34 protein-coding genes are annotated in these 43,993 nt (G+C 72.3%); 14 read left to right on the top strand and 20 right to left on the bottom strand.

Translation table 11 applies throughout. The features are described 5' to 3' along the window. Together NBZ83_RS06495 and NBZ83_RS06490 are read left to right on the top strand one after the other, a co-directional pair. Positions 1-1,298 (top strand): sensor histidine kinase (locus NBZ83_RS06495; protein ID WP_261574534.1); only part of this gene is annotated, 1,298 nt, incomplete at its 5' end. 140 nt (positions 1,299-1,438) lie between these two features. Next, positions 1,439-2,536 carry an ABC transporter permease gene (locus NBZ83_RS06490; protein ID WP_261564621.1) on the top strand — a complete coding sequence of 366 codons (1,098 nt, stop codon included), beginning with the start codon at positions 1,439-1,441 and terminating at the stop codon, positions 2,534-2,536. Positions 2,537-2,610: 74 nt separating this feature from the next. Here the strand turns inward: NBZ83_RS06490 and NBZ83_RS06485 are convergent, their stop codons facing one another. From NBZ83_RS06485 to NBZ83_RS06475, 3 genes are all read right to left on the bottom strand, one after another. Continuing rightward, on the bottom strand, positions 2,611-3,165 hold the full coding sequence (locus NBZ83_RS06485; RefSeq protein ID WP_261564622.1) for a flavoprotein: 555 nt from the start codon (positions 3,163-3,165) through the stop codon (positions 2,611-2,613). A 155-nt stretch (positions 3,166-3,320) separates the two neighbouring features. Continuing rightward, positions 3,321-4,664 (bottom strand): ATP-binding protein, encoded by a 1,344-nt coding sequence (locus NBZ83_RS06480; protein WP_261564623.1) that lies wholly within the window; start codon positions 4,662-4,664, stop codon positions 3,321-3,323. 455 nt (positions 4,665-5,119) lie between these two features. Next, positions 5,120-5,692, bottom strand: coding sequence for a hypothetical protein (locus NBZ83_RS06475; protein ID WP_261564625.1), 573 nt, complete (start codon positions 5,690-5,692; stop codon positions 5,120-5,122). Positions 5,693-5,830: 138 nt separating this feature from the next. On the opposite strand from NBZ83_RS06475, the gene NBZ83_RS06470 reads away from it, so the two are divergent. Together NBZ83_RS06470 and NBZ83_RS06465 are read left to right on the top strand one after the other, a co-directional pair. Continuing rightward, entirely contained in the window at positions 5,831-7,939 is a 2,109-nt protein-coding gene (locus NBZ83_RS06470; protein WP_261574533.1) for a sensor histidine kinase, read from the top strand. Beyond that, complete coding sequence (locus NBZ83_RS06465) at positions 7,936-8,589, top strand: response regulator (RefSeq protein ID WP_261564627.1); 654 nt, start codon at positions 7,936-7,938, stop codon at positions 8,587-8,589. The genes NBZ83_RS06470 and NBZ83_RS06465 overlap by 4 nt, the downstream gene beginning before the upstream one ends. A 19-nt stretch (positions 8,590-8,608) precedes the next feature. Here the strand turns inward: NBZ83_RS06465 and NBZ83_RS06460 are convergent, their stop codons facing one another. The 6 genes from NBZ83_RS06460 to NBZ83_RS06435 all read right to left on the bottom strand — a co-directional run bounded on the left by NBZ83_RS06460 (position 8,609) and on the right by NBZ83_RS06435 (position 18,032). Further along, on the bottom strand, positions 8,609-9,754 hold the full coding sequence (locus NBZ83_RS06460) for an esterase-like activity of phytase family protein (RefSeq protein WP_261574532.1): 1,146 nt from the start codon (positions 9,752-9,754) through the stop codon (positions 8,609-8,611). Positions 9,755-9,854: 100 nt separating this feature from the next. Beyond that, the gene (locus NBZ83_RS06455; protein WP_261564630.1) at positions 9,855-10,286 is read right to left on the bottom strand and encodes an NUDIX hydrolase; all 432 of its coding nucleotides are present in this window, start codon (positions 10,284-10,286) and stop codon (positions 9,855-9,857) included. A gap of 22 nt (positions 10,287-10,308) precedes the next feature. Continuing rightward, positions 10,309-11,595 (bottom strand): PIN-like domain-containing protein, encoded by a 1,287-nt coding sequence (locus NBZ83_RS06450; protein WP_261564631.1) that lies wholly within the window; start codon positions 11,593-11,595, stop codon positions 10,309-10,311. A gap of 347 nt (positions 11,596-11,942) precedes the next feature. Further along, positions 11,943-15,278, bottom strand: coding sequence for a helicase HerA domain-containing protein (locus NBZ83_RS06445; RefSeq protein ID WP_261574531.1), 3,336 nt, complete (start codon positions 15,276-15,278; stop codon positions 11,943-11,945). Beyond that, positions 15,275-16,189 carry a hypothetical protein gene (locus NBZ83_RS06440; protein ID WP_261574530.1) on the bottom strand — a complete coding sequence of 305 codons (915 nt, stop codon included), beginning with the start codon at positions 16,187-16,189 and terminating at the stop codon, positions 15,275-15,277. Before NBZ83_RS06440 ends, NBZ83_RS06445 begins: the two co-directional genes overlap by 4 nt. A 4-nt stretch (positions 16,190-16,193) precedes the next feature. After that, positions 16,194-18,032: a TIR domain-containing protein gene (locus tag NBZ83_RS06435; RefSeq protein ID WP_261574529.1), complete on the bottom strand. Its 1,839-nt coding sequence runs from the start codon at positions 18,030-18,032 to the stop codon at positions 16,194-16,196. Between the two features lie 479 nt (positions 18,033-18,511). Here NBZ83_RS06435 and NBZ83_RS06430 point away from each other — a divergent pair, with 479 nt between their 5' ends. From NBZ83_RS06430 to NBZ83_RS06405, 6 genes are all read left to right on the top strand, one after another. Continuing rightward, the gene (locus tag NBZ83_RS06430) at positions 18,512-20,956 is read left to right on the top strand and encodes a serine/threonine-protein kinase (RefSeq protein WP_261574528.1); all 2,445 of its coding nucleotides are present in this window, start codon (positions 18,512-18,514) and stop codon (positions 20,954-20,956) included. An 18-nt stretch (positions 20,957-20,974) separates the two neighbouring features. Then, entirely contained in the window at positions 20,975-21,538 is a 564-nt protein-coding gene (locus NBZ83_RS06425; RefSeq protein WP_261564638.1) for a flavoprotein, read from the top strand. 217 nt (positions 21,539-21,755) lie between these two features. Beyond that, a complete protein-coding gene (locus NBZ83_RS06420; protein WP_261564639.1) occupies positions 21,756-21,998 on the top strand; it encodes an acyl carrier protein in 243 nt (80 codons plus the stop codon). Between the two features lie 176 nt (positions 21,999-22,174). Further along, complete coding sequence (locus NBZ83_RS06415) at positions 22,175-23,743, top strand: N,N-dimethylformamidase beta subunit family domain-containing protein (protein ID WP_261564640.1); 1,569 nt, start codon at positions 22,175-22,177, stop codon at positions 23,741-23,743. A 34-nt stretch (positions 23,744-23,777) separates the two neighbouring features. Beyond that, the gene (locus tag NBZ83_RS06410) at positions 23,778-26,270 is read left to right on the top strand and encodes an MFS transporter (protein ID WP_261574527.1); all 2,493 of its coding nucleotides are present in this window, start codon (positions 23,778-23,780) and stop codon (positions 26,268-26,270) included. A gap of 31 nt (positions 26,271-26,301) precedes the next feature. After that, entirely contained in the window at positions 26,302-26,523 is a 222-nt protein-coding gene (locus NBZ83_RS06405; RefSeq protein WP_261564642.1) for a hypothetical protein, read from the top strand. Here NBZ83_RS06405 and NBZ83_RS06400 read toward each other — a convergent pair. The 5 genes from NBZ83_RS06400 to NBZ83_RS06380 all read right to left on the bottom strand — a co-directional run bounded on the left by NBZ83_RS06400 (position 26,502) and on the right by NBZ83_RS06380 (position 31,952). Further along, positions 26,502-27,641: a ResA-like WAxxUGC motif-containing protein gene (locus NBZ83_RS06400; RefSeq protein ID WP_261564644.1), complete on the bottom strand. Its 1,140-nt coding sequence runs from the start codon at positions 27,639-27,641 to the stop codon at positions 26,502-26,504. The two genes, NBZ83_RS06405 and NBZ83_RS06400, sit on opposite strands and share 22 nt — an antisense overlap. A gap of 41 nt (positions 27,642-27,682) precedes the next feature. Continuing rightward, a complete protein-coding gene (locus NBZ83_RS06395) occupies positions 27,683-29,044 on the bottom strand; it encodes a phosphotransferase family protein (RefSeq protein ID WP_261574526.1) in 1,362 nt (453 codons plus the stop codon). Beyond that, on the bottom strand, positions 29,041-30,114 hold the full coding sequence (locus tag NBZ83_RS06390; protein WP_261574525.1) for a ResA-like WAxxUGC motif-containing protein: 1,074 nt from the start codon (positions 30,112-30,114) through the stop codon (positions 29,041-29,043). The genes NBZ83_RS06395 and NBZ83_RS06390 overlap by 4 nt, the downstream gene beginning before the upstream one ends. Continuing rightward, positions 30,111-30,554, bottom strand: coding sequence for a nuclear transport factor 2 family protein (locus tag NBZ83_RS06385; protein ID WP_261564648.1), 444 nt, complete (start codon positions 30,552-30,554; stop codon positions 30,111-30,113). The genes NBZ83_RS06390 and NBZ83_RS06385 overlap by 4 nt, the downstream gene beginning before the upstream one ends. A 171-nt stretch (positions 30,555-30,725) precedes the next feature. Then, on the bottom strand, positions 30,726-31,952 hold the full coding sequence (locus NBZ83_RS06380; protein ID WP_261564649.1) for a cytochrome P450: 1,227 nt from the start codon (positions 31,950-31,952) through the stop codon (positions 30,726-30,728). Positions 31,953-32,071: 119 nt separating this feature from the next. Between NBZ83_RS06380 and NBZ83_RS06375 the strand changes: the two genes are divergently transcribed. Continuing rightward, positions 32,072-32,641 carry a TetR/AcrR family transcriptional regulator gene (locus NBZ83_RS06375; protein ID WP_261564651.1) on the top strand — a complete coding sequence of 190 codons (570 nt, stop codon included), beginning with the start codon at positions 32,072-32,074 and terminating at the stop codon, positions 32,639-32,641. Between the two features lie 62 nt (positions 32,642-32,703). On the opposite strand, the gene NBZ83_RS06370 is transcribed toward NBZ83_RS06375, so the two are convergent. Next, positions 32,704-33,801 carry a hypothetical protein gene (locus NBZ83_RS06370; RefSeq protein WP_261564652.1) on the bottom strand — a complete coding sequence of 366 codons (1,098 nt, stop codon included), beginning with the start codon at positions 33,799-33,801 and terminating at the stop codon, positions 32,704-32,706. A 1,056-nt stretch (positions 33,802-34,857) separates the two neighbouring features. On the opposite strand from NBZ83_RS06370, the gene NBZ83_RS06365 reads away from it, so the two are divergent. Beyond that, on the top strand, positions 34,858-35,166 hold the full coding sequence (locus NBZ83_RS06365; protein ID WP_261574524.1) for a hypothetical protein: 309 nt from the start codon (positions 34,858-34,860) through the stop codon (positions 35,164-35,166). Positions 35,167-35,266: 100 nt separating this feature from the next. Here the strand turns inward: NBZ83_RS06365 and NBZ83_RS06360 are convergent, their stop codons facing one another. The 4 genes from NBZ83_RS06360 to NBZ83_RS06345 form a co-directional block, all read right to left on the bottom strand. Continuing rightward, on the bottom strand, positions 35,267-36,052 hold the full coding sequence (locus NBZ83_RS06360; RefSeq protein ID WP_261564654.1) for an enoyl-CoA hydratase/isomerase family protein: 786 nt from the start codon (positions 36,050-36,052) through the stop codon (positions 35,267-35,269). A gap of 64 nt (positions 36,053-36,116) precedes the next feature. Continuing rightward, positions 36,117-37,265: a thiolase family protein gene (locus NBZ83_RS06355; protein WP_261564656.1), complete on the bottom strand. Its 1,149-nt coding sequence runs from the start codon at positions 37,263-37,265 to the stop codon at positions 36,117-36,119. Between the two features lie 76 nt (positions 37,266-37,341). Beyond that, a complete protein-coding gene (locus tag NBZ83_RS06350; protein ID WP_261564657.1) occupies positions 37,342-39,519 on the bottom strand; it encodes a malate synthase G in 2,178 nt (725 codons plus the stop codon). Between the two features lie 94 nt (positions 39,520-39,613). After that, on the bottom strand, positions 39,614-40,990 hold the full coding sequence (locus NBZ83_RS06345) for an FAD-binding oxidoreductase (protein ID WP_261564658.1): 1,377 nt from the start codon (positions 40,988-40,990) through the stop codon (positions 39,614-39,616). A 248-nt stretch (positions 40,991-41,238) separates the two neighbouring features. Between NBZ83_RS06345 and NBZ83_RS06340 the strand changes: the two genes are divergently transcribed. Continuing rightward, entirely contained in the window at positions 41,239-41,994 is a 756-nt protein-coding gene (locus NBZ83_RS06340) for an IclR family transcriptional regulator (RefSeq protein WP_261564659.1), read from the top strand. Here the strand turns inward: NBZ83_RS06340 and NBZ83_RS06335 are convergent. Then, positions 41,899-42,972, bottom strand: coding sequence for an LLM class flavin-dependent oxidoreductase (locus tag NBZ83_RS06335; RefSeq protein WP_261564661.1), 1,074 nt, complete (start codon positions 42,970-42,972; stop codon positions 41,899-41,901). The two genes, NBZ83_RS06340 and NBZ83_RS06335, sit on opposite strands and share 96 nt — an antisense overlap. Before the next feature lie 88 nt (positions 42,973-43,060). On the opposite strand from NBZ83_RS06335, the gene NBZ83_RS06330 reads away from it, so the two are divergent. Next, positions 43,061-43,828 carry an MmyB family transcriptional regulator gene (locus NBZ83_RS06330; RefSeq protein WP_261564662.1) on the top strand — a complete coding sequence of 256 codons (768 nt, stop codon included), beginning with the start codon at positions 43,061-43,063 and terminating at the stop codon, positions 43,826-43,828. Positions 43,829-43,993: the final 165 nt, after the last annotated feature.

Raw genomic sequence — 43,993 nt, 5'->3', positions numbered from 1 at the left:
AGCCTGGACCGCCGCGCCGGCGGGCACACCGGGAGTTCGCCTACGTTCTGCTCGGGCTGCCGCTGGGCATCCTCGGCTTCGCCTACGCGGTCGTCGCGATCTCCGTCGGCGCCAGCCTCGCCGCGACCGTCATCGGCCTGCCGCTGCTGGCGGCCCTGATCGTCGGCGCCCGCCGGCTCGGCGAGGTGAACCGGCGGCTGGCTGCCAGGCTGCTCGACGCGGGCGTTCCCGCGCCCCGCCCGTTCCGGCCCCGCCGCCCGGGCGCGTCCGGCTGGATCCGAGCGGGGCTGGGCGACACGGTCGGCTGGCGGGCCCTTTCCTACCTGCTGCTGAAGTACCCGCTCGCGGTGGCCGGCGGGGTCGTCTCGATCACGCTGTGGTCCTACGCGCTGGGCGGGGCCACCTACGTGGTGTGGCGGCCGTTCCTGCCGATGCAGCGCGACAGCGACGGGCACGGGCACCGCGGTGCCTCGTTCGGCACCGACTTCTTCCTCGACACCGCCCCCCTCATCGCCGCGGTGACCGTGACCGGGCTGCTCCTGCTGCCCGTCGCCCGCTGGACGGTGCGCGGGCTGGCGCACCTGGACGTGCTGCTGATCCGCGGCCTGCTCGGCCCGACCCGACGATCCCTCACCACGCAGCGGGTGCGCGACCTGGAACGCACCCGCGCCACCGCCGTGGACGACTCGGCCGCGGCGCTGCGCCGCATCGAACGCGACCTGCACGACGGGGCGCAGGCCCGGCTGGTGGCGATGGCGATGAACCTCGGCATCGCCCGCGAGCACCTCGCCGCCGACGGGGACGCCGTCGATCTGAACACCACCCGCACGCTCGTCGACGCGGCCCACCGCGACGTCAAGGAGGCCCTCGTCGAACTGCGGAACCTGGCTCGCGGGATCCACCCGCCGATCCTCGACCGGGGCCTCGACGCCGCGCTCGCGAGCCTCACCGCCGGCCTGACGGAGAGCAGCGCACTGCCGGTGCGGGTGAGCGTCGACCTGCCGGACCGCCCGTCGGCGGCGATCGAGACGATCGCCTACTTCTGCGTCGCCGAGCTGCTGGCCAACGCCGCCAAGCACAGCCACGCCGGCGAGGCGCACGTCAGCATCATCGGGCGGGCCAGGCGGGTGCGCGTCGTCGTCGGCGACGACGGTACCGGCGGGGCGCGCCTCGACCCCGGCGGCGGGGGGCTCGCGGGCCTGGCGGAGCGGGTCCACACCGTGGACGGCTGGCTCGCCGTCACCAGCCCACCCGGCGGCCCGACCGCCGTGACCGTGGACCTGCCGCTACACGCCTGACCGGCCGCGCTGTGCGATGGGACGGATCGCTCTGGTGCTGGGCGCCGCGCCCGACGCGGGCGGCGGAATAGGGTCGTGACTGTTCCGCACCTATGGCCACACTGATTGTGATTTTCAACAAATGGATGGGATGGGATTGCATGGTTGACGGACAGCGCGAGGGCCTCGAAGGGATGTCGGCGTCGGCGTCGGCGCAGCCTCACGTCGCCGCCGAGACCATTGCCGGCGGCCCGTTGCAGGAGGAGGGCCCGGGTTCTCTCGAGCCGCTGCGTAACGGCCTCATCGCCTCCGTCGCCCTGATCGCCGTCGTCATGGCTCTGATGTGCAGCTACGCGAGTGCCTTCGGGAAGGTCTCCCCGCACGACATCAGCTTTGCGGTGGCGGCGCCGCGGGCGGTCGCCGATCAGCTCGATGCGTCGCCCGCACTGGGCGTACGTCAGGTCGACGACCTGGCCGCGGCGCGGCGAGCGGTCGAGCACCGCACCGTGTACGGAGCGTTGGCCTTCACCGGAGCGGGCTCGGCCACCTTGCTGGTCGCCAGCGGGGCTTCGCGCTCCGTCCAGGCGGCACTGGTCCAGGTGGGCGAGCGGTTCGCCGCCGCGAGCGGGACAAAGCTGACCGTCACGGACCTGGCCCCGACCGCGTCGAGTAATCCCAGCGGAACGATCGAGTTCTATGCCATCGTCTTCCTGGCGATCGGGAGCGCGCTTGGTGCCACGGTGCTGGGGCGGGTCCTGGGCACCGTTCGTAATCTCCGGCACATGGGGATGCGGGTCGGATTCCTGACGTTCTTCACCGGCCTGCTCAGCCTGGTGGCCACGGTGTTCGTGGACGGGGTGTACGGCGCGCTGGCCGGCCATCCCGTGCTGCTGTTCGCCGTGCTCTGGGGTTACACGACGGCGATCTGCCTGGCCTGCACGGGCGTCGCGGCGCGGTTCGGAACGCTGGCCTCCATCGTGCTCACGTTGACGCTGACGATTCTCGGCAACCCCAGCGCGGGCGGGCCGGTGGGCCGGCCGTTGCTCAACGACTTCTACGCCGCGCTGACCCCGTACTTCCCCCATGGCGGCGGCCTGTCGGTGCTGCGCGGTGTCCAGTACTTCGACGGGCGCGGCATCGCCTCCGGCGTCGTCTGCCTCGCCGTCTGGGCGGGCGTCGGACTGCTGTTCCTGGCCGGAGCGGCCTTCCGCACCGGGTTGCGGACGCGGGCGGGCCAACCTGCGCCCGCCACCGCTTAGCCGACAGCCGGGTGACCGTGCGGTGGATCTCTCGCACGGTCACCCGGATCAGGTTGATGGCCGCCGAACGTGCGTCAGGGGGTCTTCGCGGCCTCGAGCGCGTCGAGGAGCTTCTGCCAGGGGAACAGGGCCTTCCACGCCTCTATGTCTGGAATGTCCTCCAGCACGACGTCCTCGTATTCGAAGATCACCTGCACGCCCCAGGACCGCAGGGTCGCGATGTTCGCGAGGAACGCGGGATGCTTCGCGTGGGTCGGGTTCGGCGGCAGCCCGATGATGATGGGGATCCCCGAGCAGATGGTCTCGTTGAGCAGGCTCAGCGCGAGGGTGTCCGAGATTCCGCCCGCGAACTTGTTCACCGTGTTGAAGGTGGCCGGCGCCACCACGATGGCGTCGGGTACCGGGCGCTCCTCGTTGTCGTCCTCGACCAGCGCGTACTCGCTGCGCACCCCGTGGCCGGTGAGGCTGGCGAGCAGCCCGGTGTCGATGAACTTCAGCGACGACGGAGTGGCGACGACCCGGATGTCCCAGCCGGTGGCCTGCGCCTGCTTGACGAAGACGGGGAGGTCGTCGGCGGGGTATCCGCCGCCGCAGACGACGATGTAGAGCGCGCGATTTCCGACAGTCATGGCGAAGAAACCCATCTCGAGGCCGCGGAGAAACCGGAAGCATTCGTTCCAGCCATCATTCTCCTGCCAGTTCGGCCGCTTTTTGGCGTAGCCGCCGAACGTCGGGTGCGGATGGTCCGAAGGTCCCGCCGCACCCGGCCGTGGGCAGGCGGGGGTCAGATGCGGGTGAAGGCCTCCGCGTCCCGGCGGAAGCGGTCGAGCTCGGTCAGGCTGATCGTCGGGCGGGCCTGCCGGGCGGCGTCGAGCAGGTCCGCGGTGCCCAGCGGCGTGGTGGCGGGATTCTCGCCGCCTTCCGGGCCCGCCGCGTCGGAGCCGGGCTTGCCGTGCAGCCAGGTACTGTCGGCGGCCCGGTGGAAGGCCGCCGCCGCCGAGCGCTGCACGACCGCGGAGAGGTCCGCAGGGGTGAACAGGTCGGTTGCGGCCACCACCGCGTCCAGGTCGATCTCCGCCTTGTTGGCGACCCGCTCCAGCAGGCCTGCCAGCAGCACGCGACGCCCGCTGGCGTCCGGCGGTCCGACCGGGAGCACCAGGTCGAACCGGCCGGGCCGGACGAACGCCGGGTCCAGCGCCGACACCGCGTTCGTCGCGCAGATCAGCAGTCGGCCCTGCACCCCGCGGAACAGCGGGATCGCCTTGAGCAGCTCGTTGACGACCGACTGGTTCTCCGGCCGGGTCTCGCGGGACTGGGCGATCTCGTCGACCTCGTCGATGAACACGACGACCCGCTCGACGCCCATCAGGTCGTCGATCGCCGAACGCAGCTCGGCGGCGAGCCCGGCCGCCCCCGACGCCAGCCGCGACGGCAGCAGCTCCACGAACGGCCACTCCAGCCGGGCGGCGATCGCGCGGGCGAACGACGTCTTGCCGGTTCCCGGCGGCCCGAACAGCAACATCGCCGTGGGGATGACCACGCCGTACGCCTCGGCCAGCTCCCGCTCCCGCACCGGCAGCAGCAGCCGCTGCTCGATGAGCTTGCGCTCCTCCTCCATGCCCGCGAGGTTCGACCACTCGGACGTGCTCAGCAGCGCCCCACCCCAGCGCTCGACGGTCGACACGTCCGCCGGACGCAGCGGGATCTGCTTGTCGTAGAGCTCCTGCCCGGTGGCGCTGAAGCCGCGGTTGAGGAACGCCTCCTCCCCGGACTGGCCGGGAGTGATCAGCGTGGTGATCCGTCGGCAGCCGGCGTGCAGGAGCAGGTTCTCCACGCTCTGCAACAGGCCGGACCCGATGCCGTGGTGGCGCCAGGCCGGTGCGAGGGCGACCGTGAGGACCCGACCCGCGCCACCTTCCTTGCGCCCGATCGCGGCCCCCACGATGTGCTCGCCGGCGACGGCGACCACTACCGGGGACTCGGTGTCGGGCGGCTCGTGCCGCAGCGCCAGCACGGTGTCGGTCAGGTTGATGGGCGGCCCGCCCGGCGTGCTGCGTACCTCTTCGAGCAGCCGCACGGTGGCCGCGTAGTCGACGGTCTCGTAGGGACGGATGTGCCAGATGGGCACGCTGGCTCCTTCAGGTCGGTCACCGACGGATCGTCGAGACGACTCTGCCTTGGTAGCTGCGGCGAACCCACCGGGACTGATGGAACTTTGTAGGGGGACCTAGGGACCGGCACCGGTTGACGAAGGCAGTCCGTGTGCCCGGGTGTGCTCCCCCGGACAGGGTCGCCGGCTCGTCGCTCGACAGCCCGCGACGCCGCCCGGCCGGCTGCATGGACGCTGGTGGGCGCACGGCGCCGGGTCGTGGTGACGCTGCTCGCCAGGCACCTTCGACGGGCGGGCCGGCAACGCTCCTTCGGGCGCCCGCATCGTGGACCCCGCCACGCCCATCCGGGGGAGACCATTCCTTCTCGGCACCCCCGAACGGGTGAATCGGGCGCCTCTCAACGGATGTCCGGCGGGGGGCCGGCGCGGCAACGGCGTCGGCGTGGGCGTGGGGTGACCCGGCTGTCCGTCGACTACCCGAGGTTGATGGTGATGTCGGCGTCGTTGGTGTCGCCGAGGGTGTGGACGTGGATGCTGCCGGTCGCGCCCGCGAATCGGCCGGTGCCCCCGGTGATCGCCGAGTCGAAGTCGCTTTCGCTGCCCGTGCTCGACGATGTGAGCGTCGAGTCACCGAAGATCGCCCTCGAGGTGCAATGCGTGTTCAGGTCGGCTCCGAACTCGCAGGTGGTGTGGTTGGTGCCGGCGAGCTGCCCGGAGTGGGTGGCGTGGTCGCCGGGGTAGAGGTTCTCGACGAGTTCCATGCGGCCCCCGGGCGCCGGCGGCCCGGTCATGGTGTGGGTGGGCGATCCACCTGGCGGCGTGTAGATGAGGTCGACCTGGTCGTCGAAGTAGCGGGTCGGGAAGGGCGTGGTCGCCGCGGCGGCTGTCACCGCGGACGCCGCCGGGGTCGTCGCCGGGGTCGCCGCCGCCGGTGTGTCGGTGGAGCCTGAGCAGGCGGCGAACAGGGCCATCGCCCCGACCGCCGTCACGGTCGCCACCGCTGCTCGCCAGCGTGGCGCCGGGCTGGGGTACGCACGTTCCCGCATGGGGAACCTCCTTGTTGTGTCGATCTCCGGCACCCGCCGGCGTGTCGGCACATCGTGGGGTTGGGCGTGTCCCGCCCACACGGGCGCGGATTCCCGGGTCGATCGGGAGAAGTTCCCGGGTCGGCGGGATAAGCGGACATGCACACTGAGCGAGTGTTTCCCCGCCGCGGCTGCGTTCGGCTGTCCAGCCGAACCGTCCGCCGACTCCTCGCGCACCTTCTGGCGCTGGCCGTCGTCGTGCTGACAGTGGCCGGGGTGGCGCTGACCATCGCCAACCGGCACGCGGCCGTCACGACCACCGGGCAGCGGCCGGACAGTCCGTGGACCCAGATCATTCCGGCCGTCGGCTTCACCATCGCCGGCTGGTTGCTGGCCACCCGACGTCCGGAGGTCGTTTTCGGCTGGCTGGCGCTGGCCGCCGGTCTCGGCCACGGGCTCGCGGCCGCCGGCATCGAGTGGGCACTGTTCTCGCACGATGGGCGGCAGCTGCCCGGGGCGGGGCTGGCGCTGTTCGCCGCGGGCGTCGGGGAACCGGTGGAACCGGTGGTGATGGCGACGACGTGGGCGGCGTTTCCGACCGGACGTTTCCCGCCGGGTCGGATCGGTCGGGCGGCCGTCGTCAGCGTGGCCCTGTGCGCGGCCGGTTGGACGACCGGTCCGCTCGGGCGGCACACGATCCCCCATCCGACGCCCCAGTTCGCCGGGCTGCGCAACCCGCTGGGGATCGACGCGTACCCCGACTGGGTCGCAGTGGCGCTGTTTCCCGCGGGACTGCTGCTGGGCTCGATCGTGATGGTCCTGCGCTGGCGGCGTGCGCGGGGACGAGAGCGTCAGGTGCTGCGCTGGCTCGGCGTGGTCAACATCGGCGGAATCGTGCTCACCCCGGTCATCGTCGCGCTGCCGGCCGGCGAGGTGCTTGCCTCGATCGGGACGATGCTGCTTCTGATCGTCGTCGTCGCGGTCGTGCTGGCGAACCAGGTCTACGGGGTCGACGTCGTCCTCAACCGCGCCCTCGTCTACACCCTGCTCGCCGCGTTCGTGGCCGGGGTCTACGCGGCCGGGGTGGGGCTGCTCGCGCTGCTCGGAGACCGTGCCGGCGGGCCGTGGACGGTGGTGGTCTCACTCGGCGCCGCCTTCAGCCTTGCCCCGGCCCGGTCCCGGATCCAGCGGTCGATCAACCGTTTCCTCTACGGCCATCGCGACGAGCCGTACACGGTGATCAGTCAGGTGGCGTCCCGCCTCGAGGCCGCCGGCAGCATCGAGCAACTGCTGCCAGGCCTGCTCGAGGCCGTCATCGAGGCGCTGCGACTGCCGTGGGTGGCCGTCGAGATGCGGGGGGACGGCGCAGTCACCCGCCGTATCACCCACGGTGATGACACCGGGCGCGCTGACACGATCCGATTCCCGCTCGTCCACCAGGGTCGCGACATCGGATCGCTCGTGGTCGCGCGGCGCGTGGGGGAAGCTGCGCTGGGCTCCCGGGAGTCCCGACTCATGGAGCACATCGCCGGCCAACTCGCGGCTGCCGCGAGCAACGTCATGCTCACCGAGGACCTGATCCGCTCGCGGGAACGGATTGTCAGCGCGACCGAGGAGGAACGCCGCCGGCTGCGCCGCGACCTCCACGACGGTCTCGGTCCCGTGCTCACCGCGGCCGCGACCAAGGTCGACGCCGCCCGCAATCTCGCCGGCCGCGACCTCCCGCGAGCCGACGATCTCCTCGGCGGGGTCCGGCGTGACCTGACCACCGCGCTCGACGACCTGCGCCGCCTCGTCTACGCGCTGCGTCCCCCCGCCCTCGACGAACTCGGGCTGCTGGGCGCGTTGCGCGAGCAGCTGCGGCACTCCGGCGTCCCGGTGACGCTCTCGGCGCCCGACACGATGCCTGAGCTGCCGGCCGCGGTGGAGATCGCCGGATACCGGATCATCACCGAAGCCGTCACCAATGTCACCCGGCACGCCCACGCGTCGCACTGCGTCGTGTCGATCGAATGGGGGGAACGCATGACGGTGGAAATCCGCGACGACGGCACGGCCCGGACCGCTTGGGCGGCCGGCGTCGGCCTGACGTCCATGCGCGAACGGGTAACCGCGCTGGGCGGCAGCTGGACCGCCGGGCCCACGCCCGACGGCGGCCGGGTGCGCGTTGAACTCCCGCTCTCCCTCGCCGGCAGCGCCGTGCCCGAGCAACCCCCCGTCCCCGCGCGGATCGCCACGACCACCACCCTCGTCGGCGCCGCCGGATGAACGACACCGGCCCCGTGCGGGTCCTGATCGTCGACGACCATCGCATCGTGCTCGAAGGCCTGGCCGCTCTGCTCGACTCGGTGGACGGCATCGAGGTCGTCGGCGAAGCCACCTCTGGCGAGCAGGCCGTCGCACTGGCCGGCCCGGCCAGCCCGGATGTCGTCCTGATGGACGTGGACATGCCCGGCATCGGCGGCGTCGAAGCCACCCGCCGGATCCGCGCCGCGCATCCCGGCGTCGCGATCCTCATGCTGACGATGTACGGCGAGGACGAATTCGTGTTCGCCGCTCTGCGCGCCGGCGCCCGCGGCTACCTGCTCAAAGGCGCCCAGCAGGACGACGTGATCCGCACCATCGGCGCCGTCGCCCACGGCGATGCGGTGTTCGGATCCGACATCGCCGAACGCATCCTGCGTGCATTCTCCGACCCGGCACCGACGGCTGCCCCGTTTCCCGAACTCACCGACCGAGAACGGGACGTGCTGGGTCTCGTGGCCAACGGCTGGCCCAACAGCCGTATCGGCCGCGCCCTCGGACTCACACCCAAGACCGTCGCCAACCACGTCTCCAACATCCTCGCCAAGCTCAACGCACCCGACCGTGCCGCCGCGATCCTCCGAGCCCGCCGTGCCGGTCTCGGAGAACCCTGACCGTCGGCGCGGGCGGTCGTCAGGGCAGCGGCGCGGCGAGGGTGAGCAGCCGGGTGATCTGAGTGGCAGCGAGGTTGTCGTCGCTGATGAGGGTGAGCGTCGCCGGTCCGCGGCCGACCGGCGCCGCGGCGACGGCGAGGCCCTCGTAGTTGTCGAGCAGCGGGTTGAGCTGCGGTTCCCGGCTGGGCGCGCCGAGGGTCGGGCAGCGGACGAGGTCCGCGACCGGCCGCTTGGCCACGATGTCGGCGGCCGGCGCGGTGGCGAGGTCGGCGATGCCACCGACGTCCGGGGCCCGGTCGGCGCTGGTAACGGCGTAGAGGGTCGCGGTGTTGCCGACGTTCGGCGTGAACGAGGCCTCCAGTACGACCAGCCGCCCGTCGCCGTAGGCCGTCGCCTCGGCGATCCGGTTGCCCGGGTCGACCTGATAGCCGATCTGGCGGGTCAGCCGGAACCCGCCGGGCGCGCCGGAGTCGGCGGCGTAGACGAGAATCCGGCGGAATGGCGCCTGCCCGCCTCCGGTCTGCCCGCCTCCGGTCTGCCCGCCTCCGGCCTGGGCGTCCCCGGCGAGCGCGCCCTCCATCGTGGCGTAGACGAACCGCCCCGACGGCGAGACCGACAGGCCCTCCAGGGTGGCGTTCGCCGTCGCCTCGCCGGCGGGCGCGACCGCGAACCGCGCCGGCACCGGGAGCTCCCCGGCCTGCCGGCCGTCCCGCCCGAACACCCGCACCGACGGCTCCGTCTCCGAGCTGACCAGGAACCGCCCGTCCGGCAGGACGGCGACGCCCTCGCCGTCGAAGCTCGACGCGTCGTACGGCGTGCCGTCCGGGCGGCGCAGGGTCAGCGTGCCCGTCGGCGTGGGGTGGCGCGGGTCGCGGAAGAAGAACAGCCGCGCCGGCTCCGTCCCGCTGTGATCCTGGACCGCGACGTACCCGCCGCTGCGCCGATCCGCGGCGAGCCCCGACAGCCCCCCGACCGCCACGCCGTCGATCGACGCCTTGTCCAACGCGTCGCTGAACCCGACCGCGACCGCGGTGGGCGGGCAGGCCCTGCCCCGCGGCCCGCCCGGCGCCATGGCGGCAGTTGAAGCGGCTGCGGCCGTGGCGGCGGAACACGCGAGTGCCGCTGCCGCGGCGGCCGCCAGGACGATGCGACGGATCGGCGTCATATAGTCACCATTCCCGGCTGGGGGCGACCGGCGGAAGACCCGTGAGGTGAACGGCGCCCGAACAGCCGCGGTCCCTTCTTGCCCGTTGGGCGGCTACTCGTCACCAGCCTTCCGCGGCGAAGTTCTCGCCGCGTCGGAACAGCTCGATGCCGGTACGGGACGTTCCGTAGGTCCGCTCGGGGATCGCGCCGAGGGGGAACCAGGCGATCCCGGCGCACTTGTCCGGCTCGGCGTTGACCGGCTCGCCCGTCCAGCTCGCGGGCCGGAAGACCAGGCCGAGGCGCGCGCTGCCGCGGTCGTTGCGGGAGTGGATCGTGGCGGTGAGGGAGAGCCTGGACCGATCGAGGACGAGACCGGTCTCCTCGCGGGCCTCGCGCACGAGCGCGCTGGCGGCGTCCTCGTTCTGTTCGAGTTTTCCGCTGGGCAGGTTCCACCAGCCGTCGGCGAATCCGGTTCCCGCGCGCAGGGCAAGCAGCACCTGGTCGTCGCGGATCAGAAGCAGCAACACATCTACGGGACTCGTGTAGGTCATCGGATCTCCGTGGCCGGCGGATTCAGTTCTCGTCGACCGCGGGGTCGGCGGGGGAGCCGAGCAGGGCGGTGACGGAGGCGGGGATCTGGAAACCGATGGCCTGGCCGGACTGGTCGTCGTAGACGGCGTCCAGAAGCGGCTCGGCGTCGAGCGGGATGCGCCCGCGGCCCTGGAAGTAGGCGACGATGCGGCGCACGGGACGGGTGAAACCGCGCAGGCTGCGGTCCGCCCCGTAGCCGGCGATCCGGTACACCTCGTCGCGGCTGATGAAACCGTCCGACGCGGCGGCCCGCTCGATCGCCCGCGCCTGCACCGCCGCCTCCTCGCGCAGCCGGCCGAGGACCGCGTCGATCGCCCCCGCGGTCCAGCCGGGCTCCTGCTCCTCAGGCTCGTCGTCCGGATCGTCCCGATCGTCCCGCTCTTGCTGGAGTTGTTGGACGCGCCCGACGTCGGCCAGGGCGGCGGCGGGAACCTCGACGCTGAGCACCTCCCCGGCCAGCCTCAGCAGCTCGTCCGGCCGGACCATGAACAGCGCGCACTCGGCGGTGTCGAGTAGCTCCCGGACGAGCTCGGGCCGCGGGCCGATGGGGAGTCCCTGCTCGAGGCGCCACCAGTCCTCCTTGACGTCTCCGGTGACGAAGAGGACGGGGCAGCGCCGGGCCTTGGCTTCCACCTGGATCTGCTTCCACAGCACGTAGTCGCCGGCGGGAGCGGTGCCCTTCTTCGTGCCGTCCTTGTAGCCAGGCGGTATCCGCTGCTCGACCCGGCGCAGTCCCTCCTGGAGCACCTCCTGATGCTCGGCGGGTGACAGCTCGGGGCCGACCCGCCCCGTAAGGATGGTCGCCAGTCGCTTCACGACCGGGTCGAGATTGGAATCGGTGGAATACCGCGCCATTCCGCGGTCATGGGCGGCGGCGATCTGCTCCGACACGTGGTCGAATCCGGCCGTGAGCGCCTTGCGCAGGTCGGCTGCCTCCACGGAGTCGAGGGACAGTCGATTGGCCCAGGTACGGATCACCTGATCGGCCTGGCCGCGCAGCTTTTCCAGGTCGTTTCGGGTCGCCGTCGTTCCCCGCGGATCGCGCAGCACATTGTTACGCTGGGTCCAGAACTCCGCGATGACCTGATGCGGTGCCCAGACCCGTTCCCCGAGCCCGGTGAGCACGTCCAGCAGGTTGTCGCGCGCGTCCGGGTGATAGCGGTACAGGTTGAGCAGGACGTTGGTGTCCGGCACGACCATGCCGGCGGTCAGTACTCGCCGGTAGTCCTCGACCGACGGCGTGCGGTATGCCTCGAACCCGTCGAACAACCCACGTCTCTGCGGCGCACTCGGTGCCGAGCCTCTCGAAGCTGTGATCGATTCCCCCATACCGAAATTCTAGAATATTGCTAGGAAGACAATGGTGGGGAGTCTCCCTGCATGGCCCGGTCGCTCAGCCTGGCACCCACGGTCGCGTCGATTATCCTGCGAATGAGACGCTCCCGGTTCTCCTTGGCCAGATGCGGGATGCGCAGAGAAGCAGAGCATCGGCCAGGGATGTCAGCCGGGCCGCGGTGCCGAGCGCTAATCGGCGGGGCAGGCTGCAACCGCCGTTCGGGGAATTCGGGATATCGGCGTCGACGAGTGCCCGTTTGGCCCTTATCCGACCGTTTTGATCAGTCGAGTTTGGCGCGGGCGATGACCTCCTCGTCGGTCAGGGGGGAGGCGGGGTGGTGGCTCAGGCACAGCGGGGTGCGGATCTTCTCGAAGGGCAGCGCCTCGCTGGTGGCGTAGAACTCGCCGACGCCGAGGCGGCCGATGTCCACGGCGTCGCCGCCGCTGGCGCGTGCCATCAGCCGGGCCGCGTCGATCTGGGTCGGGCTGTTGAGCCGGCCGAACAGCTGCGTGGTGGCGTTCCCGGGGATGCCGTTGTGCAGGTTCTTCGGCGCCTGGGTCGCGAAGACCAGCCCGAGACCGTACTTACGGGCCTGGGCGGCGAGCGCCAGCGTGCTGGCGGTGCAGGCGGTGGTCGGCCCGGACGGGGCGAACGTCTGCGCCTCGTCCATGACGAACAGCCCGCCGAGGGGACGCTCGCCCGCGGGGTTGCGTTTCACCCAGGCGAACAGGGCGAGCTGGAGCTGGTTGACGAAACTCTGCCGCTGCTCGTCCTGGGGCAGCCCGATCAGGCTGATCACCGAGACGCGGGCGCGGCGTCCCGGCGCCGGGCGCAGCAGCGCCCCCGGGTCGACCGGCGCGCCCTGACCGCCGAACAGCGGGTCGTTCACCATCGCCGCGCGCAGCGTCTGCGCCAGGCCCGTCGCGAGCTTGTCGGCCGGGTCGAGGTCGGTGACCCCGTCGGGCAGGTCCGCGAGCAGCTCGACGAACGCGGTCAGCCCCGACCGGTTACCGCGAGCGAAGTAGCGCAGCGCGGCGGTCAGGATCGCCCGGCCGATGCTCGCCCGGGGCGTCGCGCCGGTCACGCCCGCGCGCGCCGCGAGGGTGGCCACGGCCGCGTCGACCGCCGCGGCGAACTCGTCCGGGTCGTCGCGCAGGCCGGCGAAGTCGGGCAGCGGCTGGAAGCTCACCGGCCGGCCGCCGTCGCGCCGCGGCGTCCAGATCACCACGTCGGTGCCGGCGAGGTAGTCGTCGGCGAGGCTCTTGTCCTCGTCCCGCCACCCGGACGGCGGGCTCGGCCACGCCTCACCCAGCCGGGCCAGGTCATTGTTCGGGTCGAGCACGATCGAGGACACGCCACGCAGCGCCGCCTCCTCGACCAGCCGCCGGATCAGCACGGTCTTACCCGAACCGGATCCGGCGAAGATCGCCACGTGCCGGCGCAGAATGGCCAGGTTGAGCCGGGCCGGCTGCGCCGACGCCAGCGACGTGCCGAGAACGAAGGCGGACGACGCGCCCAGCCCGTTCGTCCCGCCACGCCCGCCGTCCGCATCGGTTTCGTCGGCGGTTTCGTCGACGGGGTCCTCGACGGTCGGGACGAGGATGACAGCGGACCGATCAGGGGTCGCCGACGCCGACGCAGACGCCGGATCCTGGCCGGTCGTACCCGCCCAGTGGTCCGTCGGAGTCGCGGCGGGGGCCGCCCGGGTCGCGGGGTCGCCGTGCGGCCCGGTGGCGGCGTCCTCGAGGGCCGTGCGCAGCAGGGACGTAGCGCTGGCGGGGCGCCGTACGGTCAGCCATTCGCGCAGGTGGGGATGCTGGCGTTCGAACAGTGCCCGCAGCGCCGCGAAGGTGGCCAGGTCGTCGCGTTCGAGAGGGTGCAGGACGCCGCCGGCGGCGGTGAACGCGGCGAGCGCCTCCTGGGTTTTCGCCCCGTGGCCCCAGTCGGTGCTGCGCAGCAGGAACAGCCGCCGTCGCCGGTTGCCGCCGGCGATCCCGGCCATCACGCAGGCGCTGGTGATGCGGGGCAGGATCGCGCGGCCGTGGCCGTTGGTGATCGCCCGGAACGACCACTGTGCCTGCTCGCCGGTCTCGGCGTTGAGGGTGTGGGACAGCCGGGCGTGCAGCGGTGGCCGGATGCTCCGGCTCGGTTCGAGACTGAAGCCGCGGCTCGCCCCGCCGTTCTCGGTGATCCAGGCGGTGAGCCCTGCGTTCAGCAAGGCCGGCATCAGGATGTCCTCGTTGGCCGGCGTCACGCTCGGCACGGTCGCCAACAGCTCGGCGAACAGTGCGTCAAGCTCCGCCAGGAACGGCCCGGCCACCTGCGGCGTCACCACGTCTGGGGCAGGATCGGTCGAGCTCTCGTCCGGCTCCGGTGCCAAGCCGGCCCGTTCCTCGCTCGGCGTGAGACCGGCCGGTCGGGCGGCGGCGGCGGAGGCGGCGGCGGAGGGCTCTGCGGCGAAGTCGTCCAGCTCGCGGACGACCCCGGCGGACAGGCAGGTCTCCAGGTGCCGGTCGATGCGTTGCAGCAGCTCACGCGGGGTGTACTGCGGGGCGCGGTCGAACGCCGCGCGGGTCACGGGCCACGTCGGGTACGGCGGCGTGAAGCCGATCCGGTCGAAGTCCTCCCGGAACCGCCGCTCGATGATCCGGACGGTGATCGCCGGATCCTCCAGCCGGTTCAGCGGCATGATCTCGTGAAACCGGTCGCGGACGGACGTCACCGCGTTCTCCCGGAACAGGATCCAGCTCGCCGGCAGGCAGGCCAGCAGGCACAGCGTCCGCTCGGTCCGCTCGTGCAGCATGAGCAGCCCGTCGGCGAGCACGTTGAACGCCACCGACCCGCCGCGCCGCCCATCCGGATCGTCGTCGCGGACCGCCGCCTCGGCCACGACCGTGTCGACCTGGTCGACCGCGATCACGCTCGGTCCGGTCAGGGCCAGCAGCCGGGACAGCTCGTGCACGATGTCGGCCGGGCGGCGCGTGCCAGGCCTGATGCCACGGCGGGCCCGCTCGCCGGGCTCCTGCTCGTCCATCGAACGCAGGTAGGTCTCGCCGATGGTCTGCTCGTCGTAGTCCTCGGAGTTGTACAGCGCCAAGGCCCGCAAGGTGTGCTGGCATTCCCGCGCCAGCGCCCGGTCGTGGTCGCCCAGCGCGACGATGAGGTCCTTCAGATGTCCCGGTTCCAACGCCGTCTCACCCACGACGGAGGCGGTGAGGCCCGCGGGCAGACCCAGCAGCTCGCACAGCGACCGCAGGAACCGCTGCAGCTGGCTCTCCCCATCGACCGGCCGGAAAAGGTCCGTCAGCATCGACCCGACGACGCTGTCGTGGAACGCGTTGCTGCTGACGTGCCCGACCAGGAAGAAGTACCCGCCGAGGTCCTGGACCTGCTGGCGAACCCAGCCGAGCAGGTGCGTCTTGCCCGTGCCGGCATGGCCCTGCACGACCACGCCGAGCGGCTTGCGCGTGTCGGCCTCCATCAGGGCGGCGAGGATCCGCCGCCGCGGCCCCGTGTGCAGGCCGTCGACGTGGACGGGGGAAGTGCCCCAGACGTCCTCCAACGCGTGCACCCAGTCGAGCCTGATCGCGGCCAGGGCGTCCAGTTCAGTGATCACGCCGGTCCGATCAGCAGCAGGTGGTTGTCGTGCTCGCCGATGCGGACCGCCGCCGCACGGTCCGCGGCGCTCAGCGACTTCTGGTCCTCGTCCGGCACGACCCGCACATCCGGCTGACGCGCCATCCGTCGCAGCGTCACGTCGACCTGCGCCTTCGCCGCCTCACCGAGAAGTGGGCGGACCTTCGCCAGCCGCACCCAGTCGTAGGGTCCGGCGGCGAGGCTGGCATACGCGGCCCGGATGGCCGCCTCGACGTCTCCGTCGCCGTCCCCGCCGGCGTCCTCGCGGTCGACCGCGCCGTTGTCCGCTTGAGCCTTCTCCGTGGCTGTCGTGGCTGTCCCGGTCGTCGCCGTCGATGGGGCCGTCGTGGTGCCCGCGGCGGGCGCCGTCGTCGTGGCGGCCGCCGCCGGGTCCGCGCAGGCCGCGGTCGGCGGGAGATCGGCCGCGTCCTCGGACGGACCGGCGCGGAACAGCTCCCCGATGGCGATCCGCTCCCGTTCGAGGAACCGGTGCAGGCCCTCGGCGACGGCGAAGAAGACGCCGGCGGGCAGAGTGCCCGTCTCGACGGGACGCGGCGCCAGCTCCTGGCGGCCCCGTGCCCAACCGGCGTCGGTGACCTGGTGGAACAGGAAGTTGCCGTGGCCGGGCATCTTCGAGCTCTCGACGAGGCGGAGCTCGTTGAGTCGGCGGCGCTCGGCGCCGACCAGGGTGAACCGGAACCGTTCGCGCAGCTCCTCGTTGGAGATCGGCCGGTCCTGGGCGAGCAGGGCCAGCAGGATCGCCGCCTCCCGGGCGGTCAGGGTCGAACGGTCGTGGCCCGCCGAGCCTCGGCGGCTCGCCGGGCTGTCGTGAGCCGCTGGGCTGCGATGGGTCGCCGGGCTGCGATGGGTCGCCGGGCTGTCGGGGGTCAAGGTCCTATGCCTCTTTCGGAATCTTCCGTCGCGTCTCGACGCATCGTTCGATCTGGCTCGTGACGGCGTCCACGTCGTCGAGCACCTGGTCGTTGGTGAACCGCAGGACCGTGAAGCCCTCGAGGACGAGTTCGGCGTCGCGGCGGCGGTCAGATGCGTAGTGCGCCACCCCGCGGTGCTCCGGGCCGTCCACCTCGATGACCACGCGCTCGGCCGGCCACATGAGGTCGAGGCAGTGCAGCCCGGTCAGCGGGCCCGAGCGGTAGGGCTGGTTCCACGCCCGGCCGTGCGCCCAGGCACGGGCGCGCAGCGCCCCTTCGAGCCGCTTCTCCGCCCGGCTCGCCGGATGCGGCCTGCCCACGACTCCGGGCAGCGCCACCCGGTCCAGGTAGGCGTCGCCGCCCGCCGGCGCCGGGACGCCCGTTGCCGCAGGCGTGGCCGGGATGCTCGTCGCCGCCTGCGCCGCGTCGGGGTGCCTGCTTGCGGGGCAGGGCAGGGTCCTGATCCGGTCGGCGGCCGGGCCGTCGGGGAGCCCGGTCAGCCACACCCCGACGTGGCCGGTGTACGCGAACCAGGCGAGCGTGTCGTGCACGGTGCGCTGGTCGCGGGAGTGCGCGGCGGGGACCGCCGCATTGACGAGCAACGCCAGTCGGTCGCGGCCGAACCCGGCGGCGATGACCCGCGCGACGCCCGCGGCCCGCACCTCGGGGGTGAACGGCCGCATGCCCGTCGGCGTCGCGCGCAGCGCCCGCTCGGCCAGGTCCGCCAGGTAGGGACCGAAGACCTCGATCGTGGCGGCGGCTCGACCCGCGAGGGCCCGGACCGCGGCGACGCCAGCCCCACCCGCAGACTCGATCACCTCGGCGCCGGGCAGCCAATCGGGGAACAGCGTCACCGCGACCGACTCCAGATCGGCGAGCAGCGCGAGCTGGCAGGCTGCGAGCGACGGACGCACGGCCGGGCGGTAGCCGATGACGGCGGGGGCGTCGGCGGGCAACGGATCCAACGCGGCCCGCACCGCCGGTTCGACCGTCCTTGCCAGCCGGATCAGCCGGTCCGTGGGCAGCGCCGCCCAGGATCCGCCCGGCCCGTGCGGCGCCGGGCCGGTGGAGGCCGGCGGAGACTCATGCCCACCGGTCGCGGGACGGGCTGCCAGCATCGTCGCAAGCCGCAGCTGCGCCGCACCGGCCGCACCGGCCGCACCCACCGCACAGGCCGACGAGAGTGGCGCTGGTCGGCGGGGGCCGTCCGCTCGATGTACTTTTCCCGACCGTCGCGCGGTCGTCGCCGCGCTGGTTGCCGCGGCGGCCGGCCGGTCATCCGTTCTGGCCGGCGCCGGTGCTCGTTCGGTCGGTCGGAAGGCGGGGAAGGCGGGTTCGGTCTGCCGGGTGCTCGCCGGTGCGGGGAAAGCCGGTTCGACGGTGGGTTTGGCGCGTCCGTCGATCGCCTGCCGGACGAGGGTGATCAGTGTGGCGCGGGCGGCATCGACGGGCTGATCGAACAGGTCGATGGGGGTGAGCTGCTTGAGCAGGCCGGGCAGCTCGCAGTCCTCGACGCGGACGGGTAGCAGCCGGCGGCCGGCCCCGGACGGGTCGGCGGCGAACGCCGCCTGCCACTCCGGGGTGTCGTCGAGAGACCGCAGATATGCCGAGGACAGCACGACGATTGTGCGTTCCGCGCCGACGACGCCCTGCTGGATATGCAGGCTCCAGTTCGATCCAGGCACGAAGTCCCAGGCCCGGATGAGCACCCGGTAATGCGCGGACTCGAGCTGCCAGGCGAGCCACTCGGCCCACTGACGATCTTCGGCCGCATACGAAAGGAAGAAGTTCCATCGTCCCATGGCCGACACGCCGTCCTCACCCCCGTTTCGGACTCGGCGCCGATTGTGCCACCCGCCCGCGGGGCGCTCGGCGGCCGGTGGTGCCAGCGGCCGGAGGCTCGGTACAACACACCCGTCGCGGGACGTCGAACAGCCCTCCCGTACGCGGATACTTTTCCCGTGGCCCTGCCGAGCGGTGTTTCCCTAAACCGCGCGGAGCCTCTTTGGGGGAAGCCCACGTCTTTGCTTGGGAGAACAACCGCGGGAGCCGCCCTGCATTGCACGGCTGCTCAACCCGGGCCCCCGCGGCGGCGCTGAGGATCGCGCGGATGAGGCACGGTTCTCGCTGACTGGGTGCGGGATGGCGCGATGGGGCGATGGCGTCCGTCGGCTCGACGGCGGATCGGCCGGAGGCGCTCGGTTATAGTCGGCTCACGGATGATCCCGGCCTGGTGGCGGGCCTGGGGCGGCGGGGGAACGCGGCGGACGCGGAGTAGCGCGTGATCGTGCAGGGGCACGTCCAGGCGGTGCTGCCGGACTACGAGATCGGGGCCGAGCTCGGCCGTGGCGGGTTCGGCCGCGTGTTCGCCGCCCGGCATCGCCGTCTCGACCGGGACGTGGCGGTCAAGGTGCTCGCGGTGCCCGCGCCGGAGCTGCCCGCCGACGGCGTCGACGCCGAGGCGCGGATCGTCGCGAGCCTCGACCATCCGCACATCGTCCGGGTCTTCGACTACGTGCGCGACGCGGACATGGCGCTCATCGTCATGGAGCTGCTACCCGGCGGCACGCTGGCGCACCGCGCGCAGACGGGGATGGTGCCGCCGGCCGCCTGCGCCACCGTCGCGGCGGTCGCCGTCGCCCTCGACCGGGTGCACCGCGAGGGCCTGCTGCACCGCGACATCAAGCCGTCGAACATCCTGTTCGCCGCGGACGGGGCACCCAAGCTGACCGACTTCGGCATCGCGCGGCTGTTGGAGGCGACGGGCACCGCCACGCCGACGAGCGTGGTCGGTTCGACCCCATACCTGGCGCCCGAGCAGTTCGACCTCGCCGCCCCCGGCGTGGCCGCCGACGTCTACGGCCTCGGCGCGGTGCTGTACGAACTGCTGGCGGGTTCACCTCCGTTCGGGACCGATCCGCGACCGCACGTCATGGCCGAACGGCACCGCCGTGCCGTGCCCCTCCCACTGCCGCGGATCCCCGCCGAGCTGGCGGCCGTCACCCTGCGGGCGCTGGCGAAGGATCCGGCCGACCGCCAGCCGAGCGCGCTCGCCTTCGCCGCGGACCTGATCGCCGCCGCCAGGCAGGCCTTCGGACCGACCTGGCTGGCGGGCACCGGCATCAGCTTCCGCGGCGAGCAGGACCTGCGTCGTCGCGCCCACGCAGCGCTGCCGCCGACGCGGCGTTACCGGCCGGCCGACGCGCGCGTCCCGATCCCTGGCAGGCAGACCAGCCAGACCGGGCAGATCAGCCAGCCCAGTCAGACCGGCCAGGCCGGGCAGAGCGGGCAGAGCGGACAGACCGGCGTGGGGCCGGACCGCAATGGGGCGGCCGGCGGTGACGCGTCCGGGTCGCGGTACGCCGAGGTGCTGCGGTCGCTGCGGGAACGAGCTGGGTCCGCGTGGGACCGGGTCGGGGCGCTCGGCTGGCCCGCGACGGCCCTGACCGCGGTCGTCCTCGCCGTCGCCGTGCTGCTCGCCACGGGGGTTCTGCGGGTCGGGCCGGCGGGGACGGCCGGTCCCGCCGCGGCACCGGCCCGCCCGAGTGCCCAGCCGGCCTACCCGGTGAGCGCGCCGCTGCCGCTGCGCGGCCTGGTCAGCCTGGCGGCGGACGGCAGCGGCGGCATCCTGCTCGCCGACTCCAGCCAGCACGCGCTGACGATGTTCGCGCGGGGGACGGCCAGCACCGTCGTCGGGCGGGCCACCGCCGACCGCAGCGGCCAGCCGGGAGCGGCCCGGGACGAAGCCGCCGCGGTCGCCGCGCTGCGCCGCCCGGCCGGCATCGCCGCCGGTGACGGGTCCGTCTTCGTCGCCGACGAGTGGAACTGCGTCGTCCGCCGGGTCTACCGGCCGGCGGGGCAGCCGTGGCGGGTCGAGACCGTGGCGGGGCGGCCGTCGACGGAGGAGGTGGACCGGGTGCTGGCGGGGGCGGCCGACCGCGGCAGGTCGGTGGCGCCGGCGACGATCTGCCCGGCGGGCGGCGCGGCGGGGCCGAAGAACGTCGGCGCGCAGATCGGCACGCCGACGAGCGTCGCGGTGAGCCCGAGCGGGGTCCTGTACTTCACCACCGGCTACGCCGGCCAGGTGTGGAAGATCGATCCCGCCGCCGGATCGGGTGACTACCGCACGACCGCGGCTCAGCTCGTCGCCGGCAACGGCGCCGCCACCGCGCGCGGTCACCGGGCGGCCCGCGAACGCCGGTACGACGACGGCACCGACCGGGCGAGCGAGGTCCCGTTGGACAACGCCTACAGCGTCGCGGTCGACGCCGCCGGCCGGGTGTTCGTCCTGTCCTACGCCGACGGGCACGCCCGCATCCATGTCGTCGAGAACGGCCGGATCAGGACCGTCGTCGACCGCGGCCTCGACGACGCCGACATCACCAGCCTCACGCCGGCCCCGGGCGGCGGGGGAGTGCTGTTCACCGACGCCCGGCACGGGACGGTCTGGCAGGTGGAGGACCGGCCGGGTGGCACCGCCACCGCCACTGCCGTCCCCGGCACCGCCACCGCCGTCCCCGGCACCGCCGCCGCCACCGCCACCGTCCGGCCCGTCCTGCGGCAGGCGTGCGTCGGCGACACCGAGCGGCTGTTCGGCGTTCTCGCCGACCCCGGCGGCGACCTGTACTACACCTGCAACGACGCCACCCAGGCGTCGCTCTACCGGATGTCCGCGCGAGCGCTGGCCGCCGGCGGATCCGGTCCGGGCCAGCGCATCCTGTACTGATCGCGAGAGGGTGGTTCTTTGACAGCCGACGGTCGGGTGCTCTACCTCGTCGCGTGTGGTGGGTATCCCGCGGCCGAGCTGCCGGCGTTCGTCGAGCACGCCCGGTCCGCCGGGTGGGACGTGTGCGTGATCGCCACTCCGGCGGCGATGGCGTTTCTCGACGCCGGGCGGCTCGCCGAGCTCACCGGCCATCCGGTCCGCTCCGCGTACAAGCGGCCGGGGGAGCCCGACGTGCTGCCGCCGGCCGACGCCTTCGTCGTCGCCCCGGCGACGTTCAACACCGTCAACAAGATCGTCGCGGGCATCTCGGACACCCTGGCGCTGGGCCTGCTCAACGAGGCTCTCGGCGCGGGTCTGCCGATCATCGTCGCGCCGCATCCGAACAGCGCCCTGGCCGGCCACCCCGCCTACGCCGCGAGCGTCGAGGCGCTGCGTTCCTGGGGCGTGCACCTCGTGTTCGGCCGGCCCGGCGACCCGCGCGGCGGCGCCGACCAGCCCGGCCGGGAGAACACCGCCTTTCCCTGGGACGACCTGCGCGCCGCGCTCGCCGCCCTTCCGTCGGCTCGTGGCGGTGCGGGCTAGCCACCCGCCCCGAGTCCCGGGCTCAGCTCAGGCTTCACGTTCCGACGAGGGTGCGGTTCCGCGCAACCGCGCCACGTGCCTGCGCCGCCGGGTTTGCCGTGGTGGGTCCAGGCTGGCCAGAGCGATGGCGGCGGCGCGGGATGTTTGGCGGCGAGCCGTCGCGGAACGCCGTGGTTGTCCGAGCGACCTCCCGGAACTGCGAGAAGGAGCCATTCTCATGGCGACTGGTGAGACCGGGTTCAGCGACATCGTCCAAGACCTGATCACGGTGCAGTACCACGCGCTGAAGGCCGGGCACAACTACGACCAGTTCATCCGCGACGCGGAGAACGCCGACGAGGGGGAGATCGCCGAGTTCTTCCGCACCGTGATGAAGGAGGACGCCGACCGCGCGAGGGCCTGCCACCGGTACCTCGCCCACCTCTCCGGCACCCCGGCCGCGGGTTCCGCCGTGACCTGATCGGCCCGATTCGGTCAGGCCCGATCCGGTCAGGCCCGATCCGATCTGGTCTGGCCTGGTCCGATCCGCTCGGGTCGGGTCCGGGTGGGGTCAGGCCCGCCCGCCGTTCTCGGTCGATCCGGTCGAATTCGGCGACCCCGGGAGGCCGGGCGTGGCGGGTACTGCGACGATGAGCCGTGCGTCGGCGCCGACTCATCCGCTTTGTGGCCTATGTCTGTGTGCTCGGATGCGGGTTCGCCCTCGTGGGATGCGTCGGTGGCACACCCCCGCCGCGCCGGCCCGAGGCGGCCCGCGTCCCGACGACCGGCCCCGGCGGCGGCCCGTCCGGGGGCTTCGACGTGCGGGCCGAGAACGCCCGTCCGGGAGCCGAGTGCGGGCTGAGCCAGCTCGGCCCGCAGAGCGCGGTGGAGGGCTGGCTCGACCATGCCAGCATCGCCGCCGGCACGCCGGTCCGGCTGTTCGCGTCGACCACGGCCCCCACGCTGACGGTCTCGGCCTTTCGCACCGGGTGGTACGGCGGACGGACCTGCCGCCTAATGACGACGGTCGGGCCGTTTCCCGGCCGTCGTCAGGCCGGCCAGGCGCACAGCCCCGCCACCAACACGATCTCCGCGGCGTCCTGGGCGCCCACCGCCACCTTCGCCACCGGGTCCTGGCCGCCCGGCGACTACCTGTTCCGGTTGGACGCCTCCGACGGCAACCACCGGTACGTGCCGCTGACCGTCCGGGGGCCGTCCGCCGCGGGCCGGGTGGTGATCCTCAACGCGGTGACCACCTGGCAGGCCTACAACGCCTGGGGCGGCTACAGCCTCTACCACGGTCCGCGCGGTTTCGCGGATCGGGCCCGGGTCGTCTCGTTCGACCGGCCCTACGACTACGGTGACGGCGCGGCGGACTTCACCGGCAACGAGGAGCCCCTCGTGGCCCTCGCCGAGCGTCTCGGCCTGCCGGTCTCCTACGCCACCGACCTCGACCTGCACGCCGATCCGCACCTGCTCGACGGCGCCCGCGCGGTGATCTCGCTGGGCCACGACGAGTACTACTCCCCGGCGATGCGCACCACCCTGACCGCCGCCCGCGACCGCGGCACGAACCTCGCGTTCCTCGGCGCGAACGCCGTGTACCGGCGAATCCGCCTCGACCCGTCGCCGCTGGGACCCGACCGGCTGGAGACCGCCTACAAGGTGGCGCAGGAGGATCCCCTCTACGGCCGCGACGACGCGCACATCACCGCCAACTGGCCCTCCCCGCCGAACGCGAGCCCGGAAAGTTCGCTGACCGGCGGGATGTACCAGTGCAACCCGGTCCACGGCGACATGATCGTCGCCCGCCCGCAGTCATGGCTGCTCGAGGGCACCGGGCTCGCCGCGGGCGCCCGCCTGCCCGGCCTGATCGGTTCCGAGTACGACCGGGTCGATCTCGCCTACCCCACCCCGCGGCCGATCGAGGTGATCGCCCACTCGCCGATCACCTGCCGCGGCGTCCATGACTTCTCCGACGTCAGCTACTACACGACGCCGTCCGGGGCGGGCGTGTTCGACAGTGGGACCAGCGCCTGGGTCTGTCCGCTGGCCGACGTCTGCGGGCCCGGCACCGGCGGCCCGGCCATTCAGCGGGCGATCACCCAGATCACCACGAACCTGCTGACCGCCTTCGCCGCGGGTCCCGCCGGGCTGCGCCATCGGGCCGTCGACGCCGTCCCGGCCGAGGACCACGGCGGCACCGCGCCGGGAGAGAAGAACTGACCGGCCGGGCTCGGGCGCGGTAGCGGGGCCGGCCGTGTACCTGGCGGGGCGAGCCCCGCTGCCCGAGTCCGCACGCGGCCGCAAGGGCGGCGTCGACGCGGGGGCCGCGGCGCCCGCCGTGTCTTCCAACGTCCTGTTCCTCGGTTTGACGAGCCTGGTCACCGACCTGTCCGCCGAGATGGTGGCGTCGGTGCTGCCCCTGTACCTGACGGTGCGCCTGGGATTCAGCGTGCTGCAGTTCGGCGCCGCCGACGGGCTGCTGCAGGTCGTCGCCGCGGTCGCCGCGCTGTCCGGGGCGCTGCTCGCCGACCGGTGGCGGCGCTACCGCGAGGCCGCCGGCGCCGGGTACGCGCTGTCGGCGGCGTCCCGGCTGGGCCTGCTCGGGGCGCACGGCTGGCTGCCCGTGCTGGCCTGGCTCGGCGCCGACCGGCTCGGCAAGGGCATCCGGACCGGTCCCCGGGACGCACTCCTCTCGCTGTCCGCGCCCCCCGGGCGGCTCACCGAGGCGTTCGGGTTGCACCGGGCGTTTGACACCGGCGGTGCGCTGCTCGGGCCCCTGCTGGCCGTGGCCCTGCTCGGCGTCGCACCCGGTTCCTACTCGACGGTGTTCACCGCGGCGTTCCTCATCGCCGTCGTCGGCCTCGCGGTCCTGGCCCTGTTCGTGGAGAACCGCCGGCCCACGGACGCCGCGCCGATGGGGCCGGCGGGGGAGTCGGCCGGCGAGGGGCCCCGCCGGCTGTGGACTCCCCTCGGCGAACTGTGGGCGAACCGCGCGCTGCGCCGACTGCTCGCGGCGGCGGCCCTGCTGAGCCTGCCCGCGGTGAGCGACTCGCTGCTGTTCCTGGCGCTGCGCCACCAGGCCGGCGTGGACAGCCGGCTCTTCCCCTCCCTGTTCGTCGCGGAGTCGCTGGTCTACCTGCTGTTCGCGGTGCCGATGGGCCGGCTGGCCGACCGCGTCGGCGCCGGGCGGGTGCTGCTCGGCGGCCAGGTGGCGCTCGGCTGCTGCTTCGCCGTCCTGCTCGCCCCGGCCCCGCACGGGTGGAGCGTGCTCGCCCTGCCCGTGCTGTTGGGGCTCTACTTCGCCGCCTCGGACGGCGTGATCGCCGCCTTGACCAGTCAGACCGTGCCCGCGTCGGCGCGCACGACGGGGCTCGCCCTCGTCGGTGTCGTGCTGGCTGCCGGGCGGGGGACCGCGACGCTCGGTTTCGGCGCGGTCTGGACCCGGGCCGGGCCGGGCGCCGCCCTCGCCGACGCGCTCGTGCTGACGCTGGTGAGCGGGACGTTCGCGGCGGTGCTGCTGCGGTCGTCCCGACGTCCCGCGCCCGCGATTGCCGCGTCCGGCGTTTCCGCGCCAGAGGTCTCCACGGCCGAGGTCTCCACGGCAGAGGTCGCCGCGGCCGCCAGGGGAACGCGCAGTCGTGGCCGCGGTCTCGGGCGGGGACTGCGATGGCCGTCGGGTCCGCGGGTGGGGGCGTTCGCCGTGGTCGTCGCGGTGTGCCTGACCGGTGTGGTGGCGGTGAGTGTGCGGGACGGACGGCGTGAGGCGGCCGCCGTCCGGGCGTCGACCGCACGCCGCACCGAGCCGGCGGCGTCGCCGGGCGCCGCCCGTTCCGTGCCGATGACCGCGTCACTGCCGGCGTTGCTGGCCCGCCCGCACCTGCTGGTGCTCGACGCGGCCGAAGGCGCGGGCTTCGGCCGGGTCGAGGCCGTCGACGTGCGTGATCCGGCCGGGCCACGTGCGCCGACGTCCCTGACCTGCGACCGGGTGGATCAACAGGCCGGGCGCGGCATCTGCCTGCGCGACGACCGGGCGTCCGCCCGCGCGGGGGTCGCGGTGTTCGACGACCGGCTGCGCGTGCTGTTCCGGCTGCCGATCGCGGGGCTGGCCAGCCGGACGCGGGTGGCGCCGGACGGGCGGATCGGCGCGGTGACCACCTTCGTCGCCGGCGACGCCTACAACATCGACACCTTCTCGACCCGGACGCTGCTCATCGACCTCACCGCCGGCCGGATCGTCGCCGACCTGGAGGACTTCGCCATGTCGCGGGCCGGGCGGCGGATGCACGCCATCGACGAGAACCTCTGGGGCGTCACCTTCGCGGCGGATTCCGACACCTTCTACGCCACCCTGCACACCGGCGACCACTACTACCTCATCCGCGGGCACGTGCGCGACCGGCGGGCGGAGATCCTGCGGGACGGGGTCGAGTGCCCGTCGCTGTCCCCGGCCGGCGACCGCATCGCCTACAAGTCGCGGCGCAGCCACGGCTTCGCCCCCGCCACCTGGCGCCTGCACGTCCTCGACCTCGCCACCGGCGCGGACCGTCCCCTCGCCGAGACCCGCAACGTGGACGACCAGGCCGCCTGGACCGACAACGACCACGTCAGCTATGCCGTGGCGAACACCGGTCCCGGCAGGCCCCTCGCCGACACCTGGACGGTCCCGGCCGACGGCACCGGCCGCCCACGGCTGCTCGTGCCGTCCGCCCAGTCCGTGGTCACCGTCGCCCCGCCCGCTTCGGGCTGACGCGGACCGTCCGTCATGGAACGATTGCGGGATGAAACAGCCATGGTGGCGATTCGCACTGTTTCTCGTACTCGCCGGTTCCGCGCCGTTCGTGACGGGAATCGTCGGTGGCTGGGTGGGTGACTGGCTCGACTCCGGCACCGACGGTTACGCAGCCGGCGGATTCATGGTCGGCGTCGTCTACGCCAAGGTGGCCTACCGCATCTATGCACCCCGCCCCTTCGGGGTCGGTCAGGGCAGCAGCCTCGGGTAGTAGTTTTCCGGGCCGACGGCGCGTAGATCGTGTTCCATCGAGCTGTCGTAGCGGTCCGGCTGGCCGTCGGGGCCGTACTCGAAGCGCCAGGCCTGGCGCTTGTAGGTCCAGTTCAGCGGCTGCAGCTCGTGCGCCCGCCGCCAGTGCGCCACGGCGGCGGGGTGGTCGCCGGCGCGTTCGAGGTGCTGGCCGAGCTCGAAGTGGGCGGCGGCCGTCGCGACGTCGGGCGGGCGGGGGGCGGAGCGTGCGACGACCTCGGCCGGCGCCAGGACATACTCGCTGCCCGCGCCCTTGTCCGCCCAGTCGAGCAGCATCCGCAGATACAGCTCCGGTTCGGCGTGGTCGGCGATGACCCGGGTCATCTCGACCAGGGAGACGGTCGAGTCGGACAGCCCGTCGTCGCTGCGCAGCACCTCGCGCATCCGGTCGAGGGTGCCGGCGCTCGCGGTGGCCTCGCGTGCCAGGTCGGCCTTGCGTAACTCGTCGAAGATGACGACCCGGCCGGGGAAGGCCGGCTCGGCCGGGCGCACGATCATCCCCGCCTCGTCGATCCACACCCCGCTCGGCACGTTGACGACGCCGAACAGCCGGCCGAGGCTGTGCTCGGCGTCGATCGCCGCCGGGTGCCGCGGCGCCGCCCGCTCCACGAACTGCCGCCCGGCCTCGGGGCCCGCGACGTCCATCGCCACCGTGACGATCTCCAGGTTGTTCCCGCGCAGCCGCTCCCGCAGCTCGGCCCACAGCGGCAGGTCGTGGGCGCAGCCGCACCAGGATGCCCAGGCGACGAGCAGCACCTTCGTCCCGCGCAGCCGCGAGAGCTGGAACGTCTCGCCGTTGAACGTCGGCAGCGTCAGCTCCGGCGCCTCGGCGGTGGACAGCATCCGCCCGGTGACGGCGGCCTCGGGGCCCACCGCCGTCAGCCCGTGCTCCGCGTCGACGACGAGCGGCATCCCGAGCCGGCCGGCGACCACCTCGACGACGATGTCGCCGGCGGCGTCCCGGGCCTCGGCCGGCAGCGGTACGCAGTGTTCGCCCTTGCAGGCGCCCTGCGGCTTGATCGACCAGCCGGTTCCCGCGGCGAAGACCGCCGGGTCCACGGTGTCCGTGCTCACGAGCATGCGTTGCTCCTCGGATCAGCGTTGGCGTGGGTGTGCTCGCCTCAGAGGACGACCTTCGGCAGCGCGTACTGCTCGAGCCGCTGCCGCATCGGGACGGCCTCGGCGACCCGCGCCTCGGTCTGGGCGGCGAAGTACTCCAGCAGGGCGACGTCGTGCTCGGGACCGGCGGCCAGCACGAACCGTTCCAGCTCGGCGTCGGCGGCGGCCTGGTCGGTGGGGCGGTGGCCGAGCAGGACGGCGGCCCGGTCGAGGTCGCGCTCGACGTTCGCCGCCCCCACGGCGACCATCGCGGCCGCCCACTGGGCCAGGGCGAGCGCCGCGCTCTGGTTGGCCTCGTCGACCGGTGTCGCCGGCACCATCCGCCGCACGGTGCCCGCGAGCACCGTGGTGACGCGGGCGGGATAGCCCGTCGGGAGGGTCACCGGCGGCGCGGGCTCGATCTTGATGCCCTCGACCTCGGCGATCGCCCACAGCATCGCCCGGCGCACCATCAGATCCCAGGTCAGGTACTCGGCCTGCTGATCGGCGGGGCGCAGCTCGGTCAGCGGCCCGCTGAGCGCCATCACCGCGGTGAGCATGTACGTGGCCGTGTAGAACGACAGCGCCGAGGGGTCGACGGTCGTGCCGGCCACCCGCTGGTAGTGGCGGATCATGTGCTCGATGTCGGCGCCGAGCGGCTCGGTGCCGGCCCGGGTGCGCAGCCCGGCCAGATCGGACAGCGGGTCGCCGACGTGCGAGGCCTCGAAGTCGTAGACGCAGGTGATCCGGCCGTCGACGAACAGGAACTGGCCGGTGTCGCCGTGGATGAACCGGGCCCGGTTGCCGGCGGTGGGCAGCCGGCGCCGCGCCCAGCGCAGCGCCCACTCGACGAGCGGTTCGGGAGCCTTCTTCGTCCGCCGGTACAGCCGCTCGTTGGCGTCGACGAACGCGAGCTGCGCCCCCGCGGGTGTGGTCGGCACCTCGATGCCGGCGGCGGCGAACTCGGCCACGTCGATGCCGTGCATCCGGGCGAGGATCTCCATGTACTGCTCGGCGATGCCGCGGCGTTCGTCGTCGTCCGCCGCCTCGGCGACGTCGCGGGTCCCGGGCACCCGGTCCATGATGATGCCGATCGGATCGCTGCTCATGCCGTGGACGTGGGGGACCGGGACGCCGTTGCGTTCCAGGATCCGCAGGATCGCGGCCTCGCGGTCCAGTCCCGGGTAGGGCTCGGCGTCGATCTGCTTGTCCCCGCGGACGTAGAGCGGGATCCGGGTTCCGTCCCGGTCGACGGTGAGGTACCAGGCCTTGCGCCAGCGCGGCTGGCGCTCGATCGCGGTGACCCGGCCCCCGATCAGCTCCTCGACCCGGGCGACGAGGCGGTCCTCCTCCGCGGTGCGGGCGGCTGCCTCCCCCCCGGTCACGGCTGGATCGCGGGGTAGTAGTTCTCGGCGCCGAGGGCCCGGACGTCGTCGAGCCAGCCGGTGCCGTACGCGTCGATCGTGCGCACCGATTCGGGGTCGGCGAGGTTCCAGGCCTGGCGCTTGTACGTCCAGTTGTCGGGTTGCAGGCGGTGCGCCTCGCGCCAGTGGGCGACGGCGGCGGTGTGGTCGCCGGCGCGGTGGACGTACTCGCCGAGTTCGAAGCGGGCGGCGGCCCGACTGACGGCGCCGTCGCGCGGGCTGGCGCGTTCGAGCACCTCGTGCGGTTCGAGGGCGTACCGGCTGGCGCGGCCGTTCGCGACCCAGTCCCGGATCATCGCCGGGTACACCGCCGGGTCGATGGTCATCTTCCCGATCTCGGCGCGGACGTCGCGGTGGTCGGCGGGCAGCTCGTCGAGCGACTGCGCGGCGGTCTCGGAGCTGGCGTGCGGGTCCTCGATCCACGCCGGTTCCGCCGGGCGGACGAGGACGCCGTCCTCGTCGATCCACAGCCCGTTCGGCACGTTGACGACGCCGAACTTCGCTCCCAGCTCGTGCCGGGCGTCGATGAGCGCGGGATGGTTCGGCCCGGCCTTCTCGATCCAGGGCCAGGCGGCGTCCGGCCCGCCGGTGTCCAGCGCGACCGTGACGACCTCCAGGCCCAGTGGGTGCAGCTGTTCGCGCAGCGCGCTCCACAGCCGCAGGTCCTCCCGGCAGCCGCACCAGGAGGCCCAGGCGACGAGCACGACCTTCTGCCCGCGCAGGCTGTCCAGCCGGAACAACGTCCCGTCGAGGCGGGGCAGTTCGAGTGGCGGCGCCTGCGCGGTGGTCAGCGCCCGGCCGGTGACCGCGGACTCCGGGCCCAGCGCCCACACGCCGTGCGCCTCGTCGCCGACCAGGCCCATGCCGAGGCGTTCGGCGAGCCCGGTGACATCGAGCCGGCCGTCGGGGCGGCGCACGGAATCCGGTAAGGGCACGCACACGTCGCCCTTGCAGGCGCCCTGCGCCTTGATGGCCCAGCCGGTGCCGGTCTGGAAGCCGGCGGGGTCCACGGTGAGATCGTCGAGGATCACGCCGTCTCCAGACCCATCAGGCCCAGCATGGTCCCCGGGTCGACGCCCATCCGGTGCGACAGCGACAGGGCGTCCCAGTACTCGCGCCACGCGACGATGCGGCCGTCGTCGTTGACCTCGAAGATGGCGAGCAGCGGGTTCGACACCCGCGTCCCGTCGTGCAGCATCGTCACATGGTCGATCCGTTCGGTGACGACGTGCCGGTCGTCGCTGACCACGGTGAGGATCTCGCAGACGCAGTCGGAGTAGTCGCCGGCCTGCCGGGCGAGCTCGGTGGCGATGAGCTCCCGGCCGCGCAGCGCCTCCCGGCCGGGCACGCTCATCTGGTACGTCGCGTCCTCGGTGAACTGGGCCAGTAACCGGTCCATGTTGCCGACGAAGTCGCCTTCGTCGAACAGGCGCAGAAGTTCGCGGACGGGTGCTTCCTGCCGTGTGCCCATGGCGGGGAGCCCTCCTCAGGGTCGGGTCGGCCCGCTGGGTCGGTTCCTGCAGGGCCTCACGCCAGGTGTCCGGGGGCAGCGGGATCCTCCGGGCAGGCCCGCGCGAAACCATAACCACGACCCCCGACAGGCCGCAAGGAACAGGTTGATAAATGAACTCAACTGCCTATCTCATGACGCCTGTTCCCCCGACTCGGCCGACGCCGCCGACAGGGGGAAGACCAGCGGCAGGGCGTCCAACCCGAGCGTGCCGCGCGGCCACTTCACCTGCGGCGACGCACCAGGGGCGAGGTCGTAGTCGGGGATCAGCCGGTGCCACTCCTCGAACACCAGTCGCATCTCCAACCGCGCCAGGTGCGAGCCCAGGCAGCGGTGCACCCCGGCGCCGAAGCTCAGATGCGGGTTGTCGCCGCGGTGGAAGTTCACCGTGTAGGGGTCGGGGTGGCGCAGCTCGTCCCGGTTGGCGGCGGCGAGGTTGGTGGTGACCCGGGTGTCCGCGGGCAGCGTCCGCCCGTCCAGCACGGTCTCTTCGGTGGTCACCCGCGGCACGAACGGCGCCGGCGGGTCGAGACGCAGGAGCTCCTCGATCGCGGCCGGGATGAGTGTGGGATCGTCGACGATCTCGCGGCGCCGGTCCGGGTTGCGGATCAGCCGGTCCATGCCGAACCCGAGCGCGTCGACCACGGTGTCCAGACCCGCCAGGACGAACAGGAAGCACAGGCCGATGGCCTCCTCGTCCGTGAGGGCCTCGTCGCCCTCCAGGCAGAGAAGCTGGCTCAGGACGTCGTCGCCCGCGACCCCGCGGCGCGCCGGGACCAGGTCGGCCAGGTAGCTGAACAGCCCCAGCGCCGTGGCCATGGCGGCCTCGGTCGTGGCCTCGTCCAGGGCGGTGTTGCCGGAGGGGTCGCTGAGCCCGAGGATGGCGTCCTTCCATTCGATGAACTGGTCGCGCATCTCCAGCGGCAACCCGAACAGGGTGAGGAACACCTGGACCGGGAAGATTCCCGCCACCTCGGCGACGTATTCGCAGGACCCGCGTTGTACCAACGGCTCGATGATCTCGATGATCTGCCGGCGTAGCTCATCCTCCAACGGTCGGATGGCCCGCGGGCTGAAGAACGGCTGGAGAATGCGCCGGTAACGGGTCTGGTCGGGCGGGTCGAACGCGATGGGCACGAGCGGCAGCGGGCTGCCGAGGACGTCGAACGCCTTCTTCGACGAGAAGACCGAGGGCTGCCGTAACACGGTCTCGACGGTCTCGACATCGGTTGCCGCGACGCCGCCGTCGAGTTGCACCGTGCGGCCGTACTCGCGCATCTGGCGCCAGGCCGCGTCCCGATCCCGTGCGATCGGAAGATCGTGGATCGTGAGTTTCCCGCCGCTTTGCTCGTCGGTCATCGCCGTCTCCTCGACTCGTCCACCGGCGCGCCGTGTGACCCACGACTCATGCCGGGCATGTGAGGCAGAGTGCCTCATAACTCTTTTGTGAGTCAAGGTGTCTCATAGAATTTCGACTCGTGGAGACGACGGCCGAGGACGCCCGGATCGCCCGCACCCGCGCCGCGGTGCGCGAGGCCGTGCGGTCGCTGTTCGAGGAGGAGGGCCCCGCGGCGCTGACGCACCAGCGCGTGGCGCAGCGGGCCGAGGTGGGCCGGGCAACGATCTACCGGCACTGGCCGCGCCCGGTCGATTTGATCACCGAGGCACTGATGATCACCGAGCAGCCGCTGCTGCGCGCCGGCGAGGGACCCCTGCGGGAGTGGCTCAGCCGCGAGCTGATCCGGTCCGCGGTCGATCTCGCGCAGCCGGTCGCGCGGCAGTTCCTCACCACCGTCATCGCCACCGCCGACCAGAACCCGGCCGTGGCCGACCTCCGGGACGATCTCCTGCGGCGCATCTCGTCGCTGCTACGCGGCGCGATCGACCGGGCGGTCGCCGCCGGCGAGACGGTGGCGGAGCGCAACAACGACGAACTGCTCGCCCAGATCCTCGGCCCACTGATCTTCCGGGTGACAATGCAACGCGCACCCGTCGACCGCGCCTTCGCCGACCGCATCGTCGACGCCGCCCTCGGCCCCCCGTCCTAGGGTGCGGATCTCTGGAATGTGTCTGCGACTACCTCATTGTGCAGCGCGACGCCCGGGTATCTTTAGGTCGGTGTGCTCGCCTCGGGGTTCGCGCGGAGCTTGATGGGTAGATCGAAATAGTTTCCTTCTGTTGATACCTGGGGGTAGAGGGAATATCCCGACTCTCCCACTGCAATCAGCGCGGCCACACCTGCTCCCGCCAGTGCCAGGACGCGCGCAGTCAGGCTCTCCACCTCCAGCTCGAGGGCTGATGCGGCCGCGCTGGCCGCCGCGGCCAGCGCGGCGACGCCCAACTTCCCCTGCCGGATCGCCGCCGAGCCGTAGGTGACGGTCATTCTTTGTGCGGTGGACGCCCGGCATCTCGATCGAATGGCTCCTGCATAAGCGTCGAGCGCCGAACGCAGGTGATCCTCGTCGTTCTGGCCAGGACTGCTCTGCCACTCGCTCAGCGCCGCGTCGCAGTCCAGGTAGACGTCTGACCGAACCGCCAATAATTCGGTGGGATCTAGTGTCATCGGTGCGTCCGGAGAGGGCATGTTGACAGCATGTTCAAAAGTCGGCCATTGATGACCTCGGGCGGGTTCCAGCGGTTCGGCTCCCGGCGCTCCGAGAACCAGTTGTGCCCAGGTGTCGAACTCTGGGAAGTTTATATCATTCTGATGTTCGCTGGCGAGATTGTAAAGATAGCAGTCATTCATCAGTCTACACACCCCGTGGAGCGCCTCCAGCTTGGCACCAGAATAGCCGGACTGTGCGGCCGCCAGGAAGATTTCCCGGATATCGTGCAGGGGCCCGGCCAGGCCGAGGGAGCGCCCGATGGCGCTCATGAAGGCGCCGCGTCGAAGGCCACCGGGGCTGGATCGGACTGCCTCCTCGAAAGCGTCGTGTCGCCATGGCCGCGCTTCCTGCCAGACCGTCTGTAACCGGGCTTGGTCGGGGTCGTCCAGGTTGAGGGTGGACAGCGGTAGATCGTCCGGCTCCAGAATGCTTGCAAGCCGCTCTTCATAGCTTTGGGCGAGCAGTCGGCTGGTCGGCCAGGTCGTGTAGCGGAAACCTCCGCTACCGGCAGCCTGATCAAATCGTCGAGCCGCCCGCCGGTTCACCTCGTGCGGCATCAGCCCGAGGATACCCTGGTTCTCTACGGTGGTGAGGGCCGCCACGAACGACGAAGTTCCGGGGGTCCTGAAAGACAGTATTGTCAGGCCGGCCTGCAGGCCAGCCTCAAACAAAGATCTGCCGCGGAGAAGAGGACGCTGTTCTGCACCAAGTCCTAGCCGGCCTGCATCATCCGGACACCAGGCGGTGAGCAGACGCGCTGGACAGCGTCTCTGGTCGCACACGCCCAGCCGTGGGCAACTCCATGCGCCGGACCTCCTGTACACCCAGCCGCGAGACAAGCCCGCGCGTGTTGCATGGTACCGGCTAGTGATCGACAGTACCCGGGTATCGGGCAGCGGAGGCGGCAAGGTTGGCGGAGTTCGATGTGATAACTTGCGCCGTTCACCTGGACCCACGCGGTATCGGCACTCACCGTGAGGCCAGCGGTGCTGGCAGAACTCGGGTAGACGGCGTCGATGGAGTGCGCGGGCGCATCGCGGGCTAGGTTCGCCTCCGGCCGAGAAGCCCCGTAACTCGCCGTCCCCAGCCCCAGCCCAGGCGATCATGGTGTTCCGCGGAACACGCGCCGGGTGTCTGGATTCCGGCGCGGGCCTTGTCTCGGCTGTTGCGAGCGGGGTGGGTGCGTGGGAGAGCGGCTTCCTGTCTCTTCCACAGGGTTCGGTGTCCGATTTATCCCTGTGAAAGAGACAGGGAGTGCCGTTCCCAGGAAGACCGCGTCGGCGTCTCGCTGGCGTCCTAGGGGCACGCGCGCCACAGTCCGCCACCGCGACGGCTTGACACGATCATGGTGTTCCGCGGAACCGGGCCACGCGTGCGGGCGGATCCCCGGCCCGCGTCGAGCCCCCCAGCCCCAATACCTGGATCAAGGAGCTCACACGAACCGCCCTGATCACAACCTCGTACGCGCCCTGGCGAAAAGGCCCGGACCGGGAATGTGGCCGCCGCGCTGAGAACCCGGCCGAAATGCTGCCACTACGGGTCCGGGCCCACGGCCCGATTCTCGATTCCTCCGTGGCCGGCCGTCACGTGGTCTTGACGGCGATGATCCGGGTAGAGATTCCCCATTCGAGTCCGTGGACGTGATGGGAGGATCGATGGTGGACACCGGCCTGGGACGGTGGGCGAAGCGGCAGCTCGACCCGCGCAACGGCTACGACGCTCGGGGCCTGATGGCTCTGATCGCCCTGCCGATCGTCATCGCCGGGGCCCTGATCGGTCTCATCTTCGGCAGCGCCGACGCCGGGCTGGCCGTCGCCGGAATTCTCTGGGCCGGCGGCATGCTGGTGTGGGCTTTCGTGATGCTCGGCTTCTACTTCCGGAAGCTGGCGTCGAGGGAGGGACGCGCCGAGCTGCGCGCCGAGCGGGAACGCCGCCGCGACCCGTCCCTGCACTGGATGGATCGCTGAGGCGATCCCGCCGCACGGCGATCCCGCCGCACCCGGACGGACGGGTTCCCGCGCTGGCCGCAGCCGTCTACGCGAACCCGCCCGCCGGGATTCGGCTGGATCAGCCCTTGCTGCTGGAGCGGGCCGCGAAGGCGCGGGCCCGCTCGGCGACCTCGGGCGAGGAGAAGGATTCACTCTCGGTCGACAGGGCGTAGGGCAGCACCTTCAGGGCGGCGTGCTGCAGGTGCAGGTTGAGGGAGCGCTTGGTCTCCTGCAGCGCCTGGGCCGGCTGCCCGGCCAGCTTCTCCGCCAGGGCCATCGCCTCGTCGAGCAGCTTCTCGTGCGCCACGACCCGGTTGGCCAGGCCCAGCTCGACGGCGGTGGCGGCCGGGATCCGCTCGCCGGTGAACAGGTACTCCTTGGCCTTGAGCAGGCTCATCATGAACGGCCAGGTCACCACGCCGCCGTCGCCGGCGACGAGCCCGACGTTGACGTGGGTGTCGGCCAGGTAGGCCTTCTCCGACATCAGCACGATGTCGCAGGAGACCGCGATGCTGCAGCCGAGGCCGACCGCCGGACCGTTCACCGCGGCGATCACCGGCACGTGGCAGCCGAGGATGTGATCGACGAGCAGCCGGGCGGTGCGCATGTTGGACCGGCGGTGGTCGAGGTCCTCGACGCAGGCCAGGAAGCCCGGGATGTCGCCGCCGGCGGAGAAGGCGCGCCCGGCGCCGGTGAGCACGACGGCGCGGACCTCGCGGTCACGCATGACCTTCACCCACACGTCGGTGAGTGCCTCGTGCAGCGCGTCGGTCATCGGGTTGAGCTTGTCGGGGTCGTTCAGCGTGATGACCCGGATCGGGCCGACCGACTCGTAGCGCAGCAGGTCGTGGGCGTCGTCTACCACTGAGAAGGTTCCACTTCGTGAGGATGGGAAGGGACGAGCCGGGCTGGTCGCGGCACCCGCGGAGTCAGAGCAGCTCCAGGATGGTGGCGTTGGCCTGACCGCCGCCCTCGCACATGGTCTGCAGGCCGTACCGGATGCCGTTGTCCTGCATGTGGTGGACGAGCGTGGTCATGATCCGCGCGCCCGAGCCGCCGAGGGGGTGGCCGAGCGCGATCGCGCCGCCGTTGGGGTTGACCGTCGCGGGGTCGGCGCCGAACTCGGCCAGCCACGCCAGGGGCACCGGCGCGAACGCCTCGTTGATCTCGAACGCGCCGATGTCGCCGAGGGACAGGCCGCTGCGCGCCAGCGCCTTGTGGGTGGCCGGGATGGGACCGGTGAGCATCATGACGGGGTCGGAGCCGACGACGACCGCGGTGTGCACGCGGGCGATCGGGGCGAGGCCGAGCTCGGCCGCCCGCTCGCTCGTCGTCAGGAGCAGGGCGGCGGAACCGTCGGAGATCTGCGAGGCGTTGCCGGCGGTGACGACGCCGCCGTCCGGGCGGAACACGGTCTTCAGCTTGCCGAGGGACTCGAGGGTGCCGCCGCGGCGGATGCCTTCGTCGGCGCCGAACACGCCGCCGCCCGGCAGGTCGATCGGGGCGATCTGCGCCTCGAACCGGCCGGCGTCCTGGGCCGCCGCCGCCCGCTCATGGCTGGCGAGGGAGAACTCGTCGCAGTGGGTCCGCGAGAAGCCCCACTTCTCGGCGATCATCTCGGCGCCGACCCCCTGGTTGGGGCGCACCCCGCCGCAGTACTCGATGAACCTGGCCGGATGCGGCTTGGCGTCGCCGACCGCGGAACCCATCGGCACCCGGGTCATCGACTCGACGCCGCCCGCCACGACCAGGTCGTACTGCCCGGCGATGACCCCGGCGGCGGCGAAGTGGACCGCCTGCTGCGACGAGCCGCACTGCCGGTCGACGGTCGTCCCGGGGACGTGCTCCGGCCAACCGGCGGTGATCACTGCGGTCCGGGCCACGTCGAGGGCCTGCTCGCCGACCTGGGAGACAACGCCCCAGACGACGTCGTCGACCAGGCCGGGGTCGATCCCACTGCGGGCGGCGAGCTCCGTCAGGACGTGCGCGGACAGGTCGCCGGGATGGACCCCGGCCAGCGCTCCGTTCCGCTTGCCCACCGGCGTCCGCACCGCTTCGACGATCACTGCGTCACGCATGATCACACCACCTTGCCCGGAGTCGTCGTTTGTCGTCGTTTTCGCATTACCGACCTAGGCCACCGATCGGCTTGTGTCACAGACCGGCGGCCAGCGCCTTCGCCTCCCGGCGATGGGCGTGCAGGATCGGCTCGGTGTAGCCGTTGGGCTGGCGGGCGCCGTCGAAGATGAGGCTGGTGGCGCAGCGGAAGGCGACGCCGTCGAAGTCCGGGGCCATCGGCCGGTAGGCCGGATCGTCGGCGTTCTGCTTGTCGACGATGGCGGCCATCCGCTGCAGGCTGGCGTGCACCTGCTCGGGGGTGACGACGCCGTGGCGCAGCCAGTTCGCCATGAGCTGGCTGGAGATCCGCAGGGTGGCGCGGTCCTCCATCAGCGCGACGTCGTGGATGTCGGGCACCTTCGAGCAGCCGATGCCCTGGTCGATCCAGCGCACGACGTAGCCGAGGATCGACTGCGCGTTGTTGTCGATCTCCTGCTGTCGGTCCTCGGCGCTCCACGCGGCCGGGTCGCCGAGCGGGATCCGCAGGATGTCGCGCAGGTCCGCGCGGGGCCGGTCGGCGAGCTCGCGCTGGCGGGCGAAGACGTCGACCTGGTGGTAGTGCAGCGCGTGCAGGGTCGCCGCGGTGGGTGAGGGCACCCAGGCCGTCGTCGCGCCGGCCTGGAGCTGGCCGATCTTCTGGGTCAGCATGTCGGCCATCAGGTCGGGCATCGCCCACATGCCCTTGCCGATCTGGGCGCGGCCCGACAGACCGGCCGCCAGCCCCTGGTCGACGTTGTTGTTCTCGTAGGTGGTGATCCAGGTCTGCGTCTTCATGTCGGCCTTGCGCACCATCGGCCCGGCCTCGAAGGAGGTGTGGATCTCGTCGCCGGAGCGGTCCAGGAAGCCGGTGTTGATGAACACCACCCGTCGGCGGGCCGCCTCGATCGATGCGGCGAGGTTCACCGTGGTGCGGCGCTCCTCGTCCATGATTCCGATCTTGAGGGTGTCGGCCGGCAGGCCGAGCAGCTTCTCGACGCGGGCGAACAGGTCGACGGTGAGGGCCGCCTCGGCCGGGCCGTGCATCTTCGGCTTGACGATGTAGATCGAGCCGGTGCGGCTGTTGCGCCGGGCCGCGTCCGCGCGCAGACCCGGCAGCGCCGCCAGGGAGGTGATGATCGCGTCGAGGATGCCCTCGAACACCTCCGCGCCGTCGGCGTCGAGGATCGCGTCGGTGGTCATCAGATGCCCGACGTTGCGGACCAGCAGCAGCGCCCGGCCCGGCAGCACGACCTGCCCGCCGCCGGGCGCGGTGAACGTCCGGTCCGCGGCCAACGCCCGGTCGAACGACGACCCGCCCTTGGTCACCGTCGCGGTCAGGGTGCCCTGGTTCAACGCCAGCCAGTTGGCGTAGGCCGCCACCTTGTCCTCGGCGTCGACGGCGGTGATGGAGTCCTCGAAGTCGACGATTGTGGTGAGCGCGGACTCGAGGACGACGTCCTGCACCCCGGCGGGGTCGCCGGCGCCGATGGCTCCCGCGCGATCGACGAGGATCTCCGCGTGTAGGCCGTGGTGGCCCAGCAGAATCCCGCTGGGCGACGCCGCCTCGCCGGTGTACCCGCGCAGCGCCGAGGGGTCGGCCAGGCCGGTCTTCGTGCCGTCGGCCAGCGTGACGACCAGGGCGCCGTCGGCGACGGCGTAGTACGTCGCGTCGCCGTGACCGCCCTCGCGCAGCGGCGCGATCTTGTCGAGCAGCGCCCGTGCGTAGGCGATGACCTTCGCGCCGCGGACCGGGTTGTAGGGCCCGTCGCGGTGCGCGCCGTCGTCCTCGGCGATGGCGTCGGTGCCGTAGAGGGCGTCGTACAGCGAGCCCCAGCGGGCGTTCGCCGCGTTGAGGGCGTACCGGGCGTTGAGAACCGGCACGACGAGCTGCGGACCGGCGGTCAGCGCGATCTCGTCGTCGACGTTCTCGGTCGAGAGCTGGAACGGCTCCGGCTCCGGCCGCAGGTAGCCGATCTCGACGAGGAAGTCGTAGTAGGCGTCCGCGTCGTGCGGGGAGCCGGCGCGGGCACGGTGCCAGCCGTCGATCTGCCGCTGCAGCTCGTCGCGCTCGGCGAGCAGGGCCCGGTTGACGGGCGTGAGCGCGGTGACGATCTCCTCGACGCCGCTCCAGAAGGCCGCGGGCTCGACTCCCGAGCCGGGCAGGGCGGCGTTCTGCACGAACTCGTGCAGGCTCACCGCCACCTGAAGGGCACCGATCTGGATCCGTTCGGTCATCGTCAGTCCTTGTCGTGTGGTCGCGTTGCCGAGCGGCGTGGTCGACATGTGCGGGGCCTGCCGTCAGGGGAATCCGCCGTCAGGGAATCCGCCGTCAGGGGAAGACCGCCCCGGGGTTGAGGATGCCCAGGGGGTCGAGCGCCCGCTTGATGCGCAGGGACAGCTCCATCACCTCCGGACCAAGCTGGTCGGGTAGCCAGGCCTTCTTGAGCCGGCCGACGCCGTGCTCGCCGGTGATCGTGCCGTCGAGCTTGATGGCAAGGTCCATCACCTCGCCGAAAGCGAGCTCGGCCCGCTGGGCCATGTCCGCGTCGGCCGGGTCGAAGACGATGAGCGGATGGGTGTTGCCGTCGCCGGCGTGCGCGATCAGGGCGATCGTCAGGGCACGGTCGGCCGCGATCGTCTCGATGCCCTGGACGAGTTCCGGCAGCCGCGGCAGCGGCACGCCGACATCCTCGAGCAGCAGAGCACCGTGCCGTTCCACCGCGGGGATGGCCGCGCGGCGCGCCGCGACGAACGCCTCGCCCTCGTCCGGGTCGTCGGTGACCAGCGTTTCGGTGGCGCCGCTGGCCACGCAGGCGTCGAGCATGATCTTCATCTCGCGCTCGGCGGCGAGGTGCTGGCTGTCGGAACGGGCCACGAGCAGCGCGGCCGCGTCGCGGTCGAGCCCCATGCGCAGGACGTCCTCGACGGCGTTGATCGACGTCTGGTCCATGAACTCCAGCATCGCGGGCCGGATGGCCGACGTGATCGCCAGGATGGCCGCGGTGGCGGCCTCGGTGGTGGGGAAGGTGGCGACCAGCGTGCTCGACGGGGGCTGGGCCGGGATGAGCCGCAGGGTGGCTTCGGTGACGATGCCGAGCGTCCCCTCGCTGCCGACGAACAGCTTGGTCAGCGACAGCCCGGCGACGTCCTTGAGCCGCGGGCCGCCGAGGCGCACGGCCCGCCCGTCGGCGAGCACGACCTCCAGCCCGAGCACGTAGTCGGTCGTGACGCCGTACTTCACGCAGCACAGGCCGCCCGCGTTCGTCGCGACGTTGCCCCCGATGGAACAGATCTCGAACGACGACGGGTCCGGCGGATACCACAGCCCGTGGGCTGCGGCCGCCGCCTTGACCTCGGCGTTGAGTAGACCCGGCTGCACGACGGCCATCCGGGTGAGCGGGTCGACGTGGATCGCGCGCATCCGCTCCGTCGACAGCACGATGCCTCCGGTGACGGCGGTGGAGCCGCCGGACAGCCCGGTGCCCGCCCCTCGCGGCACCACCGCGACGCGGTGCCGCGCCGCCCACCGGACGGCGATCTGGACGTGCTCGGTCGACTCGGCGCGCACCGCCGCGAGGGGCTGCCCCGCGAGCGGGTCCGCCGCGCGGTCACGGCGGTACTTGTCGAGCAGGTCCGGATCGGTGACGACCACCCCGGCGGGCAGTGCGTCGACCAGCTCGGCGATGGTGACGTCCTCCACGGTCACAGCGGCCAGCCTTTCCAGGGGAGGGTCCGCACGACATCGCTTCCAGGACGCCGGCTTCCACTCTGCCAGCTTCCACCATGCGGAAAAAGAAATCTGTATCGTGATACGAACGTAGGGCGCGACGGCGCCCTCGGTCAAGGTGAACGCCGGGGACCAGGCGGGGGAGCCGGCCGGGCGCGCCCCGTGCTCAGGGCCGATGTCCGGCCCAAGGGAGAATGTCCGGCCCAAGGTGAGAGAGGTGCGCGGGGATGCCGGTCGAGCAGCGCGCGGCGGGGGTGCAGTCGGTCCAGCGTGCCCTGGACATCCTCGAGGTCGTCGAGGCAGCGGGCGGCGGCTGTTCGATCAGCGCGATGGCCGCGGCGACCGGTCTGCCGCTGCCGACCATCCACCGGCTGGTCCAGACCCTCACCGCTCGCGGCTACCTACGCCAGCTCCCCGACCGCCGGTACTGCCTCGGTTCCCGGCTGGTTCCGCTGGGCGCCGGCGCGAACGCGCTGCTCGGCGAGCGGGCCGCCCCGGTCCTGCGCGAACTCGCCGACGGGCTCGGCGAGTCGGCCAATCTCGCGGTCCTGGCCGGCGAGCGCGCCGAGTACGTCGCCCAGGCCCCCGGGGTGTACTCGATGCGCACCTTCACCGAGGTGGGCCGGCGGGTCCCCCTGTACTGCACCGGCGTCGGCAAGGCACTGCTGTCCACGCTCGGCGACGACGAGGCCCGCGCGATCCTCAGGCGCTCGACGCTGTCCACCCATACCGCCACGACCATCGTCGAGGTAGACGCGCTGCTCGACGAGCTGGCCGGCATCCGGGCCCGCGGATACGCCCTCGACGAGGGCGAGATGGAGGTCGGGGTGCGCTGCGTCGCGATGCCGGTGTCCGTGCCCGGCATGTCGCCGATGGCGCTGTCCGTGTCAGGCCCCGCCGTTCGCATGAGCGACGACCTCACCGGCCGCGCGGCGCCGGCCCTCGTCCGCGCCTGCGCCGCCCTCGTCACGGCCCTCACCTGACCCACCTGACCCGCCGGAAGGCCCGCGCAGGCCCGGGAGGACTTCGGCGAGACGTTCGAGCTGGTCCCGCGCGGATCCGAGGTCAACGGTGCCGATCCGGCAGACGAGGTGGCGTGCTCCGGCGGCGATGTAGCCCGCCAGATGCGCGGCCACCTGCGCCGGCGGCCCGGTGGTCACAGCCTGGATGGCTTCGAGGTCCCGCAGCGCGAGTCCGTAGTTCGCCCGACTGTAGGCCGCCAGGGCGTCGCGTCCGCTCTCCACGGTGTTGGCGATCAGCACCGACACGAACAGAGCGGGCGTGATCGTGTCCGGTGCGCGGCCCGCGTCGGCGGCTGCCCGCTGTACCTGGGCCAGACCGGTCCGGTAGTCCGCCGGGTCGGGTGGGTAGGGCAGCCACCCGTCGTAGCGGCGACCGGTGCGGGTGAGCGCGGCGGGGGCGGCGCCGCCGAGCCAGATCGGTGGGCCACCGGCCTGGCTGGGCGCCGTGGTCGGTGGGATCCCGTCAAAGTGCAGGAGGTCGCCGTGGAAGGAGGTCGGGCCATCGGTGGTCCACAGCCGGCGCCACAGGGCGACGGTCTCGTCGAGCCGGGTGAACCGGTCGGCCCAGGGAACCTGGGACAGCTCGTGCAAAGGCCGGCCGAAACGGCCGGGAAAGGCCGCGCCCACGGCCACGGTCAGCCGCCCGCCGGACAGCAGGTCGAGGGAGGCGAGGGTCTGCGCCGCCTGCACGGGCCGGCGAAGTACCGGCAGGAGCGTCGCCGTGCCGAGGGCGACGCGGCCGGTGACCGGTGCCATGGCGGCGAGCATGGTCAGCGCCTCGATGCGCGGGCCGAGCAGCGAGTCGTTGACCCACAACGAGTCGTAGCCGAGTTCCTCGGCCCGGACCGCGAAATCGATGAGCTCACGTGGGTCGGTTCCCGCGCCCCACTGGGCCTTTCCGATCGGGACGAGCACGCCGAGGCGGAGGTCATCGTTCATGCGCCGCATCGTGCCGGTGGCCGGTGAAGGGCGGCAATTCCCTTGAAGGAATGGCCGGCGGTCGATCCCGGGCGGTACAACGAGGCTCGTGGACTTCCCGCAGGCACTACGCGAACGCCGGCTCCGCCGGCGGCTCAGCCAGCTCGAACTGGCCGAGCTGGCGGGGACCACCCAGCGGCACGTCAGCTTTCTGGAGACCGGCCGGTCGGAACCTGGTCGGGCCATGGTCGTCCGACTGGCGGAATCCCTCGGCCTGCAGCTACGGGAGCGAAACGGGCTGCTGCTCGCCGCGGGCTACGCCCCCGCCTACCCGCGGACCTCCCTGGACGACCCGGCGCTGGCCCCGGTGCGCGCCGCGCTGACGCACATCCTGACCGGACACCTGCCCTACCCGGCGATCGTCGTCGACCGCCACGGCGACCTTGTCGCCGCCAACGACGCGTTCGTCCTCCTCACCGACGGTGCGGCGACGGAACTGCTCGGGCCCGGCACCAACGTCTACCGTCTCGCGCTGCATCCTGCCGGCCTGGCGCCGCGCATCGTGAACCTCGCCGAATGGTCCCGGCACATTCTCGACGGCATTCACGCCGAGAACCTGCGCAATCCTGACGACCGCCTCGCGGATCTCCACACCGAACTCGGATGGTACGTGCCAGACGAACCGCTAGGACCGGATCATCTCGGCTTCGCGGTTCCCCTGCGCCTGCGCTCGGCCGACGGGGAGCTACGGCTTATCACCACGATCACCACGTTCGCCACCGCCGTCGACGTCACCGTCGCCGAACTGAAGCTCGAAGCCTTTCTCCCCGCCGACCAGCCCACCGCCGCCCTCCTGCGCCGTCCGGCACCTCGGTAGCGGACCGGGTGCTGGCCGGCAACCAGCGGTCGCGATTGCCACGGCGCCTGATTTCGGCGGACCGGGGAAAGAGGGCCCCGGTCCGGGCAGCGCGGACGACCCGGAACGGTGAACCAGGCCGGTACGGTCCTTCAGACGGTCCTGACCCCCACCCCACGTCTCACC

Source organism: Frankia gtarii (genome assembly GCF_025403375.1).
Lineage (GTDB): Bacteria > Actinomycetota > Actinomycetes > Frankiales > Frankiaceae > Frankia > Frankia gtarii.
The sequence above is the reverse complement of the archived record's forward strand: the minus strand, read 5'-3'. Positions and strand labels throughout refer to the sequence as shown.

Bases quoted from the DNA above. Each gene is read 5' to 3' on its own strand.
- NBZ83_RS06490 (WP_261564621.1), top strand. From the start codon at position 1,439: ATGGTTGACGGACAGCGCGAGGGCCTCGAAGGGATGTCGGCGTCGGCG.
- NBZ83_RS06485 (WP_261564622.1), bottom strand. From the start codon at position 3,165: ATGACTGTCGGAAATCGCGCGCTCTACATCGTCGTCTGCGGCGGCGGA.
- NBZ83_RS06475 (WP_261564625.1), bottom strand. From the start codon at position 5,692: ATGCGGGAACGTGCGTACCCCAGCCCGGCGCCACGCTGGCGAGCAGCG.
- NBZ83_RS06470 (WP_261574533.1), top strand. From the start codon at position 5,831: ATGCACACTGAGCGAGTGTTTCCCCGCCGCGGCTGCGTTCGGCTGTCC.
- NBZ83_RS06465 (WP_261564627.1), top strand. From the start codon at position 7,936: ATGAACGACACCGGCCCCGTGCGGGTCCTGATCGTCGACGACCATCGC.
- NBZ83_RS06460 (WP_261574532.1), bottom strand. From the start codon at position 9,754: ATGACGCCGATCCGTCGCATCGTCCTGGCGGCCGCCGCGGCAGCGGCA.
- NBZ83_RS06455 (WP_261564630.1), bottom strand. From the start codon at position 10,286: ATGACCTACACGAGTCCCGTAGATGTGTTGCTGCTTCTGATCCGCGAC.
- NBZ83_RS06435 (WP_261574529.1), bottom strand. From the start codon at position 18,032: ATGGGACGATGGAACTTCTTCCTTTCGTATGCGGCCGAAGATCGTCAG.
- NBZ83_RS06420 (WP_261564639.1), top strand. From the start codon at position 21,756: ATGGCGACTGGTGAGACCGGGTTCAGCGACATCGTCCAAGACCTGATC.
- NBZ83_RS06405 (WP_261564642.1), top strand. From the start codon at position 26,302: ATGAAACAGCCATGGTGGCGATTCGCACTGTTTCTCGTACTCGCCGGT.
- NBZ83_RS06400 (WP_261564644.1), bottom strand. From the start codon at position 27,641: ATGCTCGTGAGCACGGACACCGTGGACCCGGCGGTCTTCGCCGCGGGA.
- NBZ83_RS06385 (WP_261564648.1), bottom strand. From the start codon at position 30,554: ATGGGCACACGGCAGGAAGCACCCGTCCGCGAACTTCTGCGCCTGTTC.
- NBZ83_RS06380 (WP_261564649.1), bottom strand. From the start codon at position 31,952: ATGACCGACGAGCAAAGCGGCGGGAAACTCACGATCCACGATCTTCCG.
- NBZ83_RS06355 (WP_261564656.1), bottom strand. From the start codon at position 37,265: ATGCGTGACGCAGTGATCGTCGAAGCGGTGCGGACGCCGGTGGGCAAG.
- NBZ83_RS06350 (WP_261564657.1), bottom strand. From the start codon at position 39,519: ATGACCGAACGGATCCAGATCGGTGCCCTTCAGGTGGCGGTGAGCCTG.
- NBZ83_RS06340 (WP_261564659.1), top strand. From the start codon at position 41,239: ATGCCGGTCGAGCAGCGCGCGGCGGGGGTGCAGTCGGTCCAGCGTGCC.
- NBZ83_RS06335 (WP_261564661.1), bottom strand. From the start codon at position 42,972: ATGAACGATGACCTCCGCCTCGGCGTGCTCGTCCCGATCGGAAAGGCC.